48 protein-coding genes and 1 tRNA gene (2 of these 49 cut by a window edge) are annotated in these 56,414 nt (G+C 72.5%); 10 read left to right on the top strand and 39 right to left on the bottom strand.

All coding sequences use genetic code 11. The features are described 5' to 3' along the window. The 6 genes from ACLQ21_RS08230 to ACLQ21_RS08205 form a co-directional block, all read right to left on the bottom strand. On the bottom strand, positions 1-406 hold the start of the coding sequence (locus ACLQ21_RS08230) for a zinc-binding dehydrogenase (RefSeq protein WP_425662774.1). Its footprint begins 656 nt before the window's first position; the window shows 406 of its 1,062 coding nt (coding positions 1-406); its start codon is at positions 404-406; the stop codon falls past the left edge of the window. Between the two features lie 15 nt (positions 407-421). Further along, complete coding sequence (locus ACLQ21_RS08225) at positions 422-1,213, bottom strand: glucose 1-dehydrogenase (protein WP_425662773.1); 792 nt, start codon at positions 1,211-1,213, stop codon at positions 422-424. After that, complete coding sequence (locus ACLQ21_RS08220) at positions 1,213-2,268, bottom strand: D-2-hydroxyacid dehydrogenase (protein WP_425662771.1); 1,056 nt, start codon at positions 2,266-2,268, stop codon at positions 1,213-1,215. The genes ACLQ21_RS08225 and ACLQ21_RS08220 overlap by 1 nt, the downstream gene beginning before the upstream one ends. A 56-nt stretch (positions 2,269-2,324) precedes the next feature. Then, complete coding sequence (locus tag ACLQ21_RS08215) at positions 2,325-3,086, bottom strand: fumarylacetoacetate hydrolase family protein (RefSeq protein ID WP_425662770.1); 762 nt, start codon at positions 3,084-3,086, stop codon at positions 2,325-2,327. Next, positions 3,086-4,498, bottom strand: a complete 1,413-nt coding sequence (locus ACLQ21_RS08210) for an MFS transporter (RefSeq protein ID WP_425662768.1) — start codon at positions 4,496-4,498, stop codon at positions 3,086-3,088. The genes ACLQ21_RS08215 and ACLQ21_RS08210 overlap by 1 nt, the downstream gene beginning before the upstream one ends. Before the next feature lie 103 nt (positions 4,499-4,601). Next, a complete protein-coding gene (locus tag ACLQ21_RS08205; protein ID WP_425662766.1) occupies positions 4,602-5,426 on the bottom strand; it encodes an IclR family transcriptional regulator in 825 nt (274 codons plus the stop codon). Positions 5,427-5,547: 121 nt separating this feature from the next. On the opposite strand from ACLQ21_RS08205, the gene ACLQ21_RS08200 reads away from it, so the two are divergent. Continuing rightward, positions 5,548-6,453 carry an NAD(P)-dependent oxidoreductase gene (locus ACLQ21_RS08200; RefSeq protein ID WP_425662764.1) on the top strand — a complete coding sequence of 302 codons (906 nt, stop codon included), beginning with the start codon at positions 5,548-5,550 and terminating at the stop codon, positions 6,451-6,453. On the opposite strand, the gene ACLQ21_RS08195 is transcribed toward ACLQ21_RS08200, so the two are convergent. The 6 genes from ACLQ21_RS08195 to uxaC form a co-directional block, all read right to left on the bottom strand. Further along, complete coding sequence (locus ACLQ21_RS08195; protein ID WP_425662763.1) at positions 6,450-7,409, bottom strand: TIGR03557 family F420-dependent LLM class oxidoreductase; 960 nt, start codon at positions 7,407-7,409, stop codon at positions 6,450-6,452. The genes ACLQ21_RS08200 and ACLQ21_RS08195 overlap by 4 nt on opposite strands. Before the next feature lie 48 nt (positions 7,410-7,457). Next, on the bottom strand, positions 7,458-8,339 hold the full coding sequence (locus ACLQ21_RS08190; RefSeq protein WP_425662761.1) for an SMP-30/gluconolactonase/LRE family protein: 882 nt from the start codon (positions 8,337-8,339) through the stop codon (positions 7,458-7,460). Between the two features lie 112 nt (positions 8,340-8,451). Continuing rightward, positions 8,452-9,699: a D-mannonate dehydratase ManD gene (manD, locus tag ACLQ21_RS08185; protein ID WP_425662760.1), complete on the bottom strand. Its 1,248-nt coding sequence runs from the start codon at positions 9,697-9,699 to the stop codon at positions 8,452-8,454. 2 nt (positions 9,700-9,701) lie between these two features. Further along, the gene (gene uidB, locus ACLQ21_RS08180) at positions 9,702-11,156 is read right to left on the bottom strand and encodes a glucuronide transporter (protein WP_425662758.1); all 1,455 of its coding nucleotides are present in this window, start codon (positions 11,154-11,156) and stop codon (positions 9,702-9,704) included. Positions 11,157-11,285: 129 nt separating this feature from the next. Next, complete coding sequence (locus ACLQ21_RS08175; RefSeq protein ID WP_425662756.1) at positions 11,286-12,653, bottom strand: mannitol dehydrogenase family protein; 1,368 nt, start codon at positions 12,651-12,653, stop codon at positions 11,286-11,288. Then, positions 12,650-14,065 (bottom strand): glucuronate isomerase, encoded by a 1,416-nt coding sequence (gene uxaC, locus ACLQ21_RS08170; RefSeq protein WP_425662755.1) that lies wholly within the window; start codon positions 14,063-14,065, stop codon positions 12,650-12,652. The genes ACLQ21_RS08175 and uxaC overlap by 4 nt, the downstream gene beginning before the upstream one ends. A 120-nt stretch (positions 14,066-14,185) precedes the next feature. On the opposite strand from uxaC, the gene ACLQ21_RS08165 reads away from it, so the two are divergent. Further along, complete coding sequence (locus tag ACLQ21_RS08165) at positions 14,186-15,043, top strand: sugar phosphate isomerase/epimerase family protein (RefSeq protein WP_425662754.1); 858 nt, start codon at positions 14,186-14,188, stop codon at positions 15,041-15,043. 572 nt (positions 15,044-15,615) lie between these two features. Here the strand turns inward: ACLQ21_RS08165 and ACLQ21_RS08160 are convergent. The 8 genes from ACLQ21_RS08160 to ACLQ21_RS08125 form a co-directional block, all read right to left on the bottom strand. Then, positions 15,616-16,638, bottom strand: coding sequence for a LacI family DNA-binding transcriptional regulator (locus ACLQ21_RS08160; protein WP_425662752.1), 1,023 nt, complete (start codon positions 16,636-16,638; stop codon positions 15,616-15,618). A 44-nt stretch (positions 16,639-16,682) separates the two neighbouring features. Continuing rightward, on the bottom strand, positions 16,683-17,558 hold the full coding sequence (locus tag ACLQ21_RS08155) for an ATP-binding cassette domain-containing protein (RefSeq protein ID WP_425662750.1): 876 nt from the start codon (positions 17,556-17,558) through the stop codon (positions 16,683-16,685). Continuing rightward, entirely contained in the window at positions 17,555-19,411 is a 1,857-nt protein-coding gene (locus ACLQ21_RS08150) for a dipeptide/oligopeptide/nickel ABC transporter permease/ATP-binding protein (RefSeq protein WP_425662749.1), read from the bottom strand. The genes ACLQ21_RS08155 and ACLQ21_RS08150 overlap by 4 nt, the downstream gene beginning before the upstream one ends. Then, a complete protein-coding gene (locus ACLQ21_RS08145) occupies positions 19,408-20,349 on the bottom strand; it encodes an ABC transporter permease (protein WP_425662748.1) in 942 nt (313 codons plus the stop codon). The genes ACLQ21_RS08150 and ACLQ21_RS08145 overlap by 4 nt, the downstream gene beginning before the upstream one ends. A gap of 67 nt (positions 20,350-20,416) precedes the next feature. Next, positions 20,417-21,973 carry an ABC transporter substrate-binding protein gene (locus tag ACLQ21_RS08140; protein ID WP_425662747.1) on the bottom strand — a complete coding sequence of 519 codons (1,557 nt, stop codon included), beginning with the start codon at positions 21,971-21,973 and terminating at the stop codon, positions 20,417-20,419. A 210-nt stretch (positions 21,974-22,183) separates the two neighbouring features. Further along, positions 22,184-23,350, bottom strand: coding sequence for a Gfo/Idh/MocA family protein (locus tag ACLQ21_RS08135; protein WP_425662746.1), 1,167 nt, complete (start codon positions 23,348-23,350; stop codon positions 22,184-22,186). After that, the gene (locus ACLQ21_RS08130; RefSeq protein ID WP_425662745.1) at positions 23,347-24,378 is read right to left on the bottom strand and encodes a Gfo/Idh/MocA family protein; all 1,032 of its coding nucleotides are present in this window, start codon (positions 24,376-24,378) and stop codon (positions 23,347-23,349) included. The genes ACLQ21_RS08135 and ACLQ21_RS08130 overlap by 4 nt, the downstream gene beginning before the upstream one ends. Then, a complete protein-coding gene (locus ACLQ21_RS08125) occupies positions 24,375-25,220 on the bottom strand; it encodes a sugar phosphate isomerase/epimerase family protein (RefSeq protein ID WP_425662744.1) in 846 nt (281 codons plus the stop codon). The genes ACLQ21_RS08130 and ACLQ21_RS08125 overlap by 4 nt, the downstream gene beginning before the upstream one ends. A gap of 248 nt (positions 25,221-25,468) precedes the next feature. On the opposite strand from ACLQ21_RS08125, the gene ACLQ21_RS08120 reads away from it, so the two are divergent. Both ACLQ21_RS08120 and gndA read left to right on the top strand, forming a co-directional pair. Beyond that, entirely contained in the window at positions 25,469-27,205 is a 1,737-nt protein-coding gene (locus tag ACLQ21_RS08120; protein ID WP_425662743.1) for a glycoside hydrolase family 3 protein, read from the top strand. 79 nt (positions 27,206-27,284) lie between these two features. Beyond that, entirely contained in the window at positions 27,285-28,727 is a 1,443-nt protein-coding gene (gene gndA, locus ACLQ21_RS08115; protein ID WP_425662742.1) for an NADP-dependent phosphogluconate dehydrogenase, read from the top strand. A gap of 59 nt (positions 28,728-28,786) precedes the next feature. Here the strand turns inward: gndA and ACLQ21_RS08110 are convergent, their stop codons facing one another. The 3 genes from ACLQ21_RS08110 to ACLQ21_RS08100 all read right to left on the bottom strand — a co-directional run bounded on the left by ACLQ21_RS08110 (position 28,787) and on the right by ACLQ21_RS08100 (position 31,841). Continuing rightward, positions 28,787-29,440, bottom strand: a complete 654-nt coding sequence (locus ACLQ21_RS08110; RefSeq protein WP_425662741.1) for a hypothetical protein — start codon at positions 29,438-29,440, stop codon at positions 28,787-28,789. A gap of 95 nt (positions 29,441-29,535) precedes the next feature. Further along, positions 29,536-30,219, bottom strand: a complete 684-nt coding sequence (locus ACLQ21_RS08105; protein ID WP_425662740.1) for a response regulator — start codon at positions 30,217-30,219, stop codon at positions 29,536-29,538. Continuing rightward, a complete protein-coding gene (locus ACLQ21_RS08100; RefSeq protein WP_425662739.1) occupies positions 30,216-31,841 on the bottom strand; it encodes an ATP-binding protein in 1,626 nt (541 codons plus the stop codon). Before ACLQ21_RS08100 ends, ACLQ21_RS08105 begins: the two co-directional genes overlap by 4 nt. A gap of 124 nt (positions 31,842-31,965) precedes the next feature. Here ACLQ21_RS08100 and ACLQ21_RS08095 point away from each other — a divergent pair, with 124 nt between their 5' ends. Further along, positions 31,966-33,345, top strand: a complete 1,380-nt coding sequence (locus tag ACLQ21_RS08095; RefSeq protein ID WP_425662738.1) for a cation:dicarboxylate symporter family transporter — start codon at positions 31,966-31,968, stop codon at positions 33,343-33,345. A gap of 52 nt (positions 33,346-33,397) precedes the next feature. Here the strand turns inward: ACLQ21_RS08095 and ACLQ21_RS08090 are convergent, their stop codons facing one another. The 6 genes from ACLQ21_RS08090 to glmU form a co-directional block, all read right to left on the bottom strand. Next, positions 33,398-34,624 carry an APC family permease gene (locus tag ACLQ21_RS08090; RefSeq protein ID WP_425662737.1) on the bottom strand — a complete coding sequence of 409 codons (1,227 nt, stop codon included), beginning with the start codon at positions 34,622-34,624 and terminating at the stop codon, positions 33,398-33,400. Between the two features lie 39 nt (positions 34,625-34,663). Next, a complete protein-coding gene (locus tag ACLQ21_RS08085) occupies positions 34,664-35,785 on the bottom strand; it encodes a methyltransferase domain-containing protein (protein WP_425662736.1) in 1,122 nt (373 codons plus the stop codon). Positions 35,786-35,792: 7 nt separating this feature from the next. After that, positions 35,793-36,248, bottom strand: a complete 456-nt coding sequence (locus ACLQ21_RS08080) for a hypothetical protein (protein ID WP_425662735.1) — start codon at positions 36,246-36,248, stop codon at positions 35,793-35,795. A gap of 53 nt (positions 36,249-36,301) precedes the next feature. Further along, positions 36,302-37,531 carry a hypothetical protein gene (locus tag ACLQ21_RS08075; RefSeq protein ID WP_425662734.1) on the bottom strand — a complete coding sequence of 410 codons (1,230 nt, stop codon included), beginning with the start codon at positions 37,529-37,531 and terminating at the stop codon, positions 36,302-36,304. 118 nt (positions 37,532-37,649) lie between these two features. Next, positions 37,650-38,627, bottom strand: coding sequence for a ribose-phosphate diphosphokinase (locus tag ACLQ21_RS08070; RefSeq protein WP_425662733.1), 978 nt, complete (start codon positions 38,625-38,627; stop codon positions 37,650-37,652). A gap of 11 nt (positions 38,628-38,638) precedes the next feature. Beyond that, positions 38,639-40,081, bottom strand: a complete 1,443-nt coding sequence (glmU, locus tag ACLQ21_RS08065) for a bifunctional UDP-N-acetylglucosamine diphosphorylase/glucosamine-1-phosphate N-acetyltransferase GlmU (protein ID WP_425662732.1) — start codon at positions 40,079-40,081, stop codon at positions 38,639-38,641. Between the two features lie 83 nt (positions 40,082-40,164). Here glmU and ACLQ21_RS08060 point away from each other — a divergent pair. The 3 genes from ACLQ21_RS08060 to ACLQ21_RS08050 all read left to right on the top strand — a co-directional run bounded on the left by ACLQ21_RS08060 (position 40,165) and on the right by ACLQ21_RS08050 (position 42,362). Further along, a tRNA-Gln gene (locus ACLQ21_RS08060) sits at positions 40,165-40,235 on the top strand. Between the two features lie 208 nt (positions 40,236-40,443). Beyond that, complete coding sequence (locus ACLQ21_RS08055; RefSeq protein ID WP_425662731.1) at positions 40,444-41,826, top strand: glycosyltransferase family 39 protein; 1,383 nt, start codon at positions 40,444-40,446, stop codon at positions 41,824-41,826. 44 nt (positions 41,827-41,870) lie between these two features. Beyond that, the gene (locus ACLQ21_RS08050; protein WP_425662730.1) at positions 41,871-42,362 is read left to right on the top strand and encodes a MarR family winged helix-turn-helix transcriptional regulator; all 492 of its coding nucleotides are present in this window, start codon (positions 41,871-41,873) and stop codon (positions 42,360-42,362) included. A 72-nt stretch (positions 42,363-42,434) separates the two neighbouring features. Here the strand turns inward: ACLQ21_RS08050 and ahcY are convergent, their stop codons facing one another. The 5 genes from ahcY to ACLQ21_RS08025 form a co-directional block, all read right to left on the bottom strand. Continuing rightward, positions 42,435-43,898: an adenosylhomocysteinase gene (gene ahcY, locus ACLQ21_RS08045; RefSeq protein WP_425662729.1), complete on the bottom strand. Its 1,464-nt coding sequence runs from the start codon at positions 43,896-43,898 to the stop codon at positions 42,435-42,437. 22 nt (positions 43,899-43,920) lie between these two features. Beyond that, positions 43,921-45,339, bottom strand: a complete 1,419-nt coding sequence (locus ACLQ21_RS08040; protein WP_425662910.1) for a sugar nucleotide-binding protein — start codon at positions 45,337-45,339, stop codon at positions 43,921-43,923. Between the two features lie 25 nt (positions 45,340-45,364). Beyond that, positions 45,365-46,363 carry a dTDP-glucose 4,6-dehydratase gene (rfbB, locus tag ACLQ21_RS08035; RefSeq protein ID WP_425662728.1) on the bottom strand — a complete coding sequence of 333 codons (999 nt, stop codon included), beginning with the start codon at positions 46,361-46,363 and terminating at the stop codon, positions 45,365-45,367. Positions 46,364-46,431: 68 nt separating this feature from the next. Beyond that, a complete protein-coding gene (locus ACLQ21_RS08030) occupies positions 46,432-47,820 on the bottom strand; it encodes a phosphomannomutase/phosphoglucomutase (RefSeq protein WP_425662727.1) in 1,389 nt (462 codons plus the stop codon). Positions 47,821-47,855: 35 nt separating this feature from the next. Next, the gene (locus tag ACLQ21_RS08025) at positions 47,856-48,080 is read right to left on the bottom strand and encodes a DUF3499 family protein (protein WP_425662726.1); all 225 of its coding nucleotides are present in this window, start codon (positions 48,078-48,080) and stop codon (positions 47,856-47,858) included. Between the two features lie 56 nt (positions 48,081-48,136). On the opposite strand from ACLQ21_RS08025, the gene ACLQ21_RS08020 reads away from it, so the two are divergent. After that, positions 48,137-48,559, top strand: a complete 423-nt coding sequence (locus ACLQ21_RS08020; protein ID WP_425662725.1) for a hypothetical protein — start codon at positions 48,137-48,139, stop codon at positions 48,557-48,559. A gap of 170 nt (positions 48,560-48,729) precedes the next feature. Here ACLQ21_RS08020 and ACLQ21_RS08015 read toward each other — a convergent pair whose 3' ends face one another. The 5 genes from ACLQ21_RS08015 to manA all read right to left on the bottom strand — a co-directional run bounded on the left by ACLQ21_RS08015 (position 48,730) and on the right by manA (position 56,108). Next, complete coding sequence (locus ACLQ21_RS08015) at positions 48,730-50,325, bottom strand: DUF5719 family protein (protein WP_425662724.1); 1,596 nt, start codon at positions 50,323-50,325, stop codon at positions 48,730-48,732. Next, positions 50,322-53,096, bottom strand: a complete 2,775-nt coding sequence (locus ACLQ21_RS08010) for a glycosyltransferase (RefSeq protein ID WP_425662723.1) — start codon at positions 53,094-53,096, stop codon at positions 50,322-50,324. Before ACLQ21_RS08010 ends, ACLQ21_RS08015 begins: the two co-directional genes overlap by 4 nt. A 76-nt stretch (positions 53,097-53,172) precedes the next feature. Next, positions 53,173-54,459 carry a glycosyltransferase family 2 protein gene (locus tag ACLQ21_RS08005; RefSeq protein ID WP_425662722.1) on the bottom strand — a complete coding sequence of 429 codons (1,287 nt, stop codon included), beginning with the start codon at positions 54,457-54,459 and terminating at the stop codon, positions 53,173-53,175. 49 nt (positions 54,460-54,508) lie between these two features. After that, a complete protein-coding gene (locus ACLQ21_RS08000; RefSeq protein ID WP_425662909.1) occupies positions 54,509-54,766 on the bottom strand; it encodes a WhiB family transcriptional regulator in 258 nt (85 codons plus the stop codon). 175 nt (positions 54,767-54,941) lie between these two features. After that, on the bottom strand, positions 54,942-56,108 hold the full coding sequence (gene manA, locus ACLQ21_RS07995; protein WP_425662721.1) for a mannose-6-phosphate isomerase, class I: 1,167 nt from the start codon (positions 56,106-56,108) through the stop codon (positions 54,942-54,944). Positions 56,109-56,224: 116 nt separating this feature from the next. On the opposite strand from manA, the gene ACLQ21_RS07990 reads away from it, so the two are divergent. Beyond that, positions 56,225-56,414, top strand: partial view of an acyl-CoA dehydrogenase family protein gene (locus tag ACLQ21_RS07990; RefSeq protein WP_425662720.1) — the 5' portion only. Its footprint extends 989 nt past the window's final position; only the first 190 of its 1,179 coding nucleotides appear in the window; the start codon lies at positions 56,225-56,227; its stop codon lies off the right edge, out of view.

Raw genomic sequence — 56,414 nt, 5'->3', positions numbered from 1 at the left:
GCAGCGCGACGCGACGCGCGAAGGCACCGGCGGTGTGCGGCAGCCGGGCCGCCGAGCCCAGGTACGTGCCGGCCGGGCTCAGGTTGGGCCGGTCGGCGGGGAACGGGGCGGAGCCGTCGTCGATGGGCGTCGCGGGGTGCACGGCCACGGGCGTGCCGGCCGCGGGACCGGTGCCGTCGGCGGCGGCCGCGAGCACCGTGCCGACCACCTCGTGGCCGAGCACCATCGGCTCGCGCAGGATCGACTGCCCCGCCGCGCCGTGCAGCCAGTAGTGCAGGTCGGAGCCGCAGATGCCGCCGTAGGCGATCTCGACCACCGCCTCCGACGGCCCCGGCTGCGGCTCGGGCAGGGCCTCGACGCGCACGTCCTCCTTGGCGTGGGCCACGAGGCCCAGGTTCTCGGTCATCTCCTGCTCCGATGCTCAGACGACGGCCGTCATGCCGCCATCGACGTAGATGGTCTGGCCGTTCACGAACGCGCTCGCGTCGCTCGAGAGGAACACGAGCGTGCCGACGAGGTCCTCGACCCTCCCCCAGCGGCCGGCGGGCGTGCGCTGCGCGACCCATGCCGAGAACTCCGGGTCGTCGACGAGCTTCTGCGTGAGCTCGGTCGCGAAATAGCCCGGTGCGAGTGCGTTCACGCTGATGCCGTGGGGCGCGAGGTCGGCGCACAGGCCCTTCGTCAGCATGACGATCGCGCCCTTGGTAGCGCTGTACGGGGCGATCGAGGGTCGGGCGAGCTGCGACTGCACGCTCCCGATCGAGACGATGCGGCCGGAGCCGCGCTCGATCATGCCGCGCGCGACGCGGCGGGAGAGCAGGAACGCGCTCGTCAGGTTCGTGGCCACCAGCTCGTGCCAGTCCGCGTCGGTGAACTCCGCGATCGGGTTGCGGCGCTGGATGCCGGCGTTGTTCACGAGGATGTCCGGGGTGCCGAGCCGCGCCTCGACGTCGGCGATCCCGGCGTCGACCGCCGACGCATCCGTCACGTCGAAGATCGCGACGTGCGCCTCGCGGCCGGTGGACGCGGCGATCTCGCCCGCCGCCCGCTCGGCCTTCGCGCGGTCACGGCCGTGCACGACGACCGTGGCGCCCGCCTCGGCGAGCCCCTGCGCGAGCGCTCGGCCGATGCCCTGGCTCGAGCCGGTGATGAGGGCGGAGCGACCGGTGAGGTCGAAGAGCGCGGTGCCCCTGGGAACGAATCCGTCGGCCATCAGTAGAACTCCTTCGTCGACATGACGTTCTGCAGCGGCTCGCCGTCGAGCAGCCTTGTGGCGTTGGCGGCGAACAGCTCGGCGATGCGGCGCGGCTCCTGCACCGACAGCGCGGCGGTGTGCGGGCTCAGCAGCACGCTCGGGTGCTCCCACAGCCGCGACTCGGAGGGCAGCGGCTCGACCGCCGTGACGTCGAGCGCCGCGAAGCCGACCCGGCCCGCGTCGAGGGCGTCGAGCAGCGCGTCCTCGTCGACGACGGTCCCGCGGCCGACGTTGACGAAGATCGTGTCGTCGCGCACGCCGCCGAGGACGTCGGCACCGATGAGCCCGGTCGTGTGCGCGGTGCCGGGCAGGGTCGCCACGATCGCGTCCACCTGCCCGGCGGCCTCGGCCAGCTCGTCGATCGGCACGAGGCGGTCGACGTGCTCGACCGGCTCGCCCGAGCGGGTGGTGCCCCAGACCGTCGCGCCGAGTGCGGCGAACCGCTCGGCGACGACCTTGCCGATGCCGCCCAGCCCGACGACGAGCACCGTCATCTCGCTCACGTGCCGCATGATGCGGCGGCCGTCGCCCCACGTGCGGCTCGCCTGGTCCGCCTCCAGCTGGCGCAGGCCCTTCGCACCCGCGAGCACCCCGAAGACGGCCCACTCGGCGAGCGTCGTCGCGTGCATGCCGGCGCTCGTCGTGACGGTGACCCGCTCCAGCTCCTCCTCGGTCAGCTCTGCGGCGCGCACCTGACCGCCGCCGCCTGCCGCCGTGGTGTGCACCCATCGCAGGTCCGGGTTCGCGCGCACCGCGCGGGCGAGCGCGGGCGGCGAGACATCCGGGACGCCGAAGATCGCATCCGCCCCGTCGAGCATCGCCTCGAAGGCGGCCTGCTGCTCGGGGGTGCGCTCCCAGTCGGGATCGCCCTCCCAGTCGCCGGTCCAGCGCCACGGGCGAGTGAGCGACGAATCGCGCAACAGCTCCACGCGCGGTTCGAGCTCACGGATGCGGTCGGCGTTGGCGTCGTCGATGGTCACGGCGACGGCGACCTTCAGGGTGGACTCGGGCATGACTGGTCTCCTTCGTTGCAAGGCTATCGAGGCGGGGCGGGATGACGGCGGCCGGATCAGCGCAGCGGCGTCTCGAGCCGCGCGTCGCCGACGACGACCGCGACGGTCGAGCCCGCGGCGGCCTCGTGGTTCGACAGCGGCGCGCCCGCCATGATGATGTCGCCGGGACCGAGCCGCACCCACCGTGCGACGTAGGCGAGCGACTCGCGCACCGGCACGGGCATGGCCTGGGCGCTCGAGTCGCGCACGACGCGGCCGTCGATCTCGAGCGTGAGCGGCAGAGCGTCGATCGACGCGTCGGTGTCGATCCAGGGGCCGAGCGGGGTCGAGCCCTCGCCGCCCTTCGACTCGAAGTTGCGCACGTCGAGCTCTGCCCGGTCGGGGTAGGAGATGTCGTTGACGGCCGTGACGCCGAGCACGAACTCGTGGGCGTTGGCCTCCGTGACGGCCGTCGTGGCGGGATCGCCCGTGTCACGGCCGACGACGACGGCGATCTCCGCCTCGACGACGACGCGACCGGCATCCCGCCGCACGCGCACGGCCTCGCCGTGACCGACGACGGTGCGCGGGCTCTTGAGCCACGCCTGCACGGGCAGCGGGTGGTCGGAGGCGCCGCGATTCTGCGCGATGCCCACGAGCACGGTGGGCACCGCCGGCGGCAGCAGCCGCGCGTCGCGGGACGGGATGCGGGCGCCCGCGTCGGCCGGGTCACGACCGTCCGCGAGCGCCGCGTACGGGTCCTCGACGGGCGTCCAGCCGTCGCCGTCGACGCGCGCGTGCAGCACGCGGTCGCCGACGGCGATGCGGGAGATGCGCATCAGCGCGAGAGCGGCGCGACGGCGAGGTCCGCGTCGCGATCGTGCCCCTCGTCGGTCGACACGTTCACGGCGTCGTCGAGGCGCAGGAGGTCGCGGCCCCGCGTCTCGGGCACGAGGAACGTCGACGCCGTCGTGATGAGTGCGAGGGCTGCCATGTAGATGGCGGGCAGCAGCCAGTCGCCGTCGGAGACGGCCAGCAGGTAGGCGCCCAGCACGCCGGCGAGGCCGCCGGCGAGCACCGCGGAGATCTCGCGCGCCATCGCGACGCCGAGGTAGCGGTGGCGGTTGCCGAACAGCTCCGGGAGCATGGCGCACTGCGGGCCGAGCATCGTGTTGACGGCGATGCCGATGCCGAGCGCGATGACGATCACGACCGTCACGGGGTCGCCCTGCGACAGCAGCCACCAGGCGGGGAACGCGTAGACCAGCATGAAGACCGCGCCGGCACGGTAGATGATGCGGCGGCCGAACCGGTCGGAGAGGTGGCCCGTCAGCGGCAGCACGAGCATCGCGATGAGCGAGCCGATCGTGACGCCCCAGGTCGCGACGCCTCGGTCGACCGGGTTGGCGAGGAAGTTGCCGGCGACGAAGGCGAGCGCGAGGGTCTGGAACATGTAGGAGCCGCCGTTCTCGGCCATCCGCAGCCCAACGCCGACCGTGACGCCGGCGAGGCCCTTCGTGAAGATCTCGCGGATCGGTCGGCTCGCGACCTGCTCGTGCTTCTCGAGCTCGACGAACGTCGGCGTCTCCTTGAGCCGCAGGCGGATGAAGAGCGCGAGCAGGATCAGCACGAACGAGGCGAGGAACGGGATGCGCCAGGCCCACCCGAAGAAGACCTCGTCCGGCAGGAGCGCCATGAGCGAGAAGACGAGCGCCGCGAGCAGCGTGCCGAGCTGGATGCCGATGAAGGGCAGCGCCGAGAAGAACCCGCGCCGCTGCACCGGCGAGTACTCGGCCATGAGCACCGTCGCGCCGGCCTGCTCGGCGCCCGCGCCGAAGCCCTGCGCGAGGCGGAGCACCGTCAGCAGGATGGGAGCCCAGATGCCGATCTGGTCGAAGGTGGGCAGGAGGCCGATGAGGGTCGTCGCACCGCCCATGAGCAGGATCGTGACCACGAGCACCCACTTGCGCCCGAGGCGGTCGCCGAGCGTGCCGAAGAAGAGCCCGCCGAGCGGGCGGGCCAGGAAGCCGACGCCGAACGAGGCGAGCGAGGCGACCACTGCGAACTCCGGCGGCAGGTTCGAGAAGAACAGCTGCCCGAAGACCAGCGCCGAGAAGAGTCCGTAGAGGGCGAAGTCGAAGTACTCGAGCGCACTCCCCACGCTCGAGGCGAGCGTCGCCCGGCGCAGGTTGGCTGCGTACTCCGGGTCGTCGGTGTGCGCGGGGTGCTGCTGCGCGGTGGTCTCGGTCACGGTCCATCTCCTTCGACAGTCGTGCAAACGGCGTCGTTGCTGGAGCGACCGTACCACTGGGCTGAACGCTGTACAACCCCTTGGACGCGTGGCACGAGCGGTGTCAGGAGCGCGGGCCGACCAGCGGGTTGGTGAGCGCTCGAGCGACGTCCTGCAGCGCGGCACCGACCTCGGCGACGCGGGCGGCGTCGGCGTGCTCGGCGGGCAGCGCCGCGCCCATCGCCAGCGCCGGATCGGCCGGTGCCCACGGCTCGAGCGCCACCGCGACGCCCGTGATGCCGCCGAAGGAGCCGCCGCGGTCGACCGCGAAGCCGCGTGCCCGCACGCCTTGCAGCTGGGGCAGCAGCTCGTCGACCGACGTGATGCTGCCTGGCGTCAGCGCCGTGAACGGCTCGGTCGGCTCGAGCAGCGCGCGCACCTCGTCGTCGTCGAGCCTGGCGAGCAGGGCGAGGCCCGTCGCGCTGAGCGCCGCCGGCAGTCGCGACCCGAGCGGCGTCCCGAGCCGGTAGGGCGAGCGGCCCTCGTGCCGGGCGAGGTAGAGCGCATCGACGCCGTCGAGCATCGCGATCTGTACGACCTCGCGGTGCAGCACCGGCGAGGCGGCGACCGCCCGGTAGAACTCCCGCACCTGGTTGAACTGCTGCGCGAACGCGCCGCCCAGCTCCGCCGTGCGGCGGCCCAACCGGTAGCCGTTCGCCGCGCGCTCGATCATGCCGCCTTCCTCGAGCGCCGCGCAGAGGTTCGCGGTCGACGACTTCGCGAGGCCCAGCGCCCGCGCCATGTCGCTGAGCGTCATCGGCACGCCCTCGGCGTCGGCGAGCGACGTCAGGATGCGCAGCGCACGCGACACGGCCGGTGCCGGGTCGCGATCGGTCCGGTCGGTCCCGCGCTGCGTCGTCGAGGGCTCGAGGGCGTCGTGCTGCGTCATGGTCCGCTCCTTCGCGGGTCGTGGTGCCGGTCGTGTGCCGCCCACCCTAGACGGCGATCCACGTGGTCGTACGGCGTTCGACATGCTGGCCTTCGAGGCGCGGCGGCCGTAGCCTGGCGACATGAGCAGCGCATCCATCGCCCGCGGCGACACGATCGGGGTGATCGGGCTCGGCGCGATGGGCGAGCCGATGGTGCGGCGGCTGCTCGCGGCAGGGCAGCCGGTCGTCGTCACGGGCCGCTCGGCGCGACCCGCGCTCGTCGCGGCGGGAGCGGTCTGGGCCGAGTCGCCGCGCGAGCTCGCCGCGCGTGCCGGCGCCGTGCTGTCGATGCTGCCCGACCTTCCCGAGCTCGAGCACGCGCTCGACGGACCCGAGGGGATGCTCGCCGGCCTCGGCGGCACCGAGCTGCTGCTGCTCGTCGGTTCGACGTCGTCGGCAACCGGCGTGCGCGCGCTCGCCGACCGGCTCGCCGCGGCGACCGACGGGCGCGTGCACGTCGCGGACTGCCCCGTCTCTGGCGGCGTCGACGGCGCTGAGGCCGGCTCGCTCTCGATCATGCTCGGTGGCGATGCGGTCGATGCCGCTCGCGCGGCGACCCTGCTCGCGCCGTGCGGCCGCGCCGTGCACCTTGGGCCGCTCGGTGCGGGCGAGGTCGCGAAGGCCTGCAACCAGCTCGTCGTCGCGGCGACGATCACGGCGCTCGGGGAGGCGACGGTGCTCGCCGAGCGGTCGGGGCTCGACCTCGAGGCGATGTGGACGCTGCTCAGCGGCGGCTATGCGGGCTCGAACCTGCTCGAGAGCCGCCGCGACAAACTCGTGCGCGGTGACGACTCCCCCTCAGGCATCGCCCGCTACATGATCAAGGACCTGGGCTTCGCCGCCGACGTCGCCGTCGCGACGGGCACCGACCCCGCGCTGCTGCCGACGCTGCGCGCATTCTTCGACGAGATCGTCGAGCGAGGTCACGGCGAGCGCGACATCACGGTCAGCCGCCGCGTGATCGCCGAGCGATCGGCGACGCGCTAGGCCGACTCCCGCAGGCGCGGCCCCAGCTCGTCCTGGAAGAAGCCGAAGAACGCGTCCGGGTCCGGTCCGCCGTCCATGAGCGCGAGGTGGTCGAAGCCGGCCTCCCGGAACTCGCGGAACGCCTCCACGTGCACCTCCACGTCGGGGCCGCACGCGAACGCATCCTCCATGTCCTCGACCCGGATCGCCTGCGTCGCCTGGTCGAACGCGGCCGGGTCGGGCAGCTCGGCGAGCACCTTCCAGCCGAGCGGGCCGAAGCGGAACCGCGCGTGCGCGGCCTCGGCACCGGCGCGCACGTCGGGCGCGAACGCGGTCGGCACCTCGCCGTAGCGTGGACCGTCACCGCCGGCGGCCGTCCACGCCTCGATGAGCGACGCATCCGGGTCCGTCGCGAACACGCCGTCGCCGAGCTCGGCCGCGAGCCTCGCGGCCTGCGGCCCGCCCGCGGCCACGACGATCTCGGGCAGCGTCTCCGGCAGGTCGTAGACGCGCGCGTCCTGCAGCGTGAGGAAGTCCCCGCGGTAGGAGTGCGTGCCACCGCTCCACAGGAGCCGGATGATCTCGAGCGCCTCGCGCAGCCGCTGGTGCCGGTCGCCCACCTCCGGCCAGCCCTGGCCCACGATGCGCTCGCTGAGCCGCTCCCCTGCGCCGACGCCGAGCGTGAAGCGCCCGTCGGAGATGATCTGCAGCGTCGCCGCTGCCTGGGCGATGATCGCCGGGTGGTAGCGGATCGACGGGCACGTCACGCCCGTCGCGAGCCGCAGCGTCTCGGTCTTCGCGGCGATCGCCGAGAGGATCGCCCAGGCGAACGACGAGTGCTGGTGCTCCGGCAGCCAGGGATGGAAGTGGTCGCTGATCTCGACGAAGTCGAAGCCGGCGCGCTCGGCCTCGACGGCCCGCCGGATCAGCTCCTTGGGCGCGACGTCCTCGGCGAAGAGCTTGTACCCGATCTGCATGGCGACGACCGTAGGAGCCCCACCTGGATGCCGGGTGGGGGTCGCGGGTCACGCCCCGGTCGTCGCCGTCCTGATCCGGTAGACGCTCGTGGTCGCCGCCATCCACAGCCAGCCGTCGTCGCCGAAGCACAGGTTCGCGACGGTCTCCGGCACCGGCACGTGCGCGATCCGCTCCCCCGCGGGCGTCAGCACGTGCACGCCGTCGGCGCTCGACGACCAGATCCGGCCCTCCGCATCGACGGCGATGCCGTCGGGCGTGCCGGCGTCCATCGCGAACAGCCGGCGCCCGTCGACCGCGGCCGTGTCGGCGCCCTCGCCCGCGAGCCGGTAGGCGCGGATGGTGTTCGCCTCGGCGGTCTCGTCCTCCCCCGCCGACTCGGTGACGTAGAGCGTCGCGAGGTCGGGGCTGAACGCGATGCCGTTCGGGCGCGCCATGTCGGTGATCACCGCGCGGAGCCCCGCGTCCGCGCTCCAGCGGAACACGAAGCATCCGCCGTACTCGCGGGAGCCTGGGTGGCCCTCCTCGGGCTTCTCGATGCCGTACGGCGGGTCGGTGAACCACACGGAACCGTCAGGGTGCACGGCGACGTCGTTCGGCGAGTTGAGCCGCGCCCCCTCGAAGCGGTCGACGAGCACGGTGACGTCGCCGTCGACCTCGAGCTCGATCGCGCGCCGACCGTGCGAGCACTGCACGACGCCGCCGAGTCCATGGGCGCGGCCGTTCGTGAACTCCACGCCCGTGCGGTGCTCGCGCATCCGCTTGCCCTCGTCGACCTCGAGGATGCGGTCGCCGTGGATGTCGCTCCAGCGCAGCGCGCGCCGGTCGGGCATCCACAGCGGCCCCTCGCTCCAGGAGGCGCCGGTCGCCATCCGCTCGAGCTCGGCGCCGGGCGCGAGCACCGCGGGTCTTTCACCTTCATGCGTCTGCATGACCGCGATGGAAGCACGCCCGCCTCGCGTTCGCCTGAGACGACGGAGGCCGTGCGCACCGAGTGGTGCGCACGGCCTCGTCGCCCCGGGTGTCGCGTCCCGGGGAGTCAGCTCACCAGTTGTGCATCGACCCGTCGAGCAGGCGAGCCACGGGCAGGTAGGCGGGCGCGTAGGCGTGGGCCGCTCCCACCTCGTCGTCGTACTCGACGCCGAGGCCGAACGCCTCGCCCGGCTTGAGCATGCCGTCCTCGAACGCGTAGTCGGTGCGGAACACCTCGTGCGTGGCGGCGGAGTGCTTCATGTACTCCTGGATGCCGAAGTTCGGGATGGCGATGCCGAGGTGGATGGCGGCGGCGAGGCCGACCGGCGAGACGTCGGTCGGGCCGTGCACGCCGGACTTGATCTGGTAGACCGAGGCGTAGTCGAAGATGCGGCGGAGCGCCGTGATGCCGCCCGCGTGCGTGACGGGGCTGCGCACGTAGTCGATCAGCTGCTCCTCGATCAGCTCCTTGTAGTCCCAGATGGTGTTGAAGATCTCGCCGATCGCGAGCGGCGTCGTCGTGTGCTCGCGCACGAGGCGCAGCGCCGCCTGGTTCTCGGCGGGCGTGACGTCCTCGAGCCAGAACAGGTCGTACGGCTCGAGCAGCTTGCCGACCTTCGCGGCCTCGATGGGCGTCAGGCGGTGGTGGGCGTCGTGCAGCAGCGGCAGCTCGGGTCCGAACTCGTTGCGGACGGCCTCGAACACGGTGGGGATGTGACGGATGTACGCGCGCGTGTCCCACGACTCCTCGACGGGGCGCTCGCCCGGACGTGCGGGCTCGTGGTCGTAGCGGGTCGTGACGGCCATGCCGCCGACCTGCGCGTTCGCGCTCGACGCCACGCCGTAGACGCTCGGGAGGCCGGGCACGCCCGTCTGCACGCGGATGGCACGGTAGCCCTCCTCCTGGTGCTGGCGGATGTTGTCGAACAGCTCGGGCAGCTCGGCGCCCGAGGCGTGGCCGTAGACGAGCAGGCCCTCGCGGCTGCGGCCGCCGAGCAGCTGGTACAGCGGCATCTTGGCGACCTTGGCCTTGATGTCCCAGAGCGCGGTGTCGACGGCGGCGATCGCGGCCATCGTGACGGGGCCGCGTCGCCAGTACGCGCCGCGGTAGAGGTACTGCCAGGTGTCCTCGATGCGGTGCGCATCGAGCCCGATGAGCAGCGGCACCACGTGGTCCTCGAGGTACGAGGCGACCGAGAGCTCGCGCCCGTTCACGGTCGCGTCCCCGAGGCCGGTGTAGCCGTCGTCGGTCGTGATGCGGAGGGTGACGAAGTTGCGGCCTGGGCTCGAGACCAGGACCTCGGCGGATTCGATCTTCATGGTCAGGACTCCTTGCTCGGGGGGTTGGGGGTGTCGGAGCTGGCGACGAACGCCGCGGTGGAGAGGCCGGGCTGGATCGCGGCGTCGCTGTCGGCGCGACGCTGCTCGATCTCGGCGACGATCTGGCGGTGGCGGGCATCGGTCAGCGGGTAGAAGAGCATGACGACGGCGGCGAGCACGCACGCGAGCGCGGGCAGCGCGCCGACCGCGAACCGGATGCCGAGCTCGGCGCCCTCGCTCTGCACGGTCTCGCCGGCGACGTAGCCGCCGATCGCGAGCGCGTAGGCCGCGAGCGCACCGCCGACGGCCTGGCCGGTCTTGCGCGTGAAGGAGAAGAGCGCGTAGATGATGCCCTCGGCCCGGATGCCGGTCTTCCACTCGCCGTACTCGACGGTGTCGGCCTCGAGCGCCCAGACGAGCATGCTGTTGAAGGCGACGCCGATGGTCGCGAGCGCGAGCCCGGCGAACCCGAGCCAGCCCATCTCGGCGGGGGCGAGGAAGGCCGCGAGCCCGCCGAGCGCGACGATGGCGGTCGCGATCAGGTAGGCGTTGCGCTTGCCGATGCGGCGCACGATGGCCGGCAGCGCGGCGCCGACGGCGAGCGTGCCGACGATCTGGATGGCCGAGACGGCCGCGTAGAGCTCGATAGCGCCGAGCACGTCGCGCAGGTAGTAGAGCTGCGCGGTGGTCATCGCGAGCATGCCGGTGAGGAACAGGAACGACGACGCGCAGAGCATCGCGAGCGGCCGGTTGCTGCGCAGGATCGCGAGGCTCTGCCGCATAGAGACGCTCTTCACATCCCGGCGCACGCGCTCCTTGGCGGTGAAGAACGTGAACATGTAGAGCACGAAGCCGACCACGACGAAGCCGAGCGTCATGAAGGTGAAGATGCTCTGCAGGTCGTTCTCGGGCTTGATGAGCGGTGCGATGACGATGCCGAGGAAGGCGCCGACGATGATCGCGCCGATGGTGCGGGCGCTCGAGAGCTTCGCGCGATCGGAGGCGTTCTGCGTCATCGCGCCGGCGAGCGAGCCGTACGGGATGTTCACCAGGCTGTAGGCGAGGCCGAGCGCCGCGTACGTCAGGTAGGCGTACAGCAGCATGCCGCTCTCGCCGATCTGCGGGACGTTGAACGTGAGGAAGCTCAGCACGAGCAGCGGGATCGACCCGAAGAGGATGAAGGGCCGGAACTTGCCGAAGCGCTTCGAGTACGTGCGATCCACGACCCGGCCCGCGAAGACGTCCGCGAAGGCGTCGAAGATGCGGACGACCAGCAGGAGGGTGCCCGCGGCAGCCGCGCCGATGCCGGCCACGTCGGTGTAGTAGACGAGCAGGAACATCGTCGCGGTCGTGAACGCGAGGTTGTTGGCCGCATCGCCCGCGCCGTATCCGATGATGGCGAGTGGCCGCAGCCGAGGCTGCGCGGCCGTGGTGGTCGACGACTCCGTCGTGGTCATGATTCGTTCCCTTCGCGCCGTTGCGAACGCGTCATCGCGTGGAGTGGGTGCTCCGCTTCGGCTCGAAGAACCGACCCTCCAAGTGTGCCACCGCAACGCCGTTTTGGCAAGCGGTTGCCATCACGAATCTCAAGCGGCCGCGAGTGCCGCCCGGTGCGCCGCGGCGAGGACCGTCGGATCGACGGCCAAGCCGGGGTCGACGACGTCGAGCAGGGCTCGGATCGGGTCATCGGCGCCTCGGGCAGCGGCGAGCTCGGCGGCCGCGGCGTCGGCGGGCGCGGAATCCGTCAGCACGAGCCCCAGCCATGCGACGAGCGCCCGCAGCGACGCGTCTCCGGACCTGCCGGCGGCGCGCTCGGCGAGCAGCACGGGCGCGATGCGCACCCGCAGCTTGGCCACGCCCTCCATGCCGATCTGCGCGAGGCGGTGCTCGATGCGGGCGTTGTCGAAGCGGTCGAGCAGCGCCGCCCGGTAGGCCTCGAGGTCGAGTCCTTCCGGGAGGTGGCGGACCGCCTCGTCCCAGAACCCGGTGACGGCGTCGCGCAGCTCCGGGTCGGCGACCGCCGCGGCGACGGTGGCGTAGCCGCGAGCGAGCCCCTCGTACGCGAGCAGGCTGTGCGCGCCGTTGAGCAGCCACAGCTTGCGCCGCTCGAAGGGCTCGATGTCGTCGACCAGCCGGGCGCCGGCGGTCTCCCACGCGGGGCGGCCGCCGGGGAACGACCCCTGCAGCACCCAATCCCGGAACGGCTCCGTCACGACCGGCGACGCGTCGGCGAAGCCGGTGAGCTGCAGGGCGGTCTCGGCGTCCTCCGGGGTCGACCGCGGCGTGATGCGGTCGACCGAGGTCGACACGAACGCGATCTCCTCGCGGATCCATGCGGCGGTCTCGGTCAGGCCGGCGAGGTCTGCGAGCGCGGCCGTGCCACTCGCGACGAGCGGACCGTTGTCGGGCATGTTGTCGCACGGCACGATCGCAAGCGGTCCGGCGCCGGCGGCGCGGCGGGCGTCGAGTCCCGCGACCAGCCTGCCGAGCGTCGTCGAGGGCGCTCCCCCGTCGCGAAGGGCCTCGATGTCGGCCGCGACGAGCGCGTCGTCGACGTCGGGCGAGCCGTCGGCGCGCAGGCGGTAGCCGGGCTCGGTGATCGTGATGGTGACGATCGCGGTCGCGGGCGCCGACAGCAGCGCAATGAGCCGGCCGACGTCGTCGCCCGAGACGGCCTCGACGATGCTCGGCACGAGCTCGACGCGGTCGCCCTCGCCGTCGCGGACGATGAGCGTGTAGAGCCCATCCTGCGGCTGCAGCTCCTCGGCGGCGGCGGGGCTGCGACCCGTGAAGGCGGCGATGCCCCACTCGGCGGCATCATCGGCGTTGGCGGTGTACCAGGCCTGGTGGGCACGGTGGAAGGCGCCGAGTCCGAGGTGCACGATGCGCACGGGCGGCGCCTGGACGGCGACGCCCTGCTCGGCGAGCACGGAGCGCGAGAGACGATCGGTCACAGCTTGAAGACCCTTCTCGGGAGCCCGTCGACGAGGTCGACGACGATCCGCGCCGCGGTCGCGCGGTCGATTCGCCCCTCGACCACGAGCCGCGCGAGGAACGCGGCGTCGAGCCGTCGCGACATGTCGTGCCTGGCGGGGATGGAGAGGAAGGCGCGCGTGTCGTCGATGAAGCCGGAGCCGCGGGTGAACCCCGCCGTCTCGGTGACGGCCGCGCGGAACCGCAGCACGGCATCCGGTGCGTCCAGGAACCACCATGGCGCGCCGATGTACACCGACGGGTAGAAGCCCGCGAGCGGCGCGATCTCGCGCGAGTACACGGTCTCGTCGATCGTGAACAGCACGAGGTGGAACGACGGATCGTTGCCGTAGCGCTCGAGCAGGGGGCGCAGGTTCTCGACGTACTCCACCGCGACCGGGATGTCGTGGCCCGTGTCGGGGCCGTAGGTGCGGAACGTCGACGTCGAGTGGTTGCGCGCGACGCCGGGGTGCACCGTCATGACGAGGCCATCGGCGACGCTCATGCGCGCCGACTCGAGCAGCATGTGGCCGAGCAGCTCGCGCGCGTCGCCGGCGCTGATCTCGCCGGCGACCGCCTGGCGCAGCAGCTCGGCCGCTCGCTCCTCGCCGAGGTCGACGGTGTACGGCTCGAGCACGCCGAAGTCGGCCGAGACGGCGCCGTGCTCGACGAAGTGCCGGCGGCGGCGCTCGAGCGAGTCGATGTAGCCGCGGTAGTCGTCGGGCTCGTGCCCGCCCCAGGCCGCGAGCGCCCGCACCTTCTCGGCGAAGCCGGGGGCGAGCGGGTTGATGTAGGCGTCGGGACGGAAGGTCGGCAGCACGCGCCCCGTGAAGGTCTCGTCCTCGGCGAGCGCTCGGTGCGCGGCGAGGTCGTCGAGCGGATCGTCGGTCGTGGCGAGCACGTCGATGCCGAACCGCTCGAACAGCGCGCGCGGCCGGAAGGCGTCGGTCTCGAGCGCCGCCTGGATGCGGTCGAAGAGCGCGTCCGCGTTCTCGGGCGATGGCTGCTCGTCGATCTCGAAGAGCGTGGCGAAGGTGTGCTGCAGCCAGTACCCGGACGCGGTGCCCGCGTACAGGTGCCAGTGCGCGCAGAACGTGCGCCACACATCGCGCGGTTCGGCGACCGGGCGGCCGTCGGCGGCCGGGATGCCGAGCTCGGCGAGGTCGACGCCAGCAGCGTGCATGAGCCGCGTGACGTAGTGGTCGAAGCGGATGAACAGCTGCGCCGGGTCGGGGAACGGCTCGTCCTCGAGCAGCAGCCGCGGGTCGACGTGGCCGTGCGGCGAGATGATCGGCAGCTCCGCGACGAGGGCGTAGAGCTCACGAGCGACGTCGCGGGTCGCGGGATCGGCCGGCAGGAGCCGGTCAGGGTCGAGTTGCAGCGTCGTTGGCACGAGTGCAGTGAACCGCAGCGCCGCTGTTTTGTCAACCGGTTGCCAACCCCCGGCGGCGCTGGCAGACTGCCGGAGGCAGCGTCGCACCGCGGCGGCGCGCAACCCACTTCGGAGGTACACGTGGCAGTGATCGGCGTCCAGGCGATGATGCTCAAGGGCAGCGTCGAGGAGCACGGAGCATTCGAGACGATGCGCAGGGTGCGCGAGATCGGCTACCGCGCCGTCGAGATCTCGCAGATCCCGATGACGGCGGAGAACGTCGCGGAGCTCGCGCGGGCGCGCGACGAGCTGGGGATCGACATCGCCTCCATCTCGGCGGGTCTCGAGCCCAGCCCGGGCGGCAACGACGCCCTCACCTCCGACTTCGACAAGATCGTCGCGGATGCGACGGCGCTCGGCGCGACGATGGTGCGGATCGGCATGCTGCCGTTCGACGCCATGGCGAGCCTCGACAAGGTGCTCGCCTTCTGCGACGCGACCGAGGCGATGGCTCAGCGGCTCGCCGAGCACGGCATCGGCTTGTACTACCACAACCACCACATCGAGTTCGCGAAGTACGACGGGCGCTTCCTGCTCGACATCATCGCCGACCGAGCGCCGTCGGTCGGGCTCGAGCTCGACGCGCACTGGCTGCAGCGCGGCGGTGTCGACCCGCAGCGCACGATCGAGCGGTTCGCCGGCCGCGTGGCGATGATCCACCTCAAGGACTACCGCATCGGGCAGCTGCCCGACTCGGCCTTCGCCGCGCTCGGCGAGGGCGACTTCGCGGGCTTCATGGCAGCCTTCACCGGGGTGGTGCAGTTCGCCGAGGTGGGCGAGGGCAACCTCGACTGGCGCGGGATCATCCCGGCGAGCATCGAGGCGGGAGCGAAGTACCTGCTGGTGGAGCAGGACGACCTGTACGGCCGCGACGTCTTCGACTGCCTGCAGACCTCGCACGACAACCTGGTCGCGCTGGGCTTCGGCGACCTCTTCTAGCGCTTTCGGCCCCGTCCGCCGGTTGAGCCGCTCCGCGCCACCTTCCGCGGGTTGAGCCGCTCCGCGCCACCTTCCGCGGGTTGAGCCGCTCCGCGCCGAAGGCGCTGAGCGTGTCGAAACCAGCCCGACCGCTGCTCGGCCTCGACACGCTCAGCGCGCTGCGCGCGCGGAGCGGCTCGACCAACGGGAGGGGCGGAGCGATCCACCGCCACGTTCCGCGGGTTGAGCCGCTCCGCGCCGAAGGCGCAGAGCGTGTCGAAACCAGCCCGACCGCAGCGGGGCCTCGACACGCTCAGCGCGCTGCGCGCGCGGAGCGGCTCGACCAACGGGAGCGCGCGCGGACCGGCTCGACCAGCGGGTGGCAGCGCGGAGCAGCGGACCCACCCCGCCGGTTGAGCCGCTCCGCGCCGAAGGCGCTGAGCGTGTCGAAACCAGCCCACCGCGGCCGGACCTCGAGCCGCGGGAAGGGCGGCGCGGCTCGGTCTCGACACGCTCAGCGCGCTGCGCGCGCGGACCGGCTCGACCAGCGGGAAGGGCAGCGGGGCTAGGGCTCGACCAGCGGGGCGGAGGGGCTAGGCGCGAGCCCGTCCCGAGGAGCCGCGGATGATGAGCTGCGACACGGGCGGCTCGACGCGAACGGGCTCCTCCTCGCCGCGCAGCATGTCGAGCAGTCGGCGCACGGCCAGGTCGCCGAGGTTCATGAGCGGCATCCGCACCGTCGTGAGCGGCGGTGAGGTGAAGTCCGCGCCGAAGATGTCGTCGAAGCCGACGATGCTCATCTCGGCCGGCAGCTCGAGCCCCTGCTGCCCGGCGGCGCGCACGAGCCCGATGGCCATCACGTCGTTGTAGGCCACGACGGCAGTGGCGCCCATCGCCACGAGCCGAGGCAGCGCCTCCGCCCCCATCTCCAGCGTCGGCACGTTCGGTCCGACGACCTCGATCTCGACACCCCGTCGCGCCGCCACCTGCCGGATGACGGCTTCGCGGTGCCGGCTCATCCAGGACGTCTGCGGCCCCGACAGGTACACGATGCGCTCGTGGCCGAGCAGGTGGAGGTGCGCGACCGCCTCGTCGATGCCTGGCTCGACGTCGCCGATGACCGCCTCGACCCCCTCGACCGCGCGGTTGATGAGCACGAGCGGCCGTTCTTCGGCGAGCTGCAGGATGCGCTCGTCGTCGAGGCGGCTGGCCGCCAGCACCATGCCGTCGACGCTCGGGACGATGCGGTCGATCGCGGTCGCCTCGAGATCACCGCTCTCCTGCGACTCGGCGAGCACGAGCGTGTAGCCGTGCTCCGCGGCCGCCCGCTCAGCACCGCGGACGATGCCGGCGATCATGGGGTTGGTGATGTCGGAGAGGATGAGGCCCAGCGTGTTGGTCCTGCCGGTCGGCAGGGCGCGCGCCATCGGGTTCAGCCGATACCGCAGCTCGCGGGCCGCGGCGTGCACCTTCGCCTCGGTCTTCTCGTTGATGCGCCCCGGCGAGTTCAGTGCTCGCGAGACGGTCGACGGATTGACGCCTGCGAGCTTCGCGACGTCGTAGATGGTCGGCGCGGAGTGCGGCGCCCGCCGTCGCGGGCTCTCAGCAGCTGCCATCCCAGGATCCTCCCCTGCCCGTCGGGGCGGTCGAGAGACCCATCCTAGGCATCTCGAGCACCGGCGGTCTCCGGCTCGCGCGCCGCCGCCTCCGCGTCGAGCAGCGCACGCCGCTCACGACGCCGCACCGCCTGACGGTCCGGATCCGGCACCGGCGAGGCGAGCAGCAGCCGCTTCGTGTACGGATGCACCGGGTGGCGGGTGACCTGCTCGGCCTCGCCCTGCTCGACGATGTCGCCGCGGAACAGCACCGCGACATCGTGGCTGATGTGGCGCACGACGTCGAGGTCGTGGGAGATGAACAGGTACGAGACCCCGGTCTCGCGCTGGATCTCGAGGAAGAGATCGAGCACGCGAGCCTGCGTCGACAGGTCGAGCGCGCTCACCGGCTCGTCGCAGACGATGAGCTTCGGGCTGAGCGCGAGCGCCCGCGCGATCGCGACGCGCTGCCGCTGGCCGCCGGAGAACTCGCGCGGCAAGCGATGGATGGCGTCGCTCGGCAGCCCGACCTGGTCGAGCAGCTCGGCGATGCGCGCCTTCGCAGCCGCGCCCGAGATGCCCTGCACGACGAGCGGCTCGGCAAGGATCGCGCCGATCTCCATCGAGGGGTTCAGCGACGTGTACGGGTCCTGGAAGACGACCTGCATGTCGCGGCTGAGGCGCTTGCGCTGCGCTCGACGCAAGTGGGTCGCATCCTTGCCGTCGAACGTGATCTTTCCGCCGGTGACGGGCGCGAGGCCGAGCAGGGCGCGACCGATGGTCGTCTTCCCCGAGCCCGACTCCCCCACCAGGCCGAGCGTCTTGCCGGGCTCGATCGAGAGCGAGACCTCCTTGAGCACCCGGATGGGCGCGGCCCGGAAGCCTCTGCCCGGGTACTCGACGACCAGTCGGTCGACCTCGAGCAGCTGCGTGGCGGTCATCGGTCCTGCCCCTCTCGGCCGCGGCCGGCATCCGTCAGCATGGTCATCGGCTCCTTGCCCTCGAGCATCGCGCTCAGCAGCATCTGCGTGTACGGGTGCTGCGGGCTGCCGAGGATCTGGCGCACGTCGCCGGACTCGACCACGCGGCCGGACTGCATCACGATGACGCGGTCCGCGATGTCGGCGACGACGCCGAAGTTGTGGGTCACGAGCAGGATGCCCATGCCGATCCGCTGCTGCAGCCCTCTGAGCAGCTCGAGCACCTCGGCCTGCACCGTGACGTCGAGCGCGGTGGTCGGCTCGTCGGCGATGATCAGGTCGGGCTCGCAGCTGATCGCGCCGGCGATCAGCACGCGCTGCGCCATGCCGCCGGAGATCTCGTGCGGGTGCAGGTCGTACGTCCGCTCGGGGTTCACGATGCCGACCAGTCCGAGCAGCTCGATGGCCCTCGCCTTCGCCGCCGGCTTCGACAGCCCCATGACCTTGCGCAGCGGGCGCGCGAGCTGGTGCCCGATCGAGAAGTTGGGGTCGAGGTTCGACATCGGCTCCTGCGGGATGTAGGCGATGCGCTTGCCTCGCAGCGGCGCGAGGCGCCGCTGGTCGACCTTCGTCTCGCCCGGCGCGACCGTGTACTTGCCGTCGAACTGGATCGATCCGGCGACGATCTCGGCGTTGTCGGGCAGCAGGCCGAGGATCGAGAAGGCGGTCTGCGACTTGCCCGAGCCCGACTCGCCCACGATGCCGAGCACCTCGCCGCGGTCGACATGGAACGAGACGTCGTCGACGACGCGCTTCGTCGAGCCGTCCGGCTGCGGGTAGCCGACGGCGAGTCCGTTGACCCGCACGAGGTGGTGCTCCGTCCCCTCGTCGACGGCGGCGACGCCCTTGGCGCGTCCCGCCCGCTGGATGGGCGTCATCGCCGTGATCGCGCCAGTGGCGATGTCGGCGACCCGGCGCTTGCGCTGCACCTTCTGCTGGTCCTCAAGGGCGTCGCGGAGCGCGTTGGCGAGCAGCACGAGCGCGCCGATCGTGAGGCCGATGAGGATGACCGGCGGCCAGATGAGGCCCGGCGCGGCGTAGATGTTGCGGAAGCCCTCGTTGACCATCGAGCCCCAGGTCGCCTCGGTCGGGTCGCCGAGGCCGAGGAACTGCAGCCCCGCCTGGATGGCGATCGCGACGCCGACCACGACGGCGGTCTGGATGATGATCGGTGCGCGCACGACGGAGAAGATGTGGCGGCCGATGATGCTCGCGTCCGAGAGGCCCGCGACCCGCGCGGCGTCGACGTAGAGCTCGTTGCGCACGGACTGCACCGCGCTGCGGGTGAGCCGGAAGTAGCCCGGGCTCAGCAGCACGCCGAAGATGGCCATCGAGATCCACACCGACGGGCCGAGGGCGGCGCGCACCGCGAGCAGCACGATGATGCCCGGCAGGCTCATGAGCATGTTCGCGAGCCAGCTCGAGAGGGAGTCGAACCAGCCGCCGTAGTAGCCGGCGAGCAGGCCGGACGGCAGGCCGATCGCGATCGCGACGACGGCGCACAGGAGGCCCGAGAGCACGGTCAGCTGGGTGCCGAACAGCAGGCGGCTGAGCACGTCGCGACCCGCGGAGTCGGTGCCGAGCAGGTGCTCGGGCGACGGCGGCGCGAGCGGCACGAGGATGTCGGCGAAGTTCTGGTCGTACGGAGCGATCAGCGGGCCGATCGCGGCGGTGAGCAGCAGCAGCGCGAGCAGCACCATCGAGAAGAGACCGAGCGGGTTGCGCAACAGCCTGCGGACGGTGTGCGGGCGGACGACGGCGCCGCTCTGGCCCGCGGGGGCCTGCGGGGCCACGGCAGCGATGCTCTCGCTCATGCGACACGCACCTTCGGGTTGAGCCAGCCGTTCAGGAGATCGACCAGCAGGTTGACGATGACGACGATGAGGACCGTGTAGAGCACGACGCCCATGACGACCGGGACGTCGCCGAGCTGGGTGGCGCTCACGGCCAGGTTCCCGATCCCGGGGATGGCGAAGATCTTCTCGATGATGACGAGGCCGCCGAGCATGCCGATGAACTGCAGGCTGAGCACCGTGAGGCCCGCGGGGCTCGCGCCGCGCAGGACGTGCTTGAGGAGGATCTCCCGCTCGCCGATGCCGCGGCTGCGCAGCGTGCGCACGTAGTCGCGCTCGTACTGCTTGATGACCGCGCTGCGGATCTGCTGGGCGCTCGAGGTGACGGCGTTGATGACGATCGCCGTGACGGGCAGGAGCAGCGAGAGCACCCACGCAGATGGCGGCGCATTCGGCGTGATCGTGCTCACCGCGGGCACCCACTTGAGCTGGATGGCGAAGACGAGCACGAGCAGGATCGCGAGCACGAAGCCCGGGATGGCATCGCCGATGACGGCGGTGACCTGCAGCGCCTTGTCGAGCCAGCCGCGCTTGACTGCGGCAGTGACACCGATGATGAGCGCGAAGAGCGCGGTGAGGATGATCGCGACGACCATCACGGTGAGGGTGACGGGCAGTCGCGTGGCGACGGCCTGCGTGACGGTCTCGGCGCCGAACCACGAGCGGCCGAGGCTGCCGCTGAGGGCGCCGCCCGCCCAGGCGAGGTAGCGCTGCCAGAGCGGCTGGTCGAGGCCGAGCTCCTGCTGCTTGAGCAGCACCTGCTCCTCGGTGGCCATCTCTCCCAGGATGTTCCGCGCGATGTTGGTGCCGGAGGCGAACATGAGCGCGTAGGTGAGCGCGCTGATGACGACGAGCAGGAGGATGCCGGATCCGAGTCGTCGGAGGGCGAAGGCGAGCATGTCGACTCCCTTGTCGATGCTGGAAGTGTGGGTGCGGAGGGCGGGTCGCCCCGCCCTCCGCGGCGGCCTACTGGGCCGGGGTGAAGTTGTAGATGGACGGGACGGCCATCTGGACCTGCGGCTCGACCGTGACCGACGCATCCGTGTAGAACAGCTGGTCGGGGCGGTACAGCGGGGCGAACCACGCCTGGTCGACCACGTAGCGGTTGACCTCGACGGCGGCCGCGTCGAGCTCCTCCTCGGTCGAGGCGGCCTGCACGGCGTCGATCAGCGGCTGGAGCTCGGGCGTCGTGCTGTCGAAGGAGTTGTAGAGCGCGTCCGTCGACACGATCTGGTTGATCGCGACCCACGCCTCGCCCTGGAAGAGGAAGAAGAAGGCCGACGGGAAGCTGCCGCCCGCGATCTCCGTCACGAGATCCTGGTCGGGCACCGGCACGGCCTGCAGGGTGATGCCGACCTCCGAGAGCTGCTGGCCGATCGTGGCGAAGAAGGTCTCGAAGGCGCCGACGCTCGGCGCCGTCATCGTGAAGCCGTCGGCGTAGCCGGCCTCGGCGAGCAGCTCGCGCGCACGCTCGGGATCGTACGGGTAGGCGTCCTCGAGCGCTGCGTCGAAGGCACCGGACTCGGGGCCGAACGGCTGGGCCGTGGGCGTGCCGTAGCCGAGCTGCAGCGCCTGGAGGAGGGCCTCGCGGTCGAGCGCGTGGTTGATCGCCTGGCGCACGCGCACGTCGGCGAGCTCGGGCACGACGGCGCCGTCACGGTCGAGCAGCAGCAGGCCGGCCCAGTCGGTCGGGTAGGCGACCTGCGTGAGCCCTGCGCCGTCGACCTGTGCGGTGGAGCGCGCGTCGATCAGCGCGGCGTTGATCTGGCCGGAGACCAGGGCGTTCGCACGTGCGGCGTTGTCGACCAGGAACTTGAACGTGATGCCCGCGAACTTCTGGAGCTCCGGGTTCCAGTAGTCCTCGCGCGCGGTGAAGACGTACTGCGAGCCCGCGACCGTCGAGGCGGTGTCCATCACGTACGGCCCGGTGCCGACCGGCGCGGCGCCGATCTCCTCGCCGTCGAGCGCGGCCGGGCTGCCCATCAGGCCGGCGGCCTGGCTCAGGAAGTAGGTGAAGGCAGGGTCGGGCTCCGAGAGGGTGATCTCGACCGTGTCGGCGTCGACCGCCGTCGCGGTCTCGAGGCTCGCGAGCTGCGCCGCCTGCCGCCCGTTCTCCGCCTTGAAGTGCTCGAAGTTCGCGACCACGGCCTCCGCATCGAACGCCTCGCCGTCGCTGAAGGTGACGTCGGTGCGCAGCTCGAGCGTGAGCTGCGTGTTCGTGTCGTCGTACGTCCACTCGGTGGCGAGCATCGGCGAGAGCGTGCCGTCGGGCTCGCGCAGCAGCAGCGAGTCGTAGGCGACCTGGTAGGGCTGCAGCAGGTGGCCGACGTGCGCCTGGGCCGGGTCCCAGTCGGTGACGTCGGCGACGGCACCGATCGTCAGGGTCTGCGTGGGCGCCGCCGCGCCCGGGTCGCCGCCGGTCGCGCCGGGCGCGGGTGCGGGGCCGCCAGCGGCGCAGCCGCTGAGCGCCAGGCCAGCGGCGGTGAGGACCGCCACGGCCGTGATGGGTGAACGAAACTTCATTGTCTGCTCCTGTGGTGACTCGTCGTCGAGTGCTGGGTGGTGCTGGGTGGTGCTGGTCGTGCTGGGTGGTGCTGGAGTGCTGGGTGCGGTTCGACTGCCCGCGGCTCGCGCCGCCGTCGTCCGCGCATCATGGGTGGATGCGCGGGCTCAGCCGCGGCAGGCGGGCAGCCGGCCCTCGAAAGGACGTGACGTGCCTGCCGCGGCTCGGTCTCAGGATCGGACCGGGAACTTGCCCTCCTCGGCGATGCGGGCGTTGAGCTCGGCGAGGTACTCGTCCTCGTCGAAGTCGAGCGGCACCTCCCTGCCCGTCCAGCTGGAGAGGTGGATGGCGTTGGCGAGCCGGACCCCGTTGATGCCCTCGGCACCGGGCGCGAGCAGGTCGCCGCCCGTGAGCACGCTCTGGGCGAAGTCCTCGAGCACGCCGGCGTGCTGCTGGCCCCATGGCGAGTCGAACTCGATGACCTCGGTCGTGTACAGCTCGGTCGCGTCGAAGTCGCCCATGAACATGCGCATGACGTCGTCCATGCTCATCTCGGCGCTCAGCTCGCGCTCGGGCCGCTTGAGCCGGGTGACGGTGGCCGTCTTCGAGTTCTCGACGACGATCTTGCCCTTGTCGCCGAGGATCTCGAAGCGGTCGGTGCCGGTGATGTCGTGCGTCGCCGTGACGAACACGCCGGTCGCGCCGTTGCCGTAGTCGACGACCGCGGTCACCTCGTCCTCCACGGCGATGTCGCGGCGGAAGCCGTAGGCCACCTTCGCGTAGACCGACTTCGGCACGCCGCAGATCCACTGCCAGAGGTCGAGCTGGTGCGGTGCCTGGTTGACGAGCACGCCGCCGCCCTCGCCGCCCCAGGTGGCGCGCCAGTCGCTCTGGTCGTAGTAGCCCTGCGGCCGCCACCAGGTGGTGATGATCCAGTTGGTGCGGCGGATGTCGCCGATCTCGCCGCCGTCGACGATCTCCTTCAGCCGCTTGTAGAGCGGGTTGTTGCGCTGGTTGAACATGATGCCGAACGTCAGCTCGGGCTTCGACGCGGCGAGCGCGTTGAGCTCCGCGACCTGCTTCGTGTAGACGCCCGCGGGCTTCTCGACCAGCGCGTGGATGCCCGCCTCGAGCGCGGCGATGCCCATCTCGGGGTGCAGGAAGTGCGGCACGGTCGTGACGATCGCGTCGACGTCGCCGCTCGTGAGCACGGTGTCGAGGCTCTCGTGCAGCGCGACCCCGGGATAGAGCTCGGCGGCCTTCGCGCGTCGCGCCTCGTCGTGATCGGCGATCGCGCCGATCTCCATGCTGGGAACCATGCCGTCGGCGATGAACTTCGCGTACATCGACCCCTGGGCGCCGAACCCGATGATGCCGATCCTGACCTTGTCGCTCATGCTGCGTCCTTTCGCGCGGATGCCTGCGGCCGGTCGGGGAACGACCGGTCATACACCGCAGTGATGGTGGTGAGGGCGTCCAGGCCGGCGTCGGCCCCGATCCAGAACGGCTCGTCGTCGCCGAGGCGGGCGTGGAAGTCGTCGACGAGCAGCTCGTGCGAGACGCCCCAGTACGTGCGCCCGCCGCCCGCTGCCTCGCGCTCGCGCACCGTCTCGACCCGGCCGTCGGCGTGCGCGACGGTGAGGTCGCCGCGGATCGTCAGCGTCGCGGTCTCGGTGACGATCTCGATCGTGACCGGCGAGTTGGCGGCGTGGGCGAGGGTCGCGAAGAGCACGCTCCGCGCGCCGCTCGAGTGCCGCAGCACCAGCTCGGCGGTGTCCTCGACGTCGATGACGTCGCCCAGCGCCCGCGTCGAGGCGCTGCCGGCGGCCTCGACGACCGGCCCGAGCAGCCACTGGAGCAGGTCGAGCGTGTGGATGCCCTGGTTCATGAGCAGACCGCCGCCGCCGCCGGCCCAGGTGCCGCGCCACGGGCGGCTCTCGTAGTACTCGGGCAGCCGGTGCCACAGCACGGTGGCCGCGGCGCCGCGGACCGCGCCTAGCTCGCCGGAGTCGAGCAGCGCCCTCGCGGCCTGCACTGACGCGTTGTAGCGGTTCTGGAAGCAGACGCCGAGCCGACCGCTGCTGGCCCGCGCGGCCACGGCGATCTCCCGGCCCGCGGCGGGCGAGTCGGCGAGCGGCTTCTCGATGAGCACGCTCACCCCCGCCCCGAGCGCCGCGATCGCGACCGGCGCGTGCTGGTCGTGCGGCGTGCACACGTGCACGACGTCGGGGCGCGTGGAGGCGATGAGCTGCTCGACGGTCTCGAACCCGGGCACGTGCCAGCGGCCGGCCGTCTCGTCGCGGCGTCGCGCGTCGACGTCGGCGACCCCGACGAGCTCCGAGCCCTCGCGGGCGGCGATGGCCTCGAGGTGCACGATCGAGATGTCGCCGCAGCCGACGACCGCCGCTCGCACCACACCGGTCATCGCGTCTCGATCTCCAGCTCGCGCAGGATCGCGGCGAGCGCTCGCGCTGCCTCGCCGAACGCGGCCGGACCCGAGAAGCCGCCGAGCGCGTGCCCCTCCGCGAGGTGCGGCTCGAGCGAGACGACGCCCGCGTAGCCGGCGTCGCGGAGGGCTCGCACGGTGTCGGCGACCTGGCCCTGGCCGCGCCCGGCCGGCACGACCTCACCCGTCTCGGCGAGCGCATCCTTCACCTGCAGGTACTCGACGTAGGGGGCGAGCTTCGCCCAGCCCTCGTCGTGGGGGTGCTCGATGCCGACCTGCACGAAGTTCGCGCTGTCCCACGCGAGCCGCAGCGCGGGCGAGCCGACGGACTCGACGAGGTCGAGGACGCGGTCGGGGGTGTCGCCGTAGATGTCCTTCTCGTTCTCGTGCAGCAGCACGACGCCGGCCGACTCGGCCTCTGCCGCGAGCAGCGACATCGCACCGATGACCGCGTCGCGCGTGCTGTCGACGCTGACGCCCTCGGCGCGGAAGAAGGAGAAGACGCGGATGCGGTCGGTGCCGAGGGCGCGCGCGACGCGGATGATGCGGCGCAGGCGCTCGACCTCGAGCTGCGGGTCGAGCGCGATGTCGACCTTGCCGATCGGTGACGCGACCGCGCTGACGCCCATGCTCGCGCCCTGCAGGATCGCAGCGAGCTCGTCGAGCTGCGCGTCGTCGAGGTCGACGACGTTGACGCCCCAGGCGCTGCGGACCTCGATGTGCTCGGCGCCGAGCGCCTTGAGCACCGCGATCTGGACGCGAGGGTCCGGATCGATCTCGTCGCCGAAGCCCGAGAGGGTCCATGGCCGGCTCGTCGTCATTGTCTCGCCTCCGAGAGTGTCCGCATCGTCGTGGAGCGCCGCCCGAGGGCGACTGCGACCACTGTAGGTCGCGTCCGACCATTTGTGCAAGCGGTTGCCAACTATCCGTGCCACTCACTTTTGAGTACGTCAGCGATCGCACCACGGATCGCTTGACGACCTGTCAAGCCTACGATGGCAACCGGTTGATGAACCCGCGGCGAGGTGGGACGATGGGGGCTCGACGACGAACCGGGCAAGGAGCCACGATGGCCGATCTCACGGCAGCACCCTTCCACCTCGACGCCGAGGGCGTCGCCTGGGTCGAGGAGACGATCGCGTCGATGAGCGACGAGGAGCGCGTCGGCCAGCTCTTCATCAACCTCAACACGCGCTTCGACGAGGACTACCTCGACCGCGTCGTCGGCACCTACGGCGTCGGGGGCATCCGCTACATGGGCTCCGACTCGACGACCGTGCAGGAGCACATCCGCTACGCGCAGTCGGTCGCGAAGGTGCCGCTGCTCGTCGCCTCCAACCCCGAGATGGGCGGCTTCGGCTCGATCGACGACGGCACGCTCGTCGCCACGCACCTCGCTGCGGGCAGCCACCCCGACGCATCCATCGCCCGGGACCTCGGCAGCGTCGCCGGCCGTGAGACGGCGGCGCTCGGGTGCAACTGGGCGTTCGCGCCGATCGTCGACATCCACCGCAACTGGCGCAACACCGTCGTGAGCACGCGGTCGTTCGGCAACACCGCCGACGTCGTGATCGAGCGCGCCAAGGCCTACTTCGACGGACTGAGCGAGCACGGCTCCGCCTCGGCGATGAAGCACTTCCCCGGCGACGGCATCGACGAGCGCGATCAGCACGTCGTGACGAGCTACAACACCCTCGGTTGGGACGACTGGTGGGCGAGCGACGGCCGCGTCTACCGCGAGATGATCGACCACGGCGTGCAGTCGATCATGGTCGGCCACATCGGTGCCCCCGAGCTCTCGCGCCACCTGCGCCCTGGCATCGCCGACCGCGACATCCTGCCCGCGACGATCGCGCCGGAGCTGCTGCAGGACCTGCTGCGCGGCGAGCTGGGCTTCAACGGCCTGATCCTGACGGATGCGTCGATGATGGTCGGCCTGACGCAGGCGCTGCCGCGGCGCGAGGTCATCGCGGCCACGATCAACGCCGGCTGCGACATGATCCTGTTCTTCCGCGAGGCCGAGGAGGACCTCGCGATCGCGCTCGAGGCGGTGCGGACCGGCGCGATCAGTGCCTCGCGACTGCACGAGGCGCTGCAGCGCATCCTCGGGCTCAAGGCGTCGCTCGGGCTGCACCGCACGCCCCGCGAGGAGCTCGTGCCGCCGCCCGCCGCGCTCGAGGTCATCGGCAGCGACGCGCACCACCGCATCGCCGCCGACATCGCCGACAAGGTCGTCACACTCGTGAAGGACACCGAGGGCAACCTGCCGCTGCGCCCAGAGACGCACCCGCGCATCCGCCTCTACGGCGTCTCCGGGGGCGCGGACTTCACGGGCGTCGCACACGGCTTCGTCGACCTCGCTCGCGAGGAGCTCGAGGAGGCAGGCTTCGAGGTGCACGTCTTCCGCGACGCCGCGCAGCGCGCGGCCGACGGCGAGGAGGGCGTCGCCTTCCACACGGTGATGGCGGATGAGGCGAACAGCGGCTACGCCGAGCGCTACGACGCTGCGATCATCGTCGCGAACGTCGCCGGCTTCGCGCAGGAGGCATCGGTGCGGGTGCGCTGGTCGTCGCCGATGGCGGCCGAGATCCCCTGGTACGTCACCGAGGTGCCGACCGTGCTCCTCTCGCTCTGCCAGCCGAACCACCTCGTCGACATGCCGATGGTGAAGACCGTCGTGCACGCCCACATGCCGAGCCGGGAAGCGATCCACGCGGCCGTCCGGAAGATCACCGGCGAGAGCGAGTTCCAGGGCACGTTCAACGAGAACGTGTGGTGCGAGGGCATCTGGGGCACCCGGCTCTGAGCGCACACCGCACCGCTGCCGCGACGCATCCGTCGCTCGGTAGCCTTGGCATCACCCCGACCCGTCCAGGAGGACCTCTGTGACCACAGCCAACATCGCCGTCGTCGGCCTCGCCGTGATGGGTTCGAACCTCGCACGCAACCTCGCCAGCCGCGAGGGCAACACCGTCGCGGTGTACAACCGCACGACGCAGAAGACGGATGACCTGATCGCCGCGCACCCGGAAGCGGGCTTCGTGAAGGCCGCGACGATGCAGGAGCTCGCCGACTCGCTGCAGAAGCCGCGCACCGCGATCATCATGGTGAAGGCCGGCCGGCCGACCGACGCGGTCATCGACGAGCTCGTCTCGGTGTTCGAGCCGGGCGACATCATCGTCGACGGCGGCAACGCGCTCTTCACCGACACCATCCGGCGTGAGGCGGCCGTGCGCGAGACCGGCATCCACTTCGTCGGCTGCGGCATCTCCGGCGGCGAGGAGGGCGCCCTCAACGGCCCCTCGCTCATGCCCGGCGGCACCGCGGAGTCGTACGCGACGCTCGGGCCCATCCTCACCGGCATCGCGGCGGTCGCCGAGGGCGAGCCGTGCGTCACCCACGTCGGCACCGATGGCGCCGGCCACTTCGTGAAGATGGTGCACAACGGCATCGAGTACGCCGACATGCAGCTCATCGCCGAGGCCTACGACCTCATCCGCCGCGGCACCGGCAAGTCGCCCGCGGAGATCGCCGACGTCTTCGACGAGTGGAACCGCGGCGAGCTCGAGTCGTACCTCATCGAGATCACCGCGGAGGTGCTGCGGCAGGTCGACGCCGCGACGGGCCAGCCGCTCGTCGACGTCATCCTCGACGCCGCGGGCGCGAAGGGCACGGGCGCGTGGACCGTGCAGACGGCGCTCGATCTGGGCGTGCCGGTCTCCGGCATCGCGGAGGCCGTCTTCGCCCGCTCGCTGTCGTCGAGGCTCGCGCAGCGGGCGGCGGCAACCGACCTGCCGGGCCCGTCGTCGCCGTGGCAGGTCGACGACGCGGATGCGTTCATCGAGGACGTCCGCCAGGCGCTGTTCGCGTCGAAGATCGTCGCGTACTCGCAGGGCTTCGACGAGATCGTCGCGGCCGCCGAGGAGCACGGCTGGGACATCAAGAAGGGCGAGGTCGCGCGCATCTGGCGCGCCGGCTGCATCATCCGCGCCCGCTTCCTCAACGACATCACCGACGCCTACGCCGCCGACCCCGACCTGCCCGCGCTCATCGTCGCACCGTACTTCCGCGAGGCCATGGCGACGACGCAGGAGGCGTGGCGCCGAGTGGTCGTCGCGGCCGCGCAGGCGGGCATCCCCTCCCCCGCGTTCTCGTCGAGCCTCGCCTACTACGACGGCCTGCGGGCCGACCGGCTGCCCGCCGCGCTCGTGCAGGGCCAGCGCGACTTCTTCGGCGCGCACACGTACCGGCGCGTCGACCGCGAGGGCACGTTCCACACGCAGTGGTCGGGCGACCGCAGCGAGATCGAGGCCGTCGACACGCACTAACCCCAGGCACGCAGAGGGCCGCTCCCGACGGGAGCGGCCCTCGCACGTCAGCAGTCCCGTCACTGGCTGGCTAAGCGCACGCTCTTCCGACGGCTTCGCCAACTTCTGAAGTCTCCGTCGGCCCGACCCCAGAGGAAAAGCGCGCACACAAGCAGGTCGCCGAACGCACGAAGCAAATACCTGTGTTCGTCGACGGGTCGAATCCAACGGCGCCCTTCGGCTGACCGCAGCAGGACGTAGTTGGCGATGGCGTTCGCGGGCTGGCAGGACACCCGAACTCTCAACTCGCGGCCCGGCGGCACCATCATCGGTTGACCTGTTTCGCTCAGCCATTGGGAGGCGTAGCCGCCCCGACGGTCGACGCAGAAGAACATCGGAGCTCGCACAGGTCGAGGCCCCTGATTCTTCACATGTACGTGGAGCACGTCGCGGCTTGCGCCGCTTGGGAGCACGACCCGCGAGGTGTTCTGCCATGTGACCAGCTCGTCCACGTCACGTCGCCGCGACAGCGCGCGCTCGCGAAAGTAGAGGAATACGCCGAGCAACAGCGCACCAGAAGTGCCGAACGCGCCGACCCAGTCGGCAACAGAGCCCCAGTTCATGTCGCCAAGGTAAACCGAGCCGCTGACGCTGCCATCAGCAGACGATTCTCGCTGCCCGGCGAATGTGGCTCTCAGCGAGGCGGGATGAAGGTTGCGGTCACTATTGGCCATTCACTTGAGCTAACGGCGGGCGTCATGGTTTCGGCAAGCAGCAGTGGCGTCTTCCGAGCGGAACGGGCTATCGCACCGGCGGTGGTAACCGCGACCTATGCGGGCCGCGCGTACTCCAGCTCGGGGCGTCCTCGCGCGCCGTAGCGCGGATGGCGCTCGACGTCCCCCGCGGCCGCGAGGTGCTCCAGGTACCTGCGCGCGGTCACGCGGGAGAGCCCGAGCGCCTCGGCGACCTCCGCGGCCGAGCGCGCCTCGCCGTCTGCGAGGAGCGCCGCGACCGCGTCGAGCGTGTCGGCGGACAGCCCCTTCGCGAGACCCGGTGCGTTGGTCGTGCGCAGCGCGGCGATCGCCCGATCGACCTCCTGCTGCGTGATGCGGCCGGTGCCGTCGACGCGCTCGCGGTAGTCCCGGTAGCGCTCGAGCCGCTCCGCGAGCGCGACGAACGCGAATGGCTTGATGAGGTACTGCACGACCCCGACGGCGATGGCATCGCGCACCGTCTCGAGGCCGCGCTCCGCGGTGACCGCGATCACGTCGACGAGGTGCCCCTCGGCGCGCATGCGGCGGCACACGTCGAGGCCGTGCCCGTCCGGCAGCTGCATGTCCAGCAGCACGAGCTGCATCGGCGCGCCCTTCGCGGCCGCCTCGCGCATCGCCTGCAGCGCGGCCGCAGCGGAGTGCGCGACCGCCGCGACCTCGAAGCCCTGGCAGCGCCGCACGTAGGCGACGTGCGCGGCGGCCGTGCCCCGCTCGTCCTCGACGATGAGCACCCGGATCACCGCTCCTCCTCCGGCCGTGGAACCAGCACGGTGACCACGGCGCCCGCGTCCGCCTCGCCGGCGCGGATCTCGACCGTGCCGCCGAGCCGCTCGACGGTCTCGCGGACGATGCTGAGCCCGAAGCCGCGCCCATGCGGACCCGCCGGCTTCGTCGACCAGCCGGGCACGAACGCGCGCTCGCGCTGCGCCGCCCCGAGCCCCGCGCCGCTGTCGCTCACCTGCAGCACGATCGAGCCCTCGTCCTCGTCGAGGTAGACCTCCACCCACGCCTGCCCCGCGCCCGGCGTCCGCGCGGCGCGCTCCGCGGCGGCGTCGATCGCGTTGTCCACGAGGTTGCCGAGCACGCTCACGAAGTCGACCGGGTCGATCCCGTGCGTGCCGGGCGCCAGGTGCGTCTCGACGTGCATCTCGACGCCCCGCTCGTGCGCCTGCGCGGCCTTGCCGAGCAGGAGCGCCGCGATCACCGGCTCCTCGTCGTCGCCGACCACGCGGTCGGCGAGGCGCTGGCCGAGGTCGCGGCCCGCGGTCGCGACCTCGAGCGCGCGACGCGGCTCGTCGAGCTCGATCAGGGTCGCCACGGTGTGCATGCGATTGCCGAACTCGTGGGTCTGCGCGCGCAGGGCGCTCGCGAGGGTGCGCACCGCGTCGAGCTCGCCCGTCATGCGCTGCAGCTCCGTGCGGTCCCGGATCGTCAGGGTCGTCGTGCCCGGCCTCGCGGTCGGGTGGCGCGCCACGACGAGCCAGCGGCCGCCCACGCGCACCTGCCCGCCCTCACCCTCGAGCAGCGCGCGCACGTCGTGGGGCAGCTGCGCGTCAGTGGGGATCGGCGGCACGCGCTCACCGAGGCCGAGCAGCGCGCGAGCGCGGTCGTTGACGAGCACGACGGCGCCCTCCTCGATGAGCACGAGGCCGTCGTCGACCGAGTGCAGCGCGGCCTCGTGCGCGGCGAAGAGCCGCGCGAGCTCCTCGGGACCGTGCCCGCCGGTCGCGCGGTCGAGCCGTCGGGCGAGCAGCCACGCGGCGAGCGCGGCCACCGCGAGCGTCGCCGCCAGCATGCCGGCGACCGCGAGCAGCCGGGCGACGACGAGCGAGCCGACCCGCTCGATCGTCACGCCCGCTGCGACCAGCCCGATCACCCGGTCGCCCTCGAGCACGGGCGTGACCGCTCGGACCGACGGCCCGAGCGTGCCCTCGAACACCTCGGTGAACGTCGCGCCCTCGAGCGCCGGAGCAGTCGTGCCCAGGAACTCGCGGCCGATCTGCGCCGGGTCGGGGTGCGTGTACCGCGTGCCGTCGGGGTGCATGACGGTGACGAAGTCCAGCCGCGTCGCCGCCCGGACGTCCTCGACGTAGCCCTGCATGGCATCCGTCGCGCCACCGACCGCCGCCTCGCGGTCGGCCGGGTACGCCGCGAACGCGGCGGCGGCAGCCTGCCGCACCGTCGGCGTCGCGGCCATCGCGAGCGCGAGCTCCTGGCTCGCGACCGCCGCCTCGCGCTCGCGCTCGCGCTGCGCGTCGACGGCGAGCAGCCCGAAGGCGACGACCGCGGCGAGCACAAGGATGCCGGCCATCTGGGTGAACACGCGCGTCGCGATGCTCGCCGAGCGCCACCACCCTCGCATCCCCTGCCTCCCCCGTTCGCGCTGTGAACACTATGCACGCAACGGGCCGCCCCGCCCGAACGGGACCCAGTCTGACTGCTCGGAGGCGTCGCGCAGGTGCGATGCCCGATGCGAGGAGCACAGCATGGCGACGAAGCCCGGCACCGCGGACGACCGCACCCTCGGAGCACGGCTCCGCAGGCTCGACAAGACCCATTGGCTCTACATCTCGGTGATCGTCGCCGTGATGCTCGGCGTGATCGTGGGCCTCGTCTCCCCCGAGACCGGCACGGCGCTCGCGCCGATCGGCAAGGGCTTCGTCGCCCTCATCAAGATGATGATCGCGCCGGTCATCTTCTGCACGATCGTCGTCGGCATCGGCTCGATCGCGAAGGCCGCGACGGTCGGCAAGGTCGGCGGGCTCGCGCTCATCTACTTCCTGGCGATGTCGACGTTCGCGCTCGCGATCGGCCTCGTGGTGGGCAACTTCGTGCACCCCGGCGAGGGCCTGAACATCGCGGGGGCCACCTACGAGACCGAGGCTGAGGCGGAGACCACCACCGACTTCCTCCTCGGCATCATCCCCACGACGCTCTTCTCCCCGCTCACGGGCGAGTCGGTGCTCCAGACGCTCTTCGTCGCGCTCCTCATCGGGTTCGCGGTGCAGGCGATGGGTGAGCGCGGTGCGCCGATCCTCACCGTCGTGAAGCACCTGCAGGCGCTCGTCTTCCGGGTGCTGACGATGATCCTGTGGGTCGCGCCGATCGGGGCGTTCGGCGCGATCGCGGGTGTCGTCGGCTCGACCGGGTGGGGCGCCGTCGTGGCGCTCGCGACGCTCATGGTCGGCTTCTACGCCACGTGCGTGCTCTTCATCGTCGTCGTGCTCGGCACGCTGCTGCGGGCGGTCACCGGCGTGAACATCTTCCGCCTGATGCGGTACCTCGGCCGCGAGTACCTGCTCATCGTGGGCACCTCGTCGTCGGAGTCGGCGCTGCCGCGCCTGATCGCGAAGATGGAGCATGCGGGCGTCTCGAAGCCCGTCGTCGGCATCACGGTCCCGACCGGCTACTCGTTCAACCTGGACGGCACGGCGATCTACCTGACCATGGCGTCACTGTTCATCTCCACGGCGATGGGCATGCCGATGTCGATCCCCGAGCAGATCGGCCTGCTCGTCTTCATGATCATCGCCTCGAAGGGCGCCGCCGGTGTCACGGGCGCGGGCCTCGCGACCCTCGCGGGCGGCCTGCAGACGTACCGCCCCGACCTCGTCGACGGCGTCGGCGTCATCGTCGGCATCGACCGGTTCATGTCCGAGGCGCGCGCTCTCACGAACTTCACCGGCAACGCCGTCGCGACGCTGCTCATCGGCACCTGGACGAAGCAGATCGACATGGAACAGGTGCGAGCGGTGCTCGCCGGGGACCGGCCCTTCGACGAGCGCACGATGCTCGCCGACGAGCACGACGCGCTCCCGAGCGCCGCGCCCGACGACCTGCGCGAGCTCGAGCCCGCGCGCCGCTGACGGCGACCCGCACCGCCGACGGCCGGTGCCCGCGAGGAGTGGGTGCCGGCCGTCAGCGGCGCAGCTTCGACCGGGCGGCGAGCCCGAGCGCGAGCCAGGCGGCCGCCGCGAGCACGCCCTGCCACGGCAGCGTCAGCACCACCAGGAGGCAGGCCGCCGCGCCCACCCACGGGAGCCAGGCGGGCAGCCACATGCGCACGCGGCCGTGGCGGCGCATCCGGATCGCCGAGACGTGCGCGACCGCGTAGTACGTGAGCACGCACGTCGACGAGAACGCGACGAGGCTGCCTGCGGGCAGGAGGAGGGCCGCGGCGATCGCCGCGACCGCCGTGGCCGCCTCCGCGACGACCGGGGTGCGCGTGCGGGCGGCGATGGTCGAGAGCGGGCCGGGTAGATCGCGTTCGCGCGCCATCGCGAGGCCCGTGCGGCTGAGCCCCGCGAGGATGCCCATGAGCGAGCCGAGGCACGCGAGGGCCCCGGCGCCGAGCACGACCGCGTGCAGCGCCGGATCCCCGACCAGGTCGGCGAGCGGCGTCGCCGACGACGGCAGGTCCCGACCCAGGCGGGCCGACGTCGCCCAGCCCACGGCCGCGTACAGCGCGAGCACGACGCCGAGCCCCAGCACGATCGCGATCGGCAGCGTGCGGCGCGGCTCGCGCACCTCCTCGCCGAGGGTCGCCATGCGCGCATAGCCGGCGAACGCGAAGAACAGCATGCCGGCAGCGGTGAGCACGGGCACGGCGCGGGCGGCGGGCGCCGCGGCGGTCGACGGTGTGAGCGTCGTGTCGCCGCCCGTCGCCGCCCAGCCGAGGGCGACGAGCACGACGACGAGCACGACGGCGACGATGCCGCTCGAGACCCACGCGGTGACGCGCACGCCGAGCATGTTGAGCGCGGCGAGCACGGCGATCGCCGCCGCCCCTACCCACGCCGCGTGCTCGGGCCAGAGGTGCTGCCCCGCGATCACCGCGATCGCCGCGGCCGAGGCGGTCTTGCCGGTGAGGAACATCCAGCCTGCCGTGAACCCGACCCGCTCCCCCGCCTCCGCGCGGCCGTACGCGTAGGCGCCGCCGGAGACCGGATGCTCCATCGCGAGCTGCGCGGTCGAGAGCGCGTTGAGCACGGCGATGGCCCCCGCGATCGCGACGGCCGCAGGCAGCCACGGGCCGGCGATCGCCGCGGCGGGCGCCCAGACGAAGAAGAGGCCGGCGCCGATCATCGCGCCGAGGCCGATCGCGATCGCGCCCGGCACACCGATGCGCCGCTCCAGCCGAGTCATGCCCTCGACCCTAGGCGGGCCGAGTGAACGGCCGGTGCCTCAGCGGCGCTCGAGCTCGACCAGCACCTCAGCGTGCGCGGTGTGCGGGAACATGTCGAAGACCCGGCCGCGAACGGGTTGCAGGCTCGGCATCGCGGCGAGGTCGCGAGCGAGGCTCGCGGGGTTGCAGCTCGAGTAGACGACCCGGCGCACGGCGCTGCGCTCGAGCCGCGCGGCGAGCTCGCCGATGCCGCGCCGCGGCGGGTTGACGACCACGAGCTCCGGCGCTCCAGCGCCCTCGAGATCGACGCCGGTCGCGTCGCCGACCGTGAACGAGGCATCCGCACCCAGCTCGGCGGCCGTCTCGCGAGCGGCGTCGATCGCCTCCGCCGTCACCTCGACGCCGGCGACGCACCGGCCGGGCCGGGCGGCGTGCAGCGCGAAGCCGCCGACGCCGCAGTAGAGGTCGAGCACGCTCGCCGGGTCGGTCTCGTCGATCCACGCGGTCGCCTGCCGGTAGAGCGCGGCCGCCACAGCGGTGTTCGTCTGGAAGAAGCTGCGCGGCCGCAGCCGCAGCGCGATGCCGTTGACGCGCATCCGCAGCACCCCCGCGCCGGCGAGCAGCAGCTCCTCGTCGCCCTCGAGCACCGCCTTGTGCTCGGGCTGCAGGTTGGCCGAGACGCTCACGAGCGGCAGGGCGTCGAGCAGCCCGAGGTGCTTGCGGATGCGCGGGAGCGCCTCGCTCGAGCGCAGCACGATGCGCAGCGCGAGCTCCCGGTCGGGCGACGCGGTGAGGATGAGGTGCTTCAGCTCGCCGCGCCGGCTCGGCACGTCGTACGGCGTGAGGCGCGCCGCCCGCACGAGCTCCTCGAGCACGGGCATGGCGTCGACGAGCGGCTGCTCGTGCAGCGGGCACGCCTGCAGGTCGATGCCGGTGCCGTCGGCGGCGAGGATGCCGAGCGTCGGCGCGTCGACAATGCCCGCGACGGCCATCTTGGCCTTGTTGCGGAATCCGCCGACGGCGCTCGGGTGCGGCGCATCCCACGCCATCGGCGGCAGCAGCGCCTCGATCCCGGCCTGCTGGTCGGCGAGCTGGATGTCGTAGGGCGTGGCGAGCAGGGTGCACGAGCGGCAGCGCCAGGCGTCGAAGTATGCACAGTCGAGCGCGACGCTCGTCGTCATCGCGTCATCAGCGCTCGTCGGGTGCTCCGCCGCCCTCGATCGGGGCAGGCCCTCCCGCGTCCTCGATCTGCTCGGCGAGGAAGGCGTCGAGGATCTCGCTCCTGAGCGCGTCGACCCGGTCGCGGAGCCGCTTGAGGTCCGCCTTGGGGCTGCCCGGGCCCAGCAGCTCGAGCGCGTGCTCGAGTCCGGTCAGCGAGACCGCCCACTTGTCGGCGCGCACGCGCTCCGCGTGGTCGTCCGCGCTGCGGCGCAGGTACTCGACCTGCTCGCGCATCGCCTTGAGGCTCTGCCGCATCGCGTCGGAGCTCGGGCCGGTGGCGCGGACGAGCCGCTGCACCTCCTGCTGGATCTTGGCCGCGACGTCCGGGTTCTTGCTCAGCCAGGCCCAGACGACGGGTCCGTACTTCGGCGCGTTGGCGCCGATGAACCTCAGCGCGGGAATGAGCCAAGTGGGAATCGCCATGTGCACCTCCGATCGATCGACTCTACCGGTCGGCTACTCGGGGCGCGCGGACTTCACTCGCGGGGGCGGTCAGCCAGCAGCACGGTGTCGCGCACCGCGACGGCGCTCCGGTCCGTCGGCCCGTGCCCGTCCTCCGCAGGAAGCGGGTCGCGCAGCAGCACGGCCTGCACGCGCGCGCGGCGGGCGCGCGACCGCGCGGCTCCGACGCCGCCCATCAGCCAGGCGGCGGCGACGAGGGCGAGCCCCGGCAGCGAGAGCGCCCGGAGCGGCAGGAGATGCTCGACCGCCGCGCTCGACGCGATCCCCGCCATGAACAGCGGCGACCAGCCGTAGGAGGCGACCACCCAGCCGATGACCCCCGTGATCACCGAGGCGCGCTCGAGCGGACCTGCGTCGAGCAGCACGGCATCGACATGCTCGAGCCGCACGCGCTGGCCGCGCTCGAGCGCGCGCACGGTGCGACCGTCGCGGATGGCAGCCCACAGCAGCAGAGCGCCGTGCGCGGCGAACGCGATCGCGACCGGGATGGCGATCACGAGCGCGCCGCTGGCGATCAAGCCGTCGATGGCCTGCTCGCCAGGCTCGTCCCAGGTGCGGCGGTCGGCGAACCGGCCGGGTTGCCGCATGAGCACCCCGCCCAGGAAGACGTAGACGCCGATCTGGCACACGATGGCCGAGATCTCGAGGACGCGGAACCGCCGCTGCTCGTGGGCGCGCGGCACGGGCCGCACGGGAGGCGCCCAGCGCGCGCTCGCGACGCTGAGCCGCTCCTCCCATCGCTGCCTGCCGCGGCCGCGGCCACGACTCCACCGGACGATCACGATGCCGCCGGCGAGCAGCACGGCGGCCACCACCGGCACCAGGATCCGGGCGAGCAGCGCCTCGCGATCGTCAGCAGCGAGCAGCACCCCGATCGGGAGGCAGATGCCGCCGACGATGATGCCGGCGATGCCGGCGGGCATGAGCGCCGGGTGCGGACCGGTCTCCAGCGGTCTGCGCTCGCTGTCGGGGGGCGTCGTGCCCTCCGCCGCGCGCAGCGCATCCCGGAGGAGCAGCGCGCGGTCGGCGGCGATCCGGAGCGGCTCGCCCAGCGCGCACACCAGTACGAGGATGCCCAGGCTCACCACCGAGCCGCGCGCCAGCAGGTCGAAGTCATTGCTGCCGACCACCTCTTCGACCACGATCCAGAGCAGCGTGCCGCCGAGCAGGACGATGGCGGCGGCGTAGCCGGCCGACGCGGTGACGGCACGCGCGCCCTGCACGAGGGCTCGCACGACGCTCATGGGGCTCGGGGTGACCGGCCCTCCGGTTGCGCTGCGCGAGCCGCGGCCCCCGGACCCGCCGTCGGTCGGCCTCGTCGGGTCCGCCCGATGCCAGGTCATGCAGCGGTGACGGAGACGGTCAGGCCGCGCCGTCGAACAGGCTCGTGACGGAGCCGTCCTCGAACACCTCGGTGATCGCGCGCGCGAGCAGCGGCGCGATCGACAGCACGTGCAGCTTCTCGAAGCGCTGCCCGTCGGTGAGCGGCAGGGTGTCGGTGACGACGACCTTGTCGATGAAGTCGGAGTTGAGGATCTGCGGCGCCGGCGTCGAGAAGATCGCGTGGGTGGCGGCGACGACCACGCTCGTGGCGCCCGCCTTCTTCAGGGCCTCGGCCGCCTTCACGATCGTGCGCCCGGTGTCGATCATGTCGTCGACGAGCAGGCAGACGCGCCCTTCGACGGCGCCGACGATCTCGTGCACCGAGACCTGGTTCGGCACCAGCGGGTCGCGGCGCTTGTGGATGATCGCGAGCGGCGCGCCGAGCTTGTCGCTCCAGACGTCGGCGACGCGCACGCGGCCCATGTCGGGCGAGACGACCGTGACGGTGTCGGGATCGAGGGTGGCGCGGAAGTGCTCGAGCAGCACGGGCATCGCGAACAGGTGGTCGAAGGGCCCGTCGAAGAAGCCCTGGATCTGCGACGCGTGGATGTCGATCGACATGATGCGGTCGGCGCCGGCGGTCTTGAAGAGGTCGGCGATCAGCCGCGCCGAGATCGGCTCGCGCCCGCGGCCCTTCTTGTCCTGCCGGGAGTACGGGTAGTACGGCATGACGACGGTGATGCGCTTCGCGGACGCGCGCTTGAGCGCATCCACCATGATGAGCTGCTCCATGATCCACTCGTTCACATGCGCGCCGTACGACTGCATGATGAACGCGTCGGAGCCGCGCACGGAGCCCTCGTAGCGCGCGTAGATCTCGCCGTTCGCGAAGGTGCGGCTGTCCACGTCCATCAGGTCGGCGCCCATCTCGGCGGCCACCGACCTCGCCAGCTCAGGGTGCGACCTGCCCGTCGCCAGCACGAGGTGCTTGCGGTTCTTCGCGACGATCGATCCCACTCGGGTGCCTCCTAGGCGTTCGGTGCTTGCTCGTCAGCCGCCGCTGCCGCGTCGGCTGCACTCGTCCCGGGGCGATTCGTCGCGACCCAGCCCGTCATGTTGCGCTGCGGGGCGACCGTGATCGCCAGCGCTCCCGGCTCGACGTCCTTGCGGACGACCGTGCCTGCACCAGTGTAAGCGCCGTCGCCGATCGTCACCGGGGCGACGAACACGTTGTGGCTGCCGGTGCGCACGTGCGAGCCGACCGTCGTGCGGTGCTTGTGCTGCCCGTCGTAGTTCGCGGTGATGGTGCCGGCGCCGATGTTCGATCCCTCGCCCACGACGGTGTCGCCGATGTACGACAGGTGCGGCACCTTGCTGCCGGCCCCGATCTGCGTGTTCTTCGTCTCGACGAACGTGCCGATCTTGCCGTCCTCGCCGACGACCGAGTTCGGGCGCAGGTAGGCCCAGGGGCCGACGGATGCGCGGGCACCGATGACCGAGAGGGTCGCGTCCGTGCGCTTGACGACTGCATCCTCCCCCACCTCCGTGTCGACGAGGGTCGTGTCCGGGCCGATGGTGGCGCCGGCAGCGATCGCGGTCGCGCCGTGCAGCTGCGTGCCGGGCAGGATCGTGACGTCCTCCGCGAGCGAGACGTCGACGTCGATCCACGTCGACGCGGGGTCGGTGACCGTGACGCCCGCCGCCTGCCAGCGGCGGATGATGCGGTCGTTGAGCTCGTGCGCTGCGGCGGCGAGCTGGATGCGGTCGTTGATGCCCCAGATCGCCCACGTGTCGGCGGCGGGGACGGCCTGGATCCGGCCGCCGGTCGACTGGATGCGCACCGCAGCGTCGGTCAGGTACATCTCGCCCTGCGCGTTGTCGCGGTCGATGCCGCGGAGCGCGTCGCGCAGCGCGGCGGCGTCGAAGACGTAGATGCCGCCGTTGACCTCGTCGATCGCGCGCTCGGCCTCGCTCGCGTCCTTCTGCTCGACGATGCGCACGAACGAGCCTGCCTCGTCGCGCACGATGCGGCCGAGTCCGCTCGGGTCGCCGAGGTGGGCGGACAGCAGCGTCATCTGGTTGCCCTCGCGCTCGTGCCGCTCGATGAGCGCTCGTAGCGTGTCGGCGTCGATGAGCGGCACGTCGCCGGAGAGCACGACGACGTGACCGTCGAAGTCGGCGATCGCCTCGAGCCCCTGCTCGACGGCGCGACCGGTGCCGGGCACGTCGTCCTGGTCGGCGATGCGCACGTGCGGAGCGAACTCCAGCACGGCCTCGGCCATCCGGTCGCGCTCGTGCCGGACGACCGCGACGATCGCCTCGGGGTGCAGCTCGCCCGCCGTGCGCAGCACGTGCGCGATCAGCGGCTTGCCGGCGAGCGGGTGCAGCGGCTTGGGGGTGCGGCTCTTCATGCGCGTGCCTGCGCCTGCGGCGAGCACGATGACGGCGATCGAGGGCACGGGGTCTCCCATCGGATGTGCGGTGGTGCGAGTTCAGGCTATCGGCGTCGGGCGCACGCTCCGCGCGATGGGCGGCAGTACCCTGATGGCTGCGATCCGCCATGGTGTAACGGCAGCACAGCGGCCTTTGGAGCCGTTTGTCCAGGTTCGAATCCTGGTGGCGGAGCAGACGACGACGATTCGTCGTCTGCGACGTCGCCAGTCGCGAGCGCAGCGAGCGAGGGCGGAGCGAACGACGACGATTCGTCACGATCTGGCACACTCAGCGTGTGCAAGAGCAGAACTTTTCCGGGTCGGCATCTGACCTGATCCCGAGATCTGCTGCTCGCGAACTGATCGCCGCGACTCGTAGCTTCGCGCTCCCCCATCAGGCCGTGCTGCACGTGGTGCTCGTCGCCGCGGTCGCCGCCCTGGTCGGCTTCTGGGGGCTGGACCAGGCGAACATCGGTCCCGATGAGCTGATCTATCAGGACGCGGGGCTCAGGTACGTGCTCGGCGACACGACGCCGAACCCCGAGCACCCGCCGGTGGCGAAGTACCTGCTCGGCGTCTGGCAGCTCGTCTTCGGCGCCGGCGTGACGAGCGCGCGCGTGCTCATGGGCGTCGTGCTGGTCGCGACCACGCTCGTCGCGTTCTGCTGGGCCCGAGCGGCCTTCGGCGCGACGGCGGGCGTCGTCGGAGCCATCATGCTCGCCACCACGCATCGCGTCAGCGGCGCGGACTTCATCGACCGGCAGGTGCTGCTCGACCCGTTCAGCGTGCTGTTCGGTCTCAGCGGGCTCGCGCTGCTGTGGCACTGGGAGCGGCAACGGCGGATGGCCGGCGCCCTGGCTGCCGGCGCGCTCCTCGCGCTCGGCATGCTGTCGAAGGCCTCGGCCGCGACGCTGCTGATCGCCGCCCTCGCGTGCGTGCCCTGGCGCGAGCTGGGGCGGCGCGAGGTCTGGGGAGCGATGGTCGCGTTCGCGGCAGCGGGCATCGGGACGTGCTTGCTCGCGTACGCCCCGCTGGGCGGGCTGACCGCTGTGCAAGCGATGCTCGAGTTCCAGGGAGCGCATGCGAGCGCCGGTCATCCGATCGTCGTCGCCGGCGAGACGTTCCTGCACGCCCCCTGGTACGCGCTCGTGTGGTTCGCGGGCGAGGTGGTCGGCTGGCTGGCGCTCGCGGCAGTCGTCGGGTCGGCGCTGATCGCCGCGGGCGTGCGCTGGCGGGATCGCGCGACACGGGTGCTGGTGCTCGCCGCCACCGGGCCGCTCCTCGTGCTGTCGGCGTCTCCGGTCGCGCTCCCCCACTACACGTCCGCGTGGCTCTGGCCGGTGCTGCTGCTGAGCGGGGTGGGCGTCGTGGAGGTGTCGCGGCGTGCCCGCTCGCGGATCGCGCGAGTCGTCGCCGGCGGTCTCGGCGCGCTGCTGCTCGTCGGTCCGTGGACCGGTGTCGCGCACGTCGTGAGCATCGCGCCGACCGGAGTCGCGCGCGTCGACGCCGCCATGGCCGCGGACCCCGCGCCCGACGGGGTGGTGCTGACCGTGCAGCTGTCGCCGTGGATCACGGACCCCAACATCGATGCGGCCGTCACGGAGGACGAGCGTGCGCCCGGGATCACCGCGGTGATCGTGGGCGACGACATCCGCTTCCCGGCCCCTCCGGCGCTCCTCGACGCCGTGGCCGCCGTCGAGGAGCCGCTGGCGCTCGACGGGGTGCTCGTCTACCTGCTCGACGAGGAGCTCTCGACCCTCATCGGCGAAGGCGAGGCGCGCTGACCAGCGGTGCGGTGGAGGGTGGGTCACCGTGCGAGACTGGCGCCATGGCTGAGCTCCGCGGCGACGACGTCGACCGCATCATGGCGCAGTGGATGCGCGTGCGGCCCGACGCGGACGTCTCGCCGCTCGCCGTGCTCAGCCGCATGACGCGCATCTCGCGACAGCTCGGACGCGTGCGCGCCGAGGCGTTCCAGCTCGCCGGGCTCGAGCCGTGGCAGTGGGATGTGCTCGCGGCGCTGCGGCGCGAGAACGGGCCGCTCAGCCCCAAGGACCTCATCGCCCAGACCATGGTGACGAGCGGCACGATGACCAACCGCATCGACAACCTTGTCGCGACCGGCCTCGTCGAGCGCGTCGACGGGTCGTCCGACCGCCGGGTGCGGCTCGTGGGCCTCACGGACGAGGGCATCGACCGCGTCGACGTCGCGCTCGACGCGCTGCTGGAGGCGGAGCGGCGGCTGCTGCGCGGCATCCCCGCCGACGACCAGGCGCGGCTCGCCGAGCTGCTGCGGGTCCTCGCTGACGCGATGGTCTAGCCCCCGAACGACGAACTTCCCCGAACCCCGGGTCGCTCGTCCGGAATCTCGCGGTTCGGGGAAGCTCGACGGTCAGTAGCGGTAGTGCTCCGGCTTGAACGGGCCCTCGACCGGCACGCCGATGTACGCGGCCTGCTCGGGGCGGAGCGTCGTCAGTCGGGCGCCGAGCGCGTCGAGGTGGAGGCGGGCGACCTCCTCGTCGAGCACCTTCGGCAGCCGGAAGACGCCGAGCTCGTAGTCCTTCGTCGCGAGCTCGATCTGCGCGAGCACCTGGTTCGAGAACGAGTTCGACATCACGAACGACGGGTGGCCGGTCGCGTTGCCGAGGTTCATGAGCCTGCCCTCGGAGAGCACGAGGATCGACCGGCCCGACGGCATCCGCCACTCGTGCACCTGCGGCTTGATCTCGATGCGCTCGGCGCCCGAGCGCTCGAGCGCGGCGATGTCGATCTCGTTGTCGAAGTGCCCGACGTTCGCGACGATCGCGAGGTGCTTCATGCCCTGCAGGTGCTCGAGCGTGATGACGTGCTCGTTGCCGGTGGTCGTGACCCAGATGTCGGCCTCGTCGAGCGCATCCTCGACGCGCGCGACGCGGAACCCGTCCATCGCCGCCTGCAGCGCGCAGATCGGATCGACCTCGCTGACGATCACGCGCGCGCCCTGCCCCTTGAGCGCCTCGGCGGCACCCTTGCCCACGTCGCCGTAGCCGACGACGAACGCGGTCTTGCCGCCGATGAGCACGTCGGTGGCGCGGTTGAGGCCGTCGGGCAGCGAGTGGCGGATGCCGTAGCGGTTGTCGAACTTCGACTTGGTGACCGAGTCGTTCACGTTGATCGCGGGGAAGAGCAGCCTGCCGTCGGCGAACAGCTGCTCGAGCCGGTGCACGCCGGTCGTGGTCTCCTCGGTGACGCCGCGCAGCTGCTCGGCGATGCGCGTCCAGCGCTGGGGGTCCTCGCCGAGCGTGCGCGCGATGAGCGCGTCGATGACGCGCAGCTCGTCGGGCGCCCCGTCGGGCGTGACGGGAACTGCGCCGGCGAGCTCGGCGTCACGGCCGCGGTGCACGAGCATGGTGGCGTCGCCGCCGTCGTCGAGGATGAGCGTCGGCCCCTCGGGGAAGTCGAAGATGCGCGTGGTGCATGCCCAGTACTCCTCGAGCGTCTCGCCCTTCCAAGCGAAGACGGGCACGCCGGCGGGGGCGTCGGGGGTGCCGGCGCCGACGACGATCGCCGCCGCCGCCTCGTCCTGCGTCGAGAAGATGTTGCAGCTCGCCCAACGCACGTCGGCGCCGAGCGCGACGAGCGTCTCGATGAGCACCGCGGTCTGCACGGTCATGTGCAGGCTGCCGGCGATGCGCTGGCCCGCGAGCGGCTGCTCGTGGGCGTAGCGCCGGCGCAGCTCCATGAGGCCCGGCATCTCGTGCTCGGCCAGACGGATCTGGTGGCGACCGGCCTCGGCGAGGCCGAGGTCGCGGACCCGGTGGTCGAAGGTGGGAGTCTCAGCGGTGCCGTGCTCGAGGGTGCGGGCGGTGTCGGTCATGCCGACCATCCTCCCACCCCCGTCATCCGCCGGGCAGCGAGCGCACGTACTCCTCGAGCATCGCGAACTGGTCGCGCGGCGCGAAGCCGGTCGCCTCGAGCTTCTCGAGGCGCAGCGCGCTGTGGCGCGGTCGGGGCGCGACGCCCGACTTCGACGCGAAGTAGTCCTCGGTCGACACCGGCGACACCTTCGCCGGATCGCTGCCCGCGAGCTCGAACACCCGACGGGCGATGGTCGCCCAGCTCACCGCGTCGCCGCCGTTCGAGACGTTGTAGAGCCCGTGCGGCGCACCGACCGAGAGCAGGTGGTCGATCGCCCGCGCCAGCTCGCTCGCGAACGTGAGCCTGCCGATCTGGTCGTCGACGACCTGCGGCTCGACGCCCCGGCGGGCGAGCGAGGCCATGGTCGAGACGAAGTTCCTGCCCTCGCCGACCACCCACGACGTGCGGACGATGTAGTGCATCGGTGCCGCGGCGACGGCGAGGTCGCCGGCGGCCTTCGTCTGCGCGTAGACGCCGAGCGGACCCAGCGCGTCCTGCTCGTCGCGCTCCCCCTCGCAGTCGTCGAAGACGTAGTCGCTCGACACGTGCACGAGCGTCAGCCGGTGCTCCGCCGCGACGGCGGCGAGCCTCGCCGGCCCGGTGGCGTTCACCGCCCACGCGTCGCGCCGGCCCTCGGGCGACTCGGCGTCGTCGACGGCGGTGTAGCCCGCGGCGTTCACGATGGTGTCGTACGCGGACCAGCGGATGCCGTCGAGCGAGGCGGGGCGTGCGAGGTCGACCCGGTCGCGACCGACGAAGTCGACGTCGTGGCGATCCGCCCACAGCGCCTGCAGCGCCCGACCGAGCTGACCGTTCGCGCCGATCACGAGCGTGCGGCGCGGCGGCATCGGCGTCACGTCCGCGAGCATCGGGTGCGCGCGGTCCTTGTCGCTCAGCTCCGCCTGCTCGAGCGGGATCGGCCAGGCGATCGCGGCGGTCGGGTCGGCGAGGTTGAGGAACGTGTACTCGCCCTGCGCCTCCGCCGACCAGTGCGCGTTGACGAGGTACGAGTAGGCGGTGTCCTCCTCGAGCGCCTGGAAGGCGTTGCCGACGCCGCGGGGCACGAACACCGCGATCGACGGGTCGATCTCGATGCTGAACGTGGCGCCGAACGACGGCCCCTCCCGCAGGTCGACCCATGCGCCGAACACGCGGCCGGAGGCCACCGAGATGTACTTGTCCCACGGCTCGGCGTGGATGCCGCGCGTGACGCCGGCGGTGGCGTTGAACGAGATGTTGTTCTGCACCGGACCGAAGTCGGGCAGCCCGAGCGCGAGCTGCTTCTCTCGCTGCCAGTTCTCCTTGAACCAGCCGCGGTTGTCGCCGTGCACCGGCAGGTCGATCACCCGGAACCCGGGGATCGGGGTCTCGCGCACCGCGAGCTGCTTGCCCGTCTGCATGGGCTCCGTCGTCACGCGCTCGACCTCACTGCCCGGCCGCGGCGTACTTCGCCTCGGCGTCGGCCTTCTGCTTCCGCCACCACGCCTCGTTCGAGCGGTACCACTCGATGGTGTCGGCGAGGCCGGACTCGAAGTCGGTGAAGGCCGGCTCCCAGCCGAGCTCGTCGCGCAGCTTCGACGCGTCGATCGCGTAGCGGAGGTCGTGACCCGGGCGGTCCTTGACGTGGTCGAACGCGTCGGGCTCCTGGCCCATGAGCCGCAGGATCGCCTGCACGACCTCGAGGTTGTTGCGCTCGCCGTCGGCGCCGATCAGGTAGGTCTCGCCGATGCGGCCCTGCTCGAGGATGCGCAGCACGGCGCTCGAGTGGTCGTCCGCGTGGATCCAGTCGCGCACGTTCTCGCCCGCGCCGTACAGCCGCGGCCGCACCCCGTCGATGACGTTCGTGATCTGGCGCGGGATGAACTTCTCGACGTGCTGCCGCGGGCCGTAGTTGTTGGAGCAGTTCGAGATGGTGGCCTCGAGCCCGAACGAGCGCACCCACGCGCGCACGAGCAGGTCGGAGCCGGCCTTCGTCGACGAGTACGGGCTCGACGGGTTGTAGGGCGTCTCCGGCGTGAACTTCGCGGGGTCGTCGAGCTCGAGGTCGCCGTAGACCTCGTCGGTCGAGATGTGGTGGAAGCGGGTGCCGTGGCGGCGCGCGGCCTCCAGGAGCGTGAACGTGCCGATGAGGTTCGTGTGCACGAAGGGAGCCGGGTCGTCGAGCGAGTTGTCGTTGTGCGACTCCGCGGCGTAGTGCACGACCGCGTCGGCGTCCGCGACGAGCGGGTCGACGACCTCCGCGTCGGCGATGTCGCCGACGACCAGCCGCACGCGATCCTCGGGCAGGCTCGCGAGCGTCTCGCGGTCGCCCGCGTAGGTGAGCTTGTCGAGCACCACCACGTCGTGGTCGGTGTTCGCGACGACGTAGTGGACGAAGTTCGAGCCGATGAAGCCGGCGCCGCCGGTGACGAGGAGCGTGCTCATGGCTCTCAGCGTACTGGGCCGTGCCCGGCGTACCGGCCCAGCACGGCGGCTCGACCGAGCGCGGCACCTCAGGCGCGGATGAGTGCCAGCACCTCGTCGCGGATCGCGACCATCGCGGCCTCGCGCTCCCCCTCGACGTTCAGCCGCAGCAGCGGCTCGGTGTTCGAGGGGCGCACGGAGAACCACCAGGCGCCGTCGGGCGCCGTCACCGTGAGGCCGTCGAGCTCGTCGAACTCCGCCCTTCCCGTGAACGCCTCGACGACGCGCGTGTACGCGGCCGGCACATCGGCGACGGTGGAGTTGATCTCGCCGGAGGACGCGTACGGCGAGTAGCGTGCCGCGAGCTGCGACATCGGCTCGTCGTGCGCGCCGAGCGTCGCGAGCACGTGCATCGCCGCGAGCATGCCGTTGTCGGCGCCCCAGAAGTCGCGGAAGTAGTAGTGCGCGGAGTGCTCGCCGCCGAAGACCGCTCCCGTCTCGGCCATGCGGTCCTTGATGAGCGAGTGCCCGACGCGCGTGCGCACCGGCGTGGCGCCGGCGGCGGCGATCACCTCCGGCACGACGCGGCTCGTGATGAGGTTGTGGATCACCACGACGTCCTGCTCGCCCTCGGCCTGCACGCGGCGGATCTCGCGCTCGGCGACGATCGCCGCGACGGCCGACGGCGAGACCGCGCCGCCGCGCTCGTCGATCACGAAGCAGCGGTCGGCGTCGCCGTCGAAGGCGAGCCCGAGGTCGGCGCCGTGCTCGATGACCGCGGCCTGCAGGTCGACGAGGTTCTTCGGGTCCAGCGGGTTCGCCTCGTGGTTCGGGAACGTGCCGTCGAGCTCGAAGTACATGGGCACGATCTCGAGCGGCAGCTCGCCGAGCCCGGCGGCCCCGCCGAGCACCGCGGGCACCGTCATCCCACCCATGCCGTTGGCGGCATCCACCACGACCTTCAACGGCCGGATCGAGGAGAGGTCGACGAGCGAGCGCAGGTGCGCGGCGTAGTCGGCGAGCACGTCCTGCCGCGTGAGCGCACCGCGCTCGGGCGCCTCGAGGAGCCCTTCGTCGAGGTAGCGCTGCGCGCCGTCGCGGATGGCCGCGAGGCCCGTGTCGAGGCTGACGCCGCGCGCGCCGGCGCGCGAGAACTTGATGCCGTTGTAGGCGGCCGGGTTGTGCGATGCGGTGAACATCATGGCGGGCGCGTCGAGCGTGCCGGAGGCGAAGTAGGTGCCATCGGTCGAGCAGAGGCCGATCAGCACCACGTCGACGCCGCGCGCCTGGACGCCGTCGGCCGCGGCGGCGGCGAGCGCCGGCGACGAGGGCCGCATGTCGTGGCCGATCACGATCGGGGCTTCGCCGCCCACCTCGTCGGCGAACGCGGCGCCGAGCGCGCGCACGACCTCCTCGGTCAGCTGCCCGTCGACGAGGCCTCGCACGTCGTAGGCCTTCACGATGTCGGTCAGCGCCATGGTCCCTCTTCGTTCATCGGATGCGTGGATGCCCATCAGCGCTCGGCGCGGTGGGGCTCGTGGCGCACGACCTGCCAGCCCGTCGGTCCGCTGGCGCGGTCGGCGTGCGGGTCGCAGAGGTCGTAGCTGCCCTCGATCGCGCCACGCCGGCTGGCGGGCTGGAGCGGGCCGACGACGAGCAGCTGCGCCGCGTAGTCGACGGTCACGGTGCGGTCGGCGAATCGGCGGCAGCCGGGCCGTGAGCACATCGCGTCATCCATCCGCCCAAGGCTACCGGCGCCCGGTCGGGCCGACGGGCGACACGTAGGATGAGCCCATGCACGCGCGCAAGCACTCCCGCGGCTCACGCCACGGGCGCGAGATGCGCTCGTCGGTCGCCGGCCCGGTGCTGCCGTTCCTCTCGTCGCGGGAGACGCGCTTCGAGGACATCGCGGCGGATGCGGCCGACTACGTCATGGCGCTGTGGCCGGCGGAGCTCGGCGACGTGCTGTTCCAATGGGCCGACATGCCGCCGCGATCGATCGCCGACCGCATCGACGAGGTGCCGGAGTGGGCCGTCGACGCCGCCCAGCGCACCATCACGATCTACCGGCTGCCGCTGCAGCGGCTGCCGCGCGTGCACATCGACGACCCGTGGCACCGGCAGGTGGCGATCGAGGGCGCCGTCTTCCGCGCGGCCGCCGAGCTCATCGGGCGCGATCCGTGGGAGGTCGCGCCAGACCGGTGGCGGCACCATTGAGTTGAGTCCGCAGGACGCAATGCCGCGCAGCGGCGTTGCGTCCGGAGGACTCAAGGTCGAGTAGCAGCCGAAGGCCGCGTATCGAGACCCACTAGACAGCGCCGCTCAAGGTCGAGTAGCAGCCGAAGGCCGCGTACCGAGACCTCGCCGTCTCGCCGCATGGATGACCGTCAGTGCAGCACCAGCACCCCTTCGGCCGCCGGCCCCTGCGGGCTCACCGTGAACCCACCCACCTCACCGTCGCCGCGGTAGTCGAGCGCGATCACCAGGTCTGCGCCGTCGACCTCGACGGACCCCGGCTCGACGCGGCGGGCGTGCACGCCGTTCGCTGCGATCGTCACCGACTCCCCGTCGATCGACACCTGCTGGTCCACGTCGGACGTGCTGACGATGTGCATCGTGGCGCGCGGGCCCTCGGGCACCGCGACCGCCGAGGTGCCGGAGCGCGGCTGCCCGCCGGCGACCCAGTCGAAGTCGAGGCCCGTGCCGGACGTGGCGACCGTCCGCGCGCCCGCCACGACGGGCGCATCCGACTCCACCCGGATCGCGAGCGTGCCGACCGGCAGCTCGTCGAGCGGGAAGTCGGTCACGCGTCCCGCCTCGAGCGCGCCCTCCGACTCGATGACCGAGCCGTCGGCGGACTGGAACGCGAGCCGCAGCGCACCGCCCGTCGGCGAGAGCACGCGCAGCACGGGCACGGTGTCGTCGAAGTCCGGCTGCGTCTCGAGCCCCGACGGCGCGTCGATGCGCACGCCGGGCAGCACGGCCGACGTGCCCGCGACCACCGGGTCGACGACGTCGAAGCCGCCCCGCTCGAGGCCGCGCGTCGTCGTCTGCTGCAGGTGGGCGGTGACCGGTGCGCCGGCGGACGCGACGTGCACGACGGCGTCGGGCACGCCGGGCGCGATCGCGGCGAGGTCGAGCACGGTCTCGGTGCCGGCCGCGACCGCGAGGCCGGTCGAGCCGACCGACTCGATCGGGCCGTCCGGCCCGTAGACCGTGACGTCGACGCTCGCGCCGACCTCGGATGCGTTCGCGATCGTGAGGGCGGTCTGGCGGCCCGTGCGCGTGGAGCCTCCCACGAGCCACTGCTGCAGCCGTGGCTCGGCGCACTCGCTCGCCGCGAGCCCGCCGACGGTCTCGACGTCGACGTCGAGCGTCTGCGCCGCGGACAGCGTCGATGCCTCGCCGCGCTGCACCACGGCCTCGCCCCCGCTCAGCCCCTCGGCGGTCGGGACGACGAGCTGCGACCGGACGACGTCGCCGCCGAGCGTGCCCACGGCGACCCGCGGGTCGGCGACCGCGGCGATCGCGCGCGCATCCTGCCCGTCGGAGGTGCCGACGCGCAGCGCCGGTCCCGCGCACACGCGCGACTGGAGCGGCGAGGCGGGCTGCACGAGCGTCGACGGCGCCGTGGCGACGACGCCGAGGTCGTCGGGCAGCGCGCTCGCGCCGAGCACTGCTCCCACGCCTAGCGCGACGGCGGTGAGGCCGGCGGCGGCGCGGGCGCTCCAGCGGGAGACCTGGCGGCGGTCGCCGCGCCGGACCGCCTCTGCGGCGTCGTTGGCGGCGGCCTCGCGGTCGGTCAGCGCGACGTCGCTCGCGATGTCGCCGTCGGCCGGCTCGGCACGGGCCGCGGCCTCGACCGCCAGCTCCTCGGCCGTCGGCTCGTGGTCGCGGGGCGGCTCGCCATCGGCGATGGGCGAGGGGTCGTCGAACTCCTGCGACTCGTCGAGGGGCTCCGGCGCCTGGTCCCGATCGGTCATCGCCACTCCCCCGCTCCCTCGAGCCGTCTCGTGCGCACGCGGGCACCGCGGCGCAGCGACGGCAGCGCCGCGATCACGGCGCCGGCGAGCGCCACGAGCTGCCCGAGCAGCAGCCAGCCCGCCCACGACGGCTGCTCGACCGCCGGCGCGGGCGCCGCCTCGAGCCGCTGCCACAGCAGCCCCGCCTCGGTCTGGCCGATGGTCTGCAGATCGCCCCGGGCGTCGAGCGACCGCTGCGCGCGGTCGTGCAGGCCGGCGGCGCCCTCGCGCTCCTGCTCGAGCAGCAGGAAGCGCACGCCCTGGCCGTCGAGCAGCGCATCGACGTCGACGTCGGCACCGGAGGCGAGATCGACCGCGGCCTGCGCGAGCTCGGCGTCGAGCTCGTCGGCGTCGGTGCGCACGAGCTCACCGGTCGCGAGGTCGTCGAGGGCGGTGCCGCGGCCGCGCTCGACGTCGACCGCGAGCACGGACTCGGCGAGCGGATGCAGCACGAGCGTGCCGACGCGCGGGTCCTCGGCCGCGGCGGCGTCGACGAAGGCGGGCATGCGGCGCTCCGGCGCGGGGGTGACGACCTCGGGGGCGAGGAACGCCGTCGCGACGACCGGGACCGTCGTCACGATCGCCGCGAGCGCCACGAGCGCCCCGGGCACGCCCGCGCGGCGGTCGTCGATCTCGGCGGCGGTGACGGCGAGCGCGATGAGCGCCGCGAGCGCGAGCGACGCGCCCGAGCCGGCCCAGACCGCGACGGGCTCGCCATCGAGGGTCGTGAGCGCGAGCCGAGAGGCCGCGACGGCGGTCGCGTAGCCGGCGAGCAGCAGCAGCACCCACGGCCACGCGCGCGCGGGGCGCAGCACGACGGCCGCGAGCGCGGACAGCGCGAGCGGGGCGAGCAGGGCGAGCGCGAACCAGCGGGCGTCGAGCCCCGGCGCGATCGCGGCGACGACGCCGTCGAGGGTCGCGAGCGAGCCGTCGGGCGACAGCAGCGCGGCCTCGACGGCGGTGGGCGGGGCGGATGCTCGCGGCAGGCCGGGATCGGTCAGCGCGGCGAGCGGCGAGCCGGCCGTCCATCGCGCCACGACCACGGGCCCGAGCAGCGCGAGCGCCGGCAGGAGCGCCGCGAGCGGCCGCAGCGGCGAGCGCCAGCCGAAGCCGACGCCGAGGAGCGCGAGCAGCAGCATCGCGGGCAGCAGCACGGGTGCCCCGGCCACGACGACGGCGAGCGGGATCGCCGCCGCGCCCGCCGCCCGCCACGAGCGGTGGGCGAGCAGCACGCCGGTGGTCGCGAGCGGGAGGGCGATGTGCGCGAGGACGGCGCCGAGCCGGCCGTCGACGATGCCGATGAGCAGCGTCGGCGAGAGGCACCACACCGCGGCGGCGACCGCGGGCGCCCAGCGCGACGCGGTCATGCCCCGCACCGCGAAGAACGCGGTGACCGCGGCGGCGCCCGGCGCGAGCAGGAGCAGGATCACGATTGCGGTCGACGGCTCCCACGGCGTGAGCGTGCCGAGCAGCGCGAGCACGATCGTGAAGGGATCAGCCGGGCCCACGATCCGGCCGAGCGCGTCCTGCGGGCCCGCGAGCGCGTTCGCCCACAGGTCGCCGAGCGAGTCCGACAGCGGCAGCAGCGCGCCTCCCGTCGCCGCGGCCGCGCCGATGAGCTGGGGCGAGAGCACGACGCCGACGATCGCCGCGGCGGCGGCGACCCAGAGCCCGGCGCCCTCGACGAAGCCGACCCGCTCATCCACCGCCTCCTGCATCCGCGCGGGGTCGCCGACCGCGCGACGGTGCGAGCGGACCGTGCGCCACGACGCCCGCAGCGGCCGCAGCGACGACCAGCGCGCCACGCGGGTGCGAGCGATGCGGCGCCGGGCGCGGACGACCGCGGGGACGTCGACGAGCGCCAGCAGCGTGGCGCGCCACTCGGCGAGCACCGCTGCCGGCCGCTTGGCGAGCAGGTGCGCGACGGACCGCGCGACCGCGAGCGGCACGAGCAGCAGCCAGTGGGCGATGAGCGCGAGCGGGTTCGCGTACGCGAGCCTGCGGTGCAGCTGTGCGCGCCGGGCGATCGCGACCCGGGCCGCGTCGCTCACGGCGCGAGCGGCGAAGTGCTCGGGGCCGCCCGCGCGGCGCACGCGCGCCTGCGGCTCGACGGCGACGCGGTGCCCGGCGAGCCGGGCGCGCACGCCGAGGTCGAGGCCGGCGTCGATCGAGCGGAGCGTCGGGTCGAAGCCGCCGAGCGCCGCGAACGCGTCGCGCCGCACGAGCACGCCGGTCTCGGCCACGCCGAGCCGGTCGGAGTCGTCGTCGTGCTGCCCCTGGTCGAGCTCGCCCTCGTGCAGCAGCAGGCTGCGACCGAACGGCGTCATCGACTGCCCGAACTCCGAGAACCGGTCGGGCTCGTCGGCGCGCATGACCTTCGGTCCGACGACGACGACGCTCGGGTGCGACTCGACGTGCGCGAGCAGCGCCTCGAGCGCGCGCGGGTGCGGAGCCGCGTCGTGCGCGAGCAGCCACAGCCAGTCGCCGTCCTCCGCGGGCGGCAGCGACGCGACGCCCTTGCCGATCAGCGACCCGTACGGCAGGCGCTGCGCGACGACGACACTGCTCGCCTGCGATGCCTCGAGCAGCGCGCGCGAGTCGTCGCGAGAGCCGCCGTCGACGGCGACGAGCCGCTCGGGCGGCGAGGTCTGGGCACCGATGCCGGCGAGGGTCGCGGGCAGGTACGCGGCGCCGCTGCTGGCCGCGAGCACGGCGAATACCCTCGGATGCACCCGGCAAGGCTAGGCGCGATCGTCGCGGGGGCTCGGGATTGGGGCGGTGTGCCGCTCGATCGGCCGGCCGCTCGGCTCAGCGGCGCACGAGCCGGGCCGCCCGCTTGACCGCTGCCGCCGCGCGGATCGCGGGGTGCGCGCGGAGCTGCTGCAGCTGCGACGCGACCCCGTCGCGCTCGGCCCCGGCCCGCGCCGCCTGCTCGCGGGCGTCGGCGAGCTGGCCCTCGAGCGCGAGCCGCGCGGGCGTTGCGGCGTCGAGCCCCGCGTGCCACGCGTCCTCGCGCTCGGCGGCGATGCGTGCGGCGACGCCCGGGATAGCGTCGATCGTCTCGCGCTCGAGCCGCAGCTGGAACAGCTCGGTGTTGCGCGCGTCGAGCTCGTCCCGCAGCGCCACGATGTCGTCCTGCGCCACCTGGTCGAGCGGCGCGAGCAGCTCGGCGAGCGCGCGCTGCTCCTGGATCTCGGCGGTCGTGAACGGCGCGTCGGCGCTGTCGTCGAGCACGGCCGCGAGGCGCGCGGGCAGCAGCGGCTCGAGCCGCTCGAGGCTCTCGACGAGCGACCGGTCCTCACGGAAGCCGGGCACGTCGAGCTCCTCGGCCACGGGCATGCGGCGCGCGAGGAACGGCAGCAGCACGCCGGCGCGCATCCGTCGCCAGTCCCGCATGCCGTGGTGATTGGCGCTCGGGCGCAGGTCGGGGTTCTGCTCGTAGGCGCGACCCATGTTCTCGGTCTTGCGCTCGAACTGCCCGGACGAGCGCCACGGCAGGTGCAGCACCTCGAGCGCGGCCTCGGCGGGCGGCTCGCCGCGCTGCTCGATCGAGACGAAGTGGTTGCCGTGCGCGACCTCGACGTCCGGGCTGCCGACGTGGATGGCGTTGGGCGTCGGATGCGCGTGCACGCCCGCGGCGCGCAGCGCCTCGATGGTGCGCTCGTCGCGCAGCACGAGCCGGCGGAGGCCGGAGCCGCGCCGAGCCATGGCGCCGACGAGGTTGACGACCGGCACCGTGAACGCGCCGATCTCCTTCGGCGTGCGCTCGAGGGCCTCCGCGACCGTGAGGGAGGGATCGACCGCTCGCACGAACTCGTCCGCGTCGCCGTTGAGCACCCAGTCGGCCCCGTGCTCCTCGAACGCGAGCCGGGCCATCCGCGTGACGACCTGCGCCTGCTGCTTGCGGTGCTCCGGGTCGTCGAAGACGGTGACGGGAGCGATGGCGGCGTACTCGGCGAGGATCTCCCTCGTGCCGTCGGTGGATGCATTGTCGGTCACGAGGATCCGGTCGATCCCCTGGGCGAGGTGGTGCTCGATCGTCGCGGCGATGATGTCCGCCTCGTCACGCACCATCATGGTCATCACGACGGTCATGCGAGGAGCCTACTGGCCGCCCCTGGACCGGCAGCGCCGCCGTCGCGCGTCAGGCGAGCTTGCGCAGCTTGCGGCGCTCGCGCTCGGAGAGGCCGCCCCAGATGCCGAAGCGCTCGTCGTTCTCGAGCGCGTACTCGAGGCACTGCTGCCGGACATCGCACGACTCGCAGATGCGCTTGGCGTCGCGGGTCGAGCCGCCCTTCTCCGGGAAGAACGCCTCGGGGTCGGTCTCGGCGCAGAGCGCGTCGGCCTGCCAGGACAGGGGTGCGTCGTCGACCTCGGTGCGCACGCCCGGCACGCCGAGCATCACGGGGTCGACGAACCAGTCGCCCGGCACCCCGCGGCGAAGGCCGCCCTCGTCGATGGCCTGCGCTGCTGTCGTGGTGCGCTGCACTCCCTCTCGCATGGCGATTTCCCCCGGTTCTGCAGGACCCCGGCCGGGCCTGCGTTGCCTCAATTACACCGGTGTAGTTCGCCTCGCGTCAAGTCGGAGATTCTAGGAGTGTCGCGGCGCTGAGAGCCGGAACCCCGGCCTGCGGCGTGTCGCGCTCGAGCGCGAGCCACGCCTCGGCGGCGTCGACCCGGAAGGGCGCCGCGGTGTCGATCCACGCCGCGTCCGCCGCCCGCATCCGATGCGTCTCGCCGTCGACCGTGACAGTGGCGTCGGAGACGGCCAGCAGCAGCGCCCTGCCCGCATCGACGTCGTGCCGGCCGGCGACCCGCCGCAGCTCGAACGGCGCGGACGGCCGGTAGGCGACGGCGCCGTCGAGCGGCTCTGCCGGCAGCCGCGGATCGACGAGCGGCGTCCGGTCGACCACCGCCAGGAGCTCCGCGACGTCGACGTGCTTCGGCGTCAGCCCGCCGCGCAGCACGTTGTCGCTCGGCCCCATGAGCTCGATGCCGAGACCCGAGAGGTACGCGTGCAGGTTGCCGGCGGGCAGGAACAGCGCCTCCCCCGGTGCGAGCGACACCCGGTTGAGCAGCAGGGCGACGAGGATGCCCGGGTCGCCCGGGTGGGCGCTCGAGAGCCGAGCGACGGTGTCGGCCTCGACCGGGTGCGTGCGGGCGAGCTCGTCGCGAGCGGCGACGGCCGCCTCGACGACGGGCGCCACGTCGGGCGACCCCGAGAGCAGCCACGGGAGCGCGTCGCCGGCGGACACGTGCTCGACGAGCGGCGCCGCGCGCTCGTCGGCCGCCGCGAGCGCCGCCGCGACCTCGCTCGCCTGCGCCCGCGGCCGGAACCCGCTGAGCGCCTCGAACGACGTGACCGCGACGATGATCTCGGGCTTGGGGTTCGGGTCGCGGTAGCTGCGGTGCGGCGCGTCCAGCGGGATGCCGAGCCGCTCCTCGCGCTCCCAGCCCTCGCGCGCACGCCCGGCATCCGGATGCGCCTGCAACGACAGCGGCTGGGCGGCCGCGAGCACCTTCAGCAGCATCGCGGGCCGACGGGCGCCCTCGGCGTCGAGCACGGAGCCCAGCTCGCTGCCGGCGTGCGGGCCGCGCGCGACGACGGAGGGGCTCGCGGGGTGGGCGCCGAGCCACAGCTCCGCCTCGGGCCCGCCGGAGCCCGAGCGGCCGAGGTACGACGCCAGCAGCGTCGTGCTGCCCCAGGCGTAGTCCCTCGGCTCGTTGGCGATCGGCACAAACACGGCCGCGGTCTCCTTCCGGCAGTTTGGCTCGAGCGTACCAACGGCCGGGCATCCGGCCGGTGGTCGGCCATAGCCTTGCCGCGACGGCCGAGGGAGGCCGGGAGGAAAGAGGAGCAATGACGTTCACGCCGCTCGCGAGCGACTTCTACGGATTCGCCGCCGACCTGACCGACGCGGAGCGCGCCTCCCTGGCCGAGATCCGCGCCTTCATGGAGGAGCGGGTCCGTCCGGTCATCCTCGACCACTGGCACCGGGACGCCTTCCCCACCGAGCTCATCCCGGGCCTCGGCGAGCTGGGCGTCGTCG

Source organism: Agrococcus sp. DT81.2 (genome assembly GCF_049844935.1).
Taxonomy (GTDB): Bacteria; Actinomycetota; Actinomycetes; order Actinomycetales; family Microbacteriaceae; genus Agrococcus.
Note: the sequence above shows the minus strand (reverse complement) of the source record. Positions and strands in the feature narration are given on the sequence as shown.

Bases quoted from the DNA above. Each gene is read 5' to 3' on its own strand.
- ACLQ21_RS08225 (WP_425662773.1), bottom strand. From the start codon at position 1,213: ATGGCCGACGGATTCGTTCCCAGGGGCACCGCGCTCTTCGACCTCACC.
- ACLQ21_RS08220 (WP_425662771.1), bottom strand. From the start codon at position 2,268: ATGCCCGAGTCCACCCTGAAGGTCGCCGTCGCCGTGACCATCGACGAC.
- ACLQ21_RS08215 (WP_425662770.1), bottom strand. From the start codon at position 3,086: ATGCGCATCTCCCGCATCGCCGTCGGCGACCGCGTGCTGCACGCGCGC.
- ACLQ21_RS08205 (WP_425662766.1), bottom strand. From the start codon at position 5,426: ATGACGCAGCACGACGCCCTCGAGCCCTCGACGACGCAGCGCGGGACC.
- ACLQ21_RS08200 (WP_425662764.1), top strand. From the start codon at position 5,548: ATGAGCAGCGCATCCATCGCCCGCGGCGACACGATCGGGGTGATCGGG.
- ACLQ21_RS08195 (WP_425662763.1), bottom strand. From the start codon at position 7,409: ATGCAGATCGGGTACAAGCTCTTCGCCGAGGACGTCGCGCCCAAGGAG.
- ACLQ21_RS08190 (WP_425662761.1), bottom strand. From the start codon at position 8,339: ATGCAGACGCATGAAGGTGAAAGACCCGCGGTGCTCGCGCCCGGCGCC.
- manD (WP_425662760.1), bottom strand. From the start codon at position 9,699: ATGAAGATCGAATCCGCCGAGGTCCTGGTCTCGAGCCCAGGCCGCAAC.
- uidB (WP_425662758.1), bottom strand. From the start codon at position 11,156: ATGACCACGACGGAGTCGTCGACCACCACGGCCGCGCAGCCTCGGCTG.
- ACLQ21_RS08160 (WP_425662752.1), bottom strand. From the start codon at position 16,638: ATGGCAGCTGCTGAGAGCCCGCGACGGCGGGCGCCGCACTCCGCGCCG.
- ACLQ21_RS08155 (WP_425662750.1), bottom strand. From the start codon at position 17,558: ATGACCGCCACGCAGCTGCTCGAGGTCGACCGACTGGTCGTCGAGTAC.
- ACLQ21_RS08150 (WP_425662749.1), bottom strand. From the start codon at position 19,411: ATGAGCGAGAGCATCGCTGCCGTGGCCCCGCAGGCCCCCGCGGGCCAG.
- ACLQ21_RS08145 (WP_425662748.1), bottom strand. From the start codon at position 20,349: ATGCTCGCCTTCGCCCTCCGACGACTCGGATCCGGCATCCTCCTGCTC.
- ACLQ21_RS08140 (WP_425662747.1), bottom strand. From the start codon at position 21,973: ATGAAGTTTCGTTCACCCATCACGGCCGTGGCGGTCCTCACCGCCGCT.
- ACLQ21_RS08135 (WP_425662746.1), bottom strand. From the start codon at position 23,350: ATGAGCGACAAGGTCAGGATCGGCATCATCGGGTTCGGCGCCCAGGGG.
- ACLQ21_RS08130 (WP_425662745.1), bottom strand. From the start codon at position 24,378: ATGACCGGTGTGGTGCGAGCGGCGGTCGTCGGCTGCGGCGACATCTCG.
- ACLQ21_RS08125 (WP_425662744.1), bottom strand. From the start codon at position 25,220: ATGACGACGAGCCGGCCATGGACCCTCTCGGGCTTCGGCGACGAGATC.
- ACLQ21_RS08120 (WP_425662743.1), top strand. From the start codon at position 25,469: ATGGCCGATCTCACGGCAGCACCCTTCCACCTCGACGCCGAGGGCGTC.
- ACLQ21_RS08110 (WP_425662741.1), bottom strand. From the start codon at position 29,440: ATGGCCAATAGTGACCGCAACCTTCATCCCGCCTCGCTGAGAGCCACA.
- ACLQ21_RS08100 (WP_425662739.1), bottom strand. From the start codon at position 31,841: ATGCGAGGGTGGTGGCGCTCGGCGAGCATCGCGACGCGCGTGTTCACC.
- ACLQ21_RS08095 (WP_425662738.1), top strand. From the start codon at position 31,966: ATGGCGACGAAGCCCGGCACCGCGGACGACCGCACCCTCGGAGCACGG.
- ACLQ21_RS08090 (WP_425662737.1), bottom strand. From the start codon at position 34,624: ATGACTCGGCTGGAGCGGCGCATCGGTGTGCCGGGCGCGATCGCGATC.
- ACLQ21_RS08085 (WP_425662736.1), bottom strand. From the start codon at position 35,785: ATGACGACGAGCGTCGCGCTCGACTGTGCATACTTCGACGCCTGGCGC.
- ACLQ21_RS08080 (WP_425662735.1), bottom strand. From the start codon at position 36,248: ATGGCGATTCCCACTTGGCTCATTCCCGCGCTGAGGTTCATCGGCGCC.
- ACLQ21_RS08075 (WP_425662734.1), bottom strand. From the start codon at position 37,531: ATGAGCGTCGTGCGAGCCCTCGTGCAGGGCGCGCGTGCCGTCACCGCG.
- glmU (WP_425662732.1), bottom strand. From the start codon at position 40,081: ATGGGAGACCCCGTGCCCTCGATCGCCGTCATCGTGCTCGCCGCAGGC.
- ACLQ21_RS08050 (WP_425662730.1), top strand. From the start codon at position 41,871: ATGGCTGAGCTCCGCGGCGACGACGTCGACCGCATCATGGCGCAGTGG.
- ahcY (WP_425662729.1), bottom strand. From the start codon at position 43,898: ATGACCGACACCGCCCGCACCCTCGAGCACGGCACCGCTGAGACTCCC.
- ACLQ21_RS08040 (WP_425662910.1), bottom strand. From the start codon at position 45,339: ATGCAGACGGGCAAGCAGCTCGCGGTGCGCGAGACCCCGATCCCCGGG.
- rfbB (WP_425662728.1), bottom strand. From the start codon at position 46,363: ATGAGCACGCTCCTCGTCACCGGCGGCGCCGGCTTCATCGGCTCGAAC.
- ACLQ21_RS08030 (WP_425662727.1), bottom strand. From the start codon at position 47,820: ATGGCGCTGACCGACATCGTGAAGGCCTACGACGTGCGAGGCCTCGTC.
- ACLQ21_RS08025 (WP_425662726.1), bottom strand. From the start codon at position 48,080: ATGGATGACGCGATGTGCTCACGGCCCGGCTGCCGCCGATTCGCCGAC.
- ACLQ21_RS08020 (WP_425662725.1), top strand. From the start codon at position 48,137: ATGCACGCGCGCAAGCACTCCCGCGGCTCACGCCACGGGCGCGAGATG.
- ACLQ21_RS08015 (WP_425662724.1), bottom strand. From the start codon at position 50,325: ATGACCGATCGGGACCAGGCGCCGGAGCCCCTCGACGAGTCGCAGGAG.
- ACLQ21_RS08005 (WP_425662722.1), bottom strand. From the start codon at position 54,459: ATGACCGTCGTGATGACCATGATGGTGCGTGACGAGGCGGACATCATC.
- ACLQ21_RS08000 (WP_425662909.1), bottom strand. From the start codon at position 54,766: ATGCTCGGCGTGCCGGGCGTGCGCACCGAGGTCGACGACGCACCCCTG.